This is a genomic window from Methyloceanibacter sp. (assembly GCF_050726195.1).
Taxonomy (GTDB): Bacteria; Pseudomonadota; Alphaproteobacteria; order Rhizobiales; family Methyloligellaceae; genus Methyloceanibacter.
Genome location: NZ_JBOHJC010000017.1, coordinates 1 through 57,133, shown reverse-complemented (window position 1 = coordinate 57,133; position 57,133 = coordinate 1). Strand labels below are relative to the sequence as shown.

The 57,133-nt window shown below is 63.5% G+C and carries 51 protein-coding genes and 2 pseudogenes (1 of these 53 cut by a window edge); 29 read left to right on the top strand and 24 right to left on the bottom strand.

What is annotated here, in order from left to right:
- From ACRECX_RS12420 to ACRECX_RS12410, 3 genes are all read right to left on the bottom strand, one after another.
- Positions 1-1,460, bottom strand: the 5' portion of a protein-coding gene (locus ACRECX_RS12420; protein WP_431559151.1) for a beta strand repeat-containing protein. It extends 490 nt beyond the left edge of the window; only the first 1,460 of its 1,950 coding nucleotides appear in the window; its start codon is at positions 1,458-1,460; its stop codon lies beyond the left edge, outside the window.
- A gap of 270 nt (positions 1,461-1,730) precedes the next feature.
- Complete coding sequence (locus ACRECX_RS12415; protein ID WP_431559150.1) at positions 1,731-1,871, bottom strand: hypothetical protein; 141 nt, start codon at positions 1,869-1,871, stop codon at positions 1,731-1,733.
- Positions 1,872-2,203: 332 nt separating this feature from the next.
- Positions 2,204-3,283 carry an AI-2E family transporter gene (locus ACRECX_RS12410; protein WP_431559149.1) on the bottom strand — a complete coding sequence of 360 codons (1,080 nt, stop codon included), beginning with the start codon at positions 3,281-3,283 and terminating at the stop codon, positions 2,204-2,206.
- Between the two features lie 190 nt (positions 3,284-3,473).
- On the opposite strand from ACRECX_RS12410, the gene ACRECX_RS12405 reads away from it, so the two are divergent.
- The 4 genes from ACRECX_RS12405 to ACRECX_RS12390 all read left to right on the top strand — a co-directional run bounded on the left by ACRECX_RS12405 (position 3,474) and on the right by ACRECX_RS12390 (position 8,819).
- Positions 3,474-3,704 carry a hypothetical protein gene (locus ACRECX_RS12405; protein ID WP_431559148.1) on the top strand — a complete coding sequence of 77 codons (231 nt, stop codon included), beginning with the start codon at positions 3,474-3,476 and terminating at the stop codon, positions 3,702-3,704.
- 598 nt (positions 3,705-4,302) lie between these two features.
- A complete protein-coding gene (locus ACRECX_RS12400) occupies positions 4,303-5,265 on the top strand; it encodes an IS1595 family transposase (RefSeq protein WP_431559147.1) in 963 nt (320 codons plus the stop codon).
- Between the two features lie 192 nt (positions 5,266-5,457).
- Positions 5,458-8,346: an N-6 DNA methylase gene (locus ACRECX_RS12395; RefSeq protein WP_431559146.1), complete on the top strand. Its 2,889-nt coding sequence runs from the start codon at positions 5,458-5,460 to the stop codon at positions 8,344-8,346.
- Positions 8,346-8,819, top strand: coding sequence for a DUF7689 domain-containing protein (locus tag ACRECX_RS12390; protein ID WP_431559145.1), 474 nt, complete (start codon positions 8,346-8,348; stop codon positions 8,817-8,819). Before ACRECX_RS12395 ends, ACRECX_RS12390 begins: the two co-directional genes overlap by 1 nt.
- Positions 8,820-9,126: 307 nt before the next feature.
- Here the strand turns inward: ACRECX_RS12390 and ACRECX_RS12385 are convergent, their stop codons facing one another.
- Positions 9,127-10,086 (bottom strand): hypothetical protein, encoded by a 960-nt coding sequence (locus ACRECX_RS12385; protein WP_431559144.1) that lies wholly within the window; start codon positions 10,084-10,086, stop codon positions 9,127-9,129.
- Between the two features lie 510 nt (positions 10,087-10,596).
- Between ACRECX_RS12385 and ACRECX_RS12380 the strand changes: the two are divergent.
- Positions 10,597-11,477: pseudogene (locus tag ACRECX_RS12380) on the top strand (transposase).
- 29 nt (positions 11,478-11,506) lie between these two features.
- Here ACRECX_RS12380 and ACRECX_RS12375 read toward each other — a convergent pair.
- On the bottom strand, positions 11,507-12,052 hold the full coding sequence (locus ACRECX_RS12375; RefSeq protein ID WP_431559143.1) for a DUF4760 domain-containing protein: 546 nt from the start codon (positions 12,050-12,052) through the stop codon (positions 11,507-11,509).
- A 241-nt stretch (positions 12,053-12,293) separates the two neighbouring features.
- Between ACRECX_RS12375 and recA the strand changes: the two are divergent.
- The 3 genes and pseudogenes from recA to ACRECX_RS12360 all read left to right on the top strand — a co-directional run.
- Positions 12,294-13,379 (top strand): annotated as a pseudogene (recA, locus tag ACRECX_RS12370) (recombinase RecA); the annotation flags it as partial.
- A gap of 358 nt (positions 13,380-13,737) precedes the next feature.
- Entirely contained in the window at positions 13,738-16,536 is a 2,799-nt protein-coding gene (gene alaS / locus ACRECX_RS12365) for an alanine--tRNA ligase (RefSeq protein WP_431559142.1), read from the top strand.
- Between the two features lie 4 nt (positions 16,537-16,540).
- Positions 16,541-17,773, top strand: coding sequence for a cyclic nucleotide-gated ion channel (locus ACRECX_RS12360; protein WP_431559141.1), 1,233 nt, complete (start codon positions 16,541-16,543; stop codon positions 17,771-17,773).
- 12 nt (positions 17,774-17,785) lie between these two features.
- Here ACRECX_RS12360 and ACRECX_RS12355 read toward each other — a convergent pair whose 3' ends face one another.
- On the bottom strand, positions 17,786-19,012 hold the full coding sequence (locus ACRECX_RS12355) for an NADP-dependent isocitrate dehydrogenase (protein WP_431559140.1): 1,227 nt from the start codon (positions 19,010-19,012) through the stop codon (positions 17,786-17,788).
- Between the two features lie 105 nt (positions 19,013-19,117).
- Between ACRECX_RS12355 and ACRECX_RS12350 the strand changes: the two genes are divergently transcribed.
- The 3 genes from ACRECX_RS12350 to rpsD all read left to right on the top strand — a co-directional run bounded on the left by ACRECX_RS12350 (position 19,118) and on the right by rpsD (position 21,586).
- The gene (locus tag ACRECX_RS12350; RefSeq protein WP_431559139.1) at positions 19,118-19,975 is read left to right on the top strand and encodes an RNA methyltransferase; all 858 of its coding nucleotides are present in this window, start codon (positions 19,118-19,120) and stop codon (positions 19,973-19,975) included.
- 83 nt (positions 19,976-20,058) lie between these two features.
- Positions 20,059-20,763: a hypothetical protein gene (locus ACRECX_RS12345; protein ID WP_431559138.1), complete on the top strand. Its 705-nt coding sequence runs from the start codon at positions 20,059-20,061 to the stop codon at positions 20,761-20,763.
- Positions 20,764-20,968: 205 nt separating this feature from the next.
- Positions 20,969-21,586, top strand: a complete 618-nt coding sequence (gene rpsD, locus ACRECX_RS12340) for a 30S ribosomal protein S4 (RefSeq protein WP_431559137.1) — start codon at positions 20,969-20,971, stop codon at positions 21,584-21,586.
- 12 nt (positions 21,587-21,598) lie between these two features.
- Here rpsD and ACRECX_RS12335 read toward each other — a convergent pair whose 3' ends face one another.
- Positions 21,599-22,390 (bottom strand): DUF2182 domain-containing protein, encoded by a 792-nt coding sequence (locus tag ACRECX_RS12335; protein ID WP_431559136.1) that lies wholly within the window; start codon positions 22,388-22,390, stop codon positions 21,599-21,601.
- A gap of 20 nt (positions 22,391-22,410) precedes the next feature.
- Positions 22,411-23,043, bottom strand: coding sequence for a DUF1326 domain-containing protein (locus ACRECX_RS12330; protein ID WP_431559135.1), 633 nt, complete (start codon positions 23,041-23,043; stop codon positions 22,411-22,413).
- A 250-nt stretch (positions 23,044-23,293) separates the two neighbouring features.
- On the opposite strand from ACRECX_RS12330, the gene ACRECX_RS12325 reads away from it, so the two are divergent.
- Positions 23,294-24,814, top strand: a complete 1,521-nt coding sequence (locus ACRECX_RS12325) for a trypsin-like peptidase domain-containing protein (RefSeq protein WP_431559134.1) — start codon at positions 23,294-23,296, stop codon at positions 24,812-24,814.
- Between the two features lie 70 nt (positions 24,815-24,884).
- Here the strand turns inward: ACRECX_RS12325 and ACRECX_RS12320 are convergent, their stop codons facing one another.
- The 7 genes from ACRECX_RS12320 to purC form a co-directional block, all read right to left on the bottom strand.
- On the bottom strand, positions 24,885-25,556 hold the full coding sequence (locus tag ACRECX_RS12320) for a DUF1326 domain-containing protein (RefSeq protein ID WP_431559133.1): 672 nt from the start codon (positions 25,554-25,556) through the stop codon (positions 24,885-24,887).
- Between the two features lie 69 nt (positions 25,557-25,625).
- Positions 25,626-25,976 (bottom strand): Grx4 family monothiol glutaredoxin, encoded by a 351-nt coding sequence (gene grxD / locus ACRECX_RS12315; RefSeq protein ID WP_431559132.1) that lies wholly within the window; start codon positions 25,974-25,976, stop codon positions 25,626-25,628.
- Positions 25,977-25,999: 23 nt separating this feature from the next.
- Positions 26,000-26,230 (bottom strand): BolA family protein, encoded by a 231-nt coding sequence (locus tag ACRECX_RS12310; RefSeq protein WP_431559131.1) that lies wholly within the window; start codon positions 26,228-26,230, stop codon positions 26,000-26,002.
- 22 nt (positions 26,231-26,252) lie between these two features.
- Entirely contained in the window at positions 26,253-28,478 is a 2,226-nt protein-coding gene (purL, locus tag ACRECX_RS12305; RefSeq protein ID WP_431559130.1) for a phosphoribosylformylglycinamidine synthase subunit PurL, read from the bottom strand.
- The gene (purQ, locus tag ACRECX_RS12300; protein WP_431559129.1) at positions 28,475-29,164 is read right to left on the bottom strand and encodes a phosphoribosylformylglycinamidine synthase subunit PurQ; all 690 of its coding nucleotides are present in this window, start codon (positions 29,162-29,164) and stop codon (positions 28,475-28,477) included. The genes purL and purQ overlap by 4 nt, the downstream gene beginning before the upstream one ends.
- A gap of 177 nt (positions 29,165-29,341) precedes the next feature.
- Entirely contained in the window at positions 29,342-29,587 is a 246-nt protein-coding gene (gene purS, locus ACRECX_RS12295) for a phosphoribosylformylglycinamidine synthase subunit PurS (protein WP_431559128.1), read from the bottom strand.
- Positions 29,588-29,605: 18 nt separating this feature from the next.
- Complete coding sequence (purC, locus tag ACRECX_RS12290; RefSeq protein ID WP_431559127.1) at positions 29,606-30,376, bottom strand: phosphoribosylaminoimidazolesuccinocarboxamide synthase; 771 nt, start codon at positions 30,374-30,376, stop codon at positions 29,606-29,608.
- Positions 30,377-30,679: 303 nt separating this feature from the next.
- Here purC and ACRECX_RS12285 point away from each other — a divergent pair, with 303 nt between their 5' ends.
- The 5 genes from ACRECX_RS12285 to ACRECX_RS12265 all read left to right on the top strand — a co-directional run bounded on the left by ACRECX_RS12285 (position 30,680) and on the right by ACRECX_RS12265 (position 33,400).
- Positions 30,680-31,009, top strand: coding sequence for a DUF1476 domain-containing protein (locus ACRECX_RS12285; RefSeq protein WP_431559126.1), 330 nt, complete (start codon positions 30,680-30,682; stop codon positions 31,007-31,009).
- A 7-nt stretch (positions 31,010-31,016) separates the two neighbouring features.
- Positions 31,017-31,778, top strand: a complete 762-nt coding sequence (locus tag ACRECX_RS12280) for an HpcH/HpaI aldolase family protein (protein ID WP_431559125.1) — start codon at positions 31,017-31,019, stop codon at positions 31,776-31,778.
- A 152-nt stretch (positions 31,779-31,930) separates the two neighbouring features.
- Positions 31,931-32,239: a hypothetical protein gene (locus tag ACRECX_RS12275; protein ID WP_431559124.1), complete on the top strand. Its 309-nt coding sequence runs from the start codon at positions 31,931-31,933 to the stop codon at positions 32,237-32,239.
- A gap of 2 nt (positions 32,240-32,241) precedes the next feature.
- A complete protein-coding gene (locus ACRECX_RS12270; protein WP_431559123.1) occupies positions 32,242-32,481 on the top strand; it encodes a hypothetical protein in 240 nt (79 codons plus the stop codon).
- Positions 32,482-32,671: 190 nt separating this feature from the next.
- Complete coding sequence (locus tag ACRECX_RS12265) at positions 32,672-33,400, top strand: outer membrane protein (protein WP_431559122.1); 729 nt, start codon at positions 32,672-32,674, stop codon at positions 33,398-33,400.
- Here the strand turns inward: ACRECX_RS12265 and purB are convergent, their stop codons facing one another.
- On the bottom strand, positions 33,401-34,693 hold the full coding sequence (gene purB, locus ACRECX_RS12260) for an adenylosuccinate lyase (protein WP_431559121.1): 1,293 nt from the start codon (positions 34,691-34,693) through the stop codon (positions 33,401-33,403).
- 87 nt (positions 34,694-34,780) lie between these two features.
- Positions 34,781-35,269, bottom strand: coding sequence for a hypothetical protein (locus ACRECX_RS12255; protein ID WP_431559120.1), 489 nt, complete (start codon positions 35,267-35,269; stop codon positions 34,781-34,783).
- Positions 35,270-35,413: 144 nt separating this feature from the next.
- Here ACRECX_RS12255 and ACRECX_RS12250 point away from each other — a divergent pair, with 144 nt between their 5' ends.
- Positions 35,414-35,623: a hypothetical protein gene (locus tag ACRECX_RS12250; RefSeq protein WP_431559119.1), complete on the top strand. Its 210-nt coding sequence runs from the start codon at positions 35,414-35,416 to the stop codon at positions 35,621-35,623.
- Between the two features lie 11 nt (positions 35,624-35,634).
- On the opposite strand, the gene ACRECX_RS12245 is transcribed toward ACRECX_RS12250, so the two are convergent.
- The 7 genes from ACRECX_RS12245 to ACRECX_RS12215 form a co-directional block, all read right to left on the bottom strand.
- On the bottom strand, positions 35,635-36,774 hold the full coding sequence (locus ACRECX_RS12245) for a branched-chain amino acid ABC transporter substrate-binding protein (RefSeq protein ID WP_431559118.1): 1,140 nt from the start codon (positions 36,772-36,774) through the stop codon (positions 35,635-35,637).
- A 43-nt stretch (positions 36,775-36,817) separates the two neighbouring features.
- Positions 36,818-37,162, bottom strand: a complete 345-nt coding sequence (locus ACRECX_RS12240) for a DUF6867 family protein (protein ID WP_431559117.1) — start codon at positions 37,160-37,162, stop codon at positions 36,818-36,820.
- A complete protein-coding gene (locus ACRECX_RS12235) occupies positions 37,159-37,908 on the bottom strand; it encodes an ABC transporter ATP-binding protein (protein WP_431559116.1) in 750 nt (249 codons plus the stop codon). Before ACRECX_RS12235 ends, ACRECX_RS12240 begins: the two co-directional genes overlap by 4 nt.
- Positions 37,905-38,753 (bottom strand): ABC transporter ATP-binding protein, encoded by an 849-nt coding sequence (locus ACRECX_RS12230; protein WP_431559115.1) that lies wholly within the window; start codon positions 38,751-38,753, stop codon positions 37,905-37,907. Before ACRECX_RS12230 ends, ACRECX_RS12235 begins: the two co-directional genes overlap by 4 nt.
- Positions 38,750-40,300, bottom strand: a complete 1,551-nt coding sequence (livM, locus tag ACRECX_RS12225) for a high-affinity branched-chain amino acid ABC transporter permease LivM (protein ID WP_431559114.1) — start codon at positions 40,298-40,300, stop codon at positions 38,750-38,752. Before livM ends, ACRECX_RS12230 begins: the two co-directional genes overlap by 4 nt.
- 5 nt (positions 40,301-40,305) lie before the next feature.
- Positions 40,306-41,220, bottom strand: a complete 915-nt coding sequence (locus ACRECX_RS12220; protein WP_431559113.1) for an ABC transporter permease subunit — start codon at positions 41,218-41,220, stop codon at positions 40,306-40,308.
- A gap of 112 nt (positions 41,221-41,332) precedes the next feature.
- Positions 41,333-41,572, bottom strand: coding sequence for a CDGSH iron-sulfur domain-containing protein (locus tag ACRECX_RS12215; RefSeq protein ID WP_431559112.1), 240 nt, complete (start codon positions 41,570-41,572; stop codon positions 41,333-41,335).
- Positions 41,573-41,883: 311 nt separating this feature from the next.
- On the opposite strand from ACRECX_RS12215, the gene ACRECX_RS12210 reads away from it, so the two are divergent.
- The 11 genes from ACRECX_RS12210 to ACRECX_RS12160 all read left to right on the top strand — a co-directional run.
- The gene (locus ACRECX_RS12210; protein WP_431559111.1) at positions 41,884-44,391 is read left to right on the top strand and encodes an acyl-CoA dehydrogenase; all 2,508 of its coding nucleotides are present in this window, start codon (positions 41,884-41,886) and stop codon (positions 44,389-44,391) included.
- Positions 44,392-44,395: 4 nt separating this feature from the next.
- Entirely contained in the window at positions 44,396-46,393 is a 1,998-nt protein-coding gene (locus ACRECX_RS12205) for a 3-hydroxyacyl-CoA dehydrogenase NAD-binding domain-containing protein (protein ID WP_431559110.1), read from the top strand.
- Between the two features lie 24 nt (positions 46,394-46,417).
- Entirely contained in the window at positions 46,418-47,746 is a 1,329-nt protein-coding gene (locus ACRECX_RS12200) for an acetyl-CoA C-acetyltransferase (protein WP_431559109.1), read from the top strand.
- Positions 47,747-47,863: 117 nt separating this feature from the next.
- Positions 47,864-48,979 carry a DUF2147 domain-containing protein gene (locus ACRECX_RS12195; protein ID WP_431559108.1) on the top strand — a complete coding sequence of 372 codons (1,116 nt, stop codon included), beginning with the start codon at positions 47,864-47,866 and terminating at the stop codon, positions 48,977-48,979.
- 206 nt (positions 48,980-49,185) lie between these two features.
- Positions 49,186-50,328, top strand: coding sequence for a helix-turn-helix transcriptional regulator (locus tag ACRECX_RS12190; protein WP_431559107.1), 1,143 nt, complete (start codon positions 49,186-49,188; stop codon positions 50,326-50,328).
- Positions 50,325-51,464, top strand: a complete 1,140-nt coding sequence (locus ACRECX_RS12185; RefSeq protein WP_431559106.1) for a helix-turn-helix transcriptional regulator — start codon at positions 50,325-50,327, stop codon at positions 51,462-51,464. The genes ACRECX_RS12190 and ACRECX_RS12185 overlap by 4 nt, the downstream gene beginning before the upstream one ends.
- A complete protein-coding gene (locus ACRECX_RS12180; RefSeq protein WP_431559105.1) occupies positions 51,461-52,597 on the top strand; it encodes a helix-turn-helix transcriptional regulator in 1,137 nt (378 codons plus the stop codon). Before ACRECX_RS12185 ends, ACRECX_RS12180 begins: the two co-directional genes overlap by 4 nt.
- A 133-nt stretch (positions 52,598-52,730) precedes the next feature.
- A complete protein-coding gene (locus ACRECX_RS12175; protein ID WP_431559104.1) occupies positions 52,731-54,002 on the top strand; it encodes a calcium-binding protein in 1,272 nt (423 codons plus the stop codon).
- A gap of 135 nt (positions 54,003-54,137) precedes the next feature.
- Positions 54,138-55,301, top strand: a complete 1,164-nt coding sequence (locus ACRECX_RS12170; RefSeq protein ID WP_431559103.1) for a calcium-binding protein — start codon at positions 54,138-54,140, stop codon at positions 55,299-55,301.
- Positions 55,302-55,513: 212 nt separating this feature from the next.
- Entirely contained in the window at positions 55,514-55,990 is a 477-nt protein-coding gene (locus ACRECX_RS12165) for a toxin-activating lysine-acyltransferase (RefSeq protein ID WP_431559102.1), read from the top strand.
- Positions 55,991-56,000: 10 nt separating this feature from the next.
- On the top strand, positions 56,001-57,133 hold a 1,133-nt coding region (locus ACRECX_RS12160), incomplete at its 3' end, for a calcium-binding protein (RefSeq protein ID WP_431559101.1).

Sequence of the window (57,133 nt, the reverse complement as noted above, 5' to 3'; positions counted from 1 at the left end):
TGGCCGGCAACGGTCGTGCTTGCATTGATGACATTGCTTGCGCTCGTGCCATTGATGACGGCGCCGCCAATGGTAAGCACCAGGTCGTTGCCGTCGCCGCCGTCATAATCGATCGTGTATTTGCGGCCGCCGGTGAGGAACGTCGAGCCGTCAGGACGTCCGGTAAAAATGCCCGAGATGGCGTCGTTATCGTCATTGTCGAGGATACGGAACGTCGTTCCCGCCGCGGGATCGAAGCCTCCGATGCGCGAAACGGACAAAACGGCGTTGGCGAGCGTGGCGTTTCCGGCCACGTTAACCTGATCGTATCCCGTGCCCGCCGTGGAACCGCCGAGTTCAATCCTCAGCTGCGGGGTGCCCGCGAAGGTCAGGTCGTCTGTCTGCAGCATGCCTGCGCTTGCGCCGGGCGCGAGTATGCCGCCGGCGTTCACGTCGACCACGCCGACCATGCCGCTGCCGCCAAGCGTGGCGCCATTGTTAACGGTCACATCGCTGATGGGATCGAGCGAGCCGTTGACGATGAGCTGGCCGGCGGCGACGTTGGTTGGGCCGGTATAGGTATTGATGCCGGAAAGCGTCAACGAGCCGGTCCCAACCTTCACCAGGGAGCCGCCGGTACCGGAAATCACGCCGCTGGCTTCGCTGGAAAGATTGTTGCTGCCGACCGTGAGTTCGTTGGCGCCAAGAATGTAGTTGCCGGCGCCTGCAATCGATCCGGCGCTGACCTGATTTGTGCCGGTCAGGCCCGTGCTGCCGGAGAAATCGACGGTGCCGCCAAGCTCGGTGATGAAGCGCGCATTGCCGCCGGTGCTGTTGTCGTCAAAGTCCGTTACAGCACCGCCCGTGGTGGTGATTGTGGCGTTGCCGGCCGTGCTGTCTTCGAAGAAAAAGATGAGGTTATTGTTCTCGATGGTCGCGTTCGCAAGGGTGACTTGCTGGGGTTGAGCAAGGTTTGCCTGTCCGACAAACATGAAATTGTTGTTTGTAATGGTCGCATTGCCGGCGCTGGCACTATCCATAAAATAGAGCTGCCCGGTGTTGGTGTTGATGATGGTAGCATTCTCCGCGGTACTCGATCCCACGAATTGCGTCACGCCGCTCGTGGTGATCTGCGCATTTCCGCCGCTTGCATCGTCGAAGAACTGAAGGTTGCCCGTGTTATCGATGGTCGAATCGCTTGCGCTGGTGTTATTGGAAAACCAGATCTGACCGCTGTTCGTAATGTTTGCCTGGCCGGCAGTGGCGTTTTGAACGAACTGCCAAAGACCTACACCTAAACCTGAGTGCGTGATCGTCGCCGTGCCGGCGGTGCTGTCGCCGGCAAAGAGCAAAAATTTGCTGCTGTTGATCGTCGAGTTGCCGGCGGTCGCGGTGTCGCCAAATGTAGACCCAAATTGCATGCTGCCGGTCACGGTGAAGGTCGTCGTGTCGCCGGCGGCGCTATCGCCAAAAAACGCCATCGCGCCGCTGACATTGACCTGAACGGCGAGGCCGCCTGATTCAATTCCGGTGCCGTCGAAGCTGACCTGATTGCCGGCGGGGCCTACCGTGAAAGTGTAGCCTGCTACGGTGATTGTCCCAGGTGCCGACGGACATCAAACCTGTAATCGTCAGCGACTGATTGCTCGATGCATTGAAGGTGGCTGTGTCGCCGGCGCCCGGAACGCCAGCGCTCCAGTTGGTTGCGTTGGTGTAGTCGCCGTCGACGGTGCCCAACCAGGTTGAGTCTGTCATGGGTGGATCTTCCGCGATCCGAGGCGGTCACGCAGATCGGCGAACGGTGCGTTTTGGCTGCCTGCGGCGGTCGAATTGACGACGCCGTTTGCTGTTACGTTGAAGAATGGGGTGGTGCCGACGCCTTGAATGGGCATGGTGAGGCCTCCTCAACCGATCGGGACGGCAATCATTTCACGTTGTGGGATTGCTGGCCTCCTCCGATCGGAGGAGGCCTGGTCAGTTTTGCTGGGCGATCGGCGCAAAGGCGCCTTGCCGTGGGCAGGGGTTAGCCGGGGGCCGCTCTCAAGCGCGGCGGCCGTCAGCACGTGCGGAGATGGAATGAATGCGTAGGACGACGTCTCTTGCGCGAGACAGATCATGGCCCTGACCTCCTCGCGGCCAGACCCGTCCCCAGCCTATCATGGCTGGGGGCCAGGGACCTAATAAGTCTTTGATTGTGCTTATTTTCCGCGCAATTCTTGGGGTCTCAGCGTCCCTCGCCGGAGCCCTTGCGGCGCGGCGCTGCGCCGCCGGAAATGTCCCACACGGCGATGAACATGGCGGCGATCAACGGGCCGATGACGAAGCCGTTGAGGCCGAAGATCGCGAGCCCGCCCAAGGTCGAGATCAACACCACATAGTCCGGCATGCGCGTGTCCTTGCCGACGAGATAGGGGCGCAGCAGATTGTCGACGAGGCCGATGACGCCGGCGCCGAACGCCATCAGCACGAGGCCCTGCCACACCGCGCCGGTGGCGAGCAGATAGAGCGCCACCGGCAACCAGACGATGGCCGCGCCGAGCGCCGGCACGAGCGACAGGAAGGCCATGAGGACGCCCCACAGCACCGGGGCGTGAATGCCAAGCGCCCAGAAGATGAGGCCGCCGAGCGCGCCTTGGACGATGGCGACGAGGATCGTGCCCTTGACCATGGCGTTGATGACCACGGCAAACTTCTCGAACAAAGCGCGCTTCTGCTCCGGCCTGAGCGGGATCGCGTCCTTGATGCGCTGGGCCAAGGCAGCGCCGTCGCGCAGGAAGAAGAACAACAGATAGAGCATGAGGAACAGGCTGATGATGAAGTTCGCCGTGCCCTGGCCGACCAGCACGGCCTGAGTGGCGAAGAACTGGCTGCCCTCTTTCAGGAGCCTCGTGACCATTCTCTGCACGTCGCCGACGTCCGTCACGCCGAGCCGGCCGAGAATGCGCGACGCCCACCCGGGCAGCGCATCGAGGAAGCGTTGCAGCCCGAGATCGAGCTCGCCGGACTGGATGCGGTCGTAGAGCGCGGTGGCCTCGCTGACGAGCGAGGCGGCGGTGATCGCCAAGGGCAGGAGCACGATGGTGACGATGATCAGCACCATCAGAAGCGCGGCGAGGTTGCGGTGCCCAGGCATGGAATTGGCGAGCCGCCGATGTGCCGGGGCGAACACGATGGCGAGGATGGTGGCCCACAGGATGGCGCCGTAGAACGGCCAGAGGACAAAGGCGAAGGCGAGCGTGACGAGGACGAGCAAAGCGAGAAGGGCCCTGTCCTGCGGCGTGCTCTCGCGCGGCTGTTGGCTCATGCTTTTGTGCGGCCCCTCGTCCGAAGGTGCGGATCATAGCGGGCGCCGGCCGGCACGCGAAGCGCCGCTTCGCGCCGGGAACGAGGGGGCGTGCGAGCGCGCGCGTTTTGCGCTATGGTTAACGGGCGCATCCTCCGCGAGCGATCCCATTAAGGGGGATGCGAACGGGTCTTACGACCAAGGAGGGAACATGCGGAAGCTTCTGATTCTGTTTGCGGCGGCCTTTGCCCTGCTGCTTGCCGGCGCGCTCGGCTTCCAGGCCGAGGCGACGGTCGGCGGAGGCACCCAAGGCCTGCCCGCCGCGGCCAAGAACTATTCGCCGGTGGACCAGGTGTCCTGCCGGACCGCGGGGCCGCTCTGTCCGCTGGGCTACACCCGGGTCTGCCGCTTCTGGAAATGCTGGTGCGCGCGCTGCAAATAGGCAGCCCGAGCGCATAATAAGGCGCGAAGTTCGCTGGGCCGCCCCGTTCGGGCGGCCTTTTGTTTTGGGGCAATCGCCGTGCGGCCGGGCCGCTATCCTTGGCGGGGTGAGGACGCGAGGGGCCGCCGACCGAGGCGGCGGCCCCCTCGTTGGATCAGGTCAACTGACCGGTTTGAAATTCTGCCCGGCGATGGCCCTCGCGGGTCCGCGCCAGCAATTTCCCGCTGCATCAGAGATGACGCAGGTCTCGCCGCCGCCTGACAGAGAGCACGCGACAGAGAAAGGTCCCCTTCCTTTGAGCGTTGTCGCGTTGGCTTTATTTCCCTGCGTGCCGTCCACCCAATACACGTTGCCTCCATCGTCGACGACGACGTAGACGCCTTGAACTCCCGCCACTCCAGCCATTTGTGTTCTCCATCGATTGCGCACATCTGTAATACAACTAGTAGTAGCAGAACTAGCATAAGTCGAACAGCCGAAACGAGGACACTCAAGCTCCAATCGGGACGGCGCCTGTCGACCACCCCCGTGGGGGTACTGTCCTAATTAGGGCACTAATATACTTGACACAGTAAGCCCCAACCCCTAGATTGGGGGTATGGCACACGAACCCAAGACCCTCATTGAAGCGATCAGATATTTTTCTGATCCGGATGTGGCCCTCAACACGCTGGTTGAGTTGCGCTGGCCAAGCGGCGTTCATTGCCCGACTTGTGGTCGTACCGATGTTCGCTTCATTGCCACGCGGCGCATTTGGGAGTGCAAAGAGAAGCATCCTAAGCGGCAGTTTTCGGCAAAGGTCGGAAGCATTTTCGAGGACAGCCCGATTGGCCTCGACAAGTGGTTCGCCGCGATCTGGATGGTTGCCAACTGCAAGAACGGGATCAGCTCGTACGAACTTCACCGCTCGCTTGGCGTTACCCAAAAAACTGGCTGGTTCATGTTGCATCGTATTCGGTTGGCGATGCAGGCCGGTTCATTTTTCAAGATGGATGGTGAGACCGAAGCCGACGAAACATTTGTCGGCGGACTCGCAAAAAACATGCACAAGAAGCGCCGTAAGAGCACCGTCACTGGAACAGGCGGTTCGGGCAAAACCGTCGTCATGGGTATCCTTGAACGCAAGGGCAAACGGAAGGCCAGCCGCGTCCGCGCCCGCGTCATGCCCAACACTCAGAAAGAGACCCTACAGCGTGAAATCCGAGAAGCAGTCGAACTCGGGTCGTGCATCAATACTGATGCGTGGGCAGGCTATCGCGGGCTGTCGCCGGACTACGTTCACGAGGTAGTCGATCATGCCGTCGAATATGCTCGCGGGACGGTCCATACCAACGGACTTGAGAACTTCTGGAGCCTACTGAAGCGGACCATCAAGGGGACCTACGTCAGCGTCGAGCCCTTCCATCTGTTCCGGTATTTGGACGAGCAGGCTTTCCGGTTCAACGAGCGTGAGGACAATGACGGCGGGCGGTTCCGTATTGTGCTATCTTCGGTTACTGGGAAGCGGCTGACCTATAGGCAACTGATTGGTGATGACGCGGAGCCAACGTCCCCGAACTGAAGGCCCCCGCGACGGCGGCGCGGCCGACAAAGAAGCGAGCCCGATGGAGAGATTCAAGTCTCTGGCCCGTCGGCTATTGAACGTCTCGCGCAAGGAACTCGGCCAAGAGCAGAAGCGCTTCGACGCGGCGAACGCCGCTCGCCGTCAGAAAAAAGACAGAGGCGTCTGACTTCGGGGGGAGAAGCGGCGCGCATGGACGATCTAAAGACAGAACGAGACGTGGAGGTAAAACTCCTTCACCCGCTTTTCAGCGACACCTTGGGCTATCCGCCCGATCAGCTTGATTGGGCGCACCGGGTGCCTATGCATCTCGGCCGCCAAGTTTTGAACAAAGAAGCCGATCTCGTCGCCAAGTTTCGCGGCAAGCCGGTGATCACCGTTGAAGCCAAGAGTCCGAATGAGCCTGTCCATTCTGGCCTCGGACAGCTCGACTCATACGCCTTTGCGCTCCAGACGCCTTACAGTGTCATCACGAACGGTAGGCGCTTTCTTCTGCGCGGCTATTACTCTTTCAATAGCCGGATTAATGTTATTGACGACACCGTTGACTCGCTCGTCGAGGGAAAGTGGAAGGCGCTTCGGAAGCTCATATCCTTCGCCAACATTCCGGCCACCATCCAAGAGAAACCAAATCCGGTCGTTGCTCCAGATGAAGAGAGGATCAAAGACTATCGTCGGTTCTTCCGGAAGATTCACAACGCGATCCGTGACCGCGACAAGCTCGACCCGGCCGCAGCCTTCGATGAATTAAGCAAGCTGCTCTTTTTGAAAGCAGCGGAGGATGAGTGGCGGCTGAAGGCACGATCTAGGCCCGTGCTGACTCCCGAAAAGATCGAGGAGTGGGAATCGCTCGGCAAAGGGAAGGCGAAGGCGTTTGTCAATGAATGGTTCCAGGCCGCCACGGAGGAATTGTTTCCGGGCGTCTTTGAGGATCACCCGCAGATCAATCTTTCGTCGGGCACGCTGGCAGCCGTGCTGAGGGATATGAAGCCCTTCCATGTCCGAAACGGGGATGTGGACGTGAAGGGCCGCGCCTTTGAGGAGTTTCTGCCATCGCAACTCCGCGGCGAGGGACTTGGCCAATTTTTCACCCCTCGGCCCATCGTCAATTTCATGGCGGATCTTGCGGAAATTTCTATCCACGATGTCGTGACAGATTTTGCGTGTGGCTCTGGAGGATTCCTAATCAAGGCGTTTGAGCAAATGCAGCGTGGTGTGGACGAGCTTCCATCGGGGACGCTGCGCCGGATGGGCACGACAAGAGCCGAAATTCTTGACGACATAAGAGCGCATCAAATTTTCGGGATTGATGCCGAGCCTCGCGCCGCAAAGACCGCGAAGATGAACATGCTCATGTGGGGCGATGGAAAGAACGTCGCGAGGGGCAACGCGCTTGACACGAAAGACATCACCGGGAAGCCCTACCAGCCCGCCGAATACAGCGAGAAAAACCAAGGATCAGGAGCCACTCTGATCCTGGCGAATCCGCCCTTCGGCAGCAAGGAGAAGGATCCCGATATACTCAACAAGTATGAGCTTGGCAGCAAACTTCAGGACAAGAAATCCGAGAAGACAGAAATCCTGTTTATCGAAAAGGGCCTTAAGCTTCTCCGTCCGGAAGGCAAGATGCTGATCGTTCTGCCACAGGGCATGATGAGCGGACAGTTGAACCAGCGCGTCCGCAGCTTCATTCATAGCCAAGCCGAAATTCGCGCGATAGTGAGCCTGCCAACCCATGCCTTCGTTCAGTCTGGCGTGCCTACGGTCAACACATGCATTCTCTACCTTCAGAAATTCACGAAGCAGAAAAAGGAACTCTACGATTCCAGAACGGCAGACATGGAGCCCGACGCGGTTCGTGAATTTCTCCGGACCGATCCGGATTTCGATTATCCAATTTTCATGGGAACCGCCGAGTTCATTGGCTACGAGCCAAGCGGGCGGATGATTGTCGGCGCAGGCGAAAAGACAGACCTCGACCTCTTGTTGGAGGACTTTGCAAATCAGTCAGAGATCACCCGTCCCGACACCGACCTTTTCGAGTTCGCCAACCGGTTCTACGGAGACAAATCGTTTAGGCGGAAGGACCAGACAATCCGAGGGACAACCAAGGGACTGAAAACAGCCTTCGTAGTGCCCTTCAACGAGACCGAAGGACGACTTGATCCACCATTCTATCTTTGGCGCTACCAAGCCAGTCGGTTGCTCGCAACACTTTTACCGCTGGGTGACTCAATTGAAGAGGCTGGAGAACGCTTCAGCCCCAAGACCGACGATGATCTTGACCGCGAGTATCCCATGATCAGCGTATCGAGCGACGGACGGGTCACACTGAACGAATACGTTCGTGGCGAAAGCTTCGGACCAAACTACCGACCCAAAAAGGTAAGACACAACGACTTTGTCTATAACCCGATGCGCGCCAATATCGGGAGCATCGGACTCGTCCCCAAAGAGCTGGACGGCAGTCTCGCCAGCCCCGACTACAAAGTCTTCAGATCCAAAAAGCTGAAGCCAGAGTTTCTCCTGAATCTTCTACGGGCACCTTTTTATCGGATGTACATTGATGTGGTTTCGACCGGCTCTATTCGAGATCGATTGCATCCCCGCGATCTCCGAAAGATGCGAGTCCCAGAGGTCAGCCGGAGCGAACAGGTCGTTGTTTCGGAGATTGTGCGTCGGACGGAGGACGAATTGCGCCGCCTCCAAGAGGACGCCGTGAACCAAAGAGCCGTCGCGACCGGCCGTCTCCACAAACTTGTTAATGCATCTGCCGCGCTTGCGTCTGACACCGAAAATCTGGAGGCGGCCTTTGCGACTCTCGCCGACCAATGGCGCCGGGAAACGGCGATGTATTCGTCGATCCAAAAGAAGGTCGAGCATCTTGCATATCAAAAGATTATTGCCATGGGTGAGGATGCCGTACCGCTAATTCTTCGGGAGCTAGAAGCTCGACCGGCCTACTGGTTTGCGGCGTTGAAGGCCATCACGAAAGCGTCTCCAACTGGAATTGGCAGTGGTCTAAAGCAGGCCACGACTACATGGCTGCGCTGGGGAAAAAAGCAGGGATATATTGATTGATGGCTGCGAAATTTCTTTCGGTTGATAAAGAAGCGCGCTTTCCCAATCTAGACCGGAGCGACTACCAAGTCACAAGTGACGAGACGGCTGACTACAATTGCATTGCCCACGCAGCGGGCAAAGATGACAATTGGTGGTGGCCTGACGATCCCCCCGCTTATTGGCCGGATGGGCACGACAGGACAGACACAATTGAAGCGTTCGTAAAGGCCTACGCGACTGTTGGCTTTTCCCTTATCGAAGACGACAACTACGAGCTTGAAGTGGGAATAGAGAAGATCGCCATATACGTGGATGGCGACGGCATTCCGACTCACGCCGCGCGACAGTTGGAAGATGGGTCATGGACAAGCAAGCTCGGCGAATGGGAAGACATTCAACATAAAACGCTGAACGCCGTGGAGGACAAGGGTGACCTCGGCCTTGGCTACGGGAAAGTCGCCGTTATCTTGCGAAAGCAGAGAACCCCATAGCTTGGGGCTCACTGAGCCAAGTATATTAGTGCCCTAATTAGAGGCCGAGTGTCCTAATTCGCCACTAGCGACGATTCCAAAACTCAGTATCTGGATGAGGCCGGTTGTGCGAGCATTGCTTAACCAGATTAAGCACGCCCACAACCACTAGGCCGATAGCGGTAAAGCCAATCACGAATTTTGCCCACGACTTTAGGAAGTCGCGCCCTCCTGGGAAGAAGGCGCAAGTGGCAACAATGCTGGCCAGGACCCAGAGAGTAATCCACGCGGCGTTAGTCATCGCGTCGCATTAAGTGCTCTGGACTGCCTAAGACTTTGGTTTCAACAACCCCAAGATTTTTTCGTAGTGGTCGAGAAGCTCCTTGAGCTTCTTGAGACCGGCAGCATCGACGTTAGCCATGATCTCAAGTCGATCACCGATTTGCAGGACGCTGATATCGGCCTTGGATTCCGACCCCTCAACTCGATAGGAGCCAGTCTGAACGCCACCTCTGGCCTGTGGAGCTGGCGCAGCCGCGACAGTGATTTCACTCATGGGAATTCCCGTTTGGCTGCCGTGAACACGCAAATGGCTTCCGTCATTGGAGACCCAAACGACCTTTCGCGGAGGCTTGAACTGGTCGATTCCACCAGAGTTCCACTGAACGTAATCTCCGATTTTAGCGGGGGTTCGAGGCGGTTCACGATCCTCTTTTTCCTTATGCATATCTCCAGCATCTTGGGGTACGGTACCAGATTTGTGCAGCCCGGCAAACGAAATTGTGTCCTTGTAAACGTCAATCAGCGCTGACGCGGCCGCATCGCTGTAGGCTGCCTCACCACCTTCGCTGCGATCCAAGGTCAAGTGATTTTTGAGGACAACATCAGAAATTGCAGGGCTTTGCCCATACAAATCCCAAAGCTCCTTGTGAATTTTCGGGGTCAAAGCGGCGCGCTTAATAGCGTCCAACCGCTTCGGCGAAGTAGGATCAGCATCGCGGACTATGCGCAAAGCAGCGTCGGTCAGTTGGAACTTTCGCTTATCTCCACTCCCCTCATCGGTGAGCAAGCCAAATTGCAATAGCGCTGCCGCCGTGGCCCACAAGCCACTGCTTTTCTGGCCATAGCTCCAAGCCTCAGCCAGAACCTTCACGCCTGCGGGGTGATGGAGAGCGTGGCCGTAAAGCTCCTTAGCGCGTTCAATGGCCTTGCTCAGGGCGATTGCCGGGTAGGGGGGGCTGCGAAACCGCTTCGCGCCCGTGGCGGTCTCTTGGGTCGTGTCGGTCATCTGATCGGCTCCTTTGCCGACCTTACTTACTCCCTTGACTGAAAAACGTCAAGGTATGGCCATACCTCACATACCTCCGTTTTTTCTTGCGCCGGGGTCGGCCAGAACATATATTGGGCTCGCCGTCAATTCTGGCGGAGAGCGGAGAACAGCAATGACCAGGAGGGTTAGAGCCTGCGCAGCGGCCAGCCGACGCGGTGCGGGCGAGGATAAGGGAAGGGCTGCCACCCGGCCCGGCAAAGGTGAGATGGCAGCCCTGCAATCGGCTTCGTTGATCCCGGGTCGTCTAGTGGTAGGACGCCGGCCGTTACAAGTCAGGAGACCTACGTTCGAATCGTAGTCCGGGAGCAAATCGAGTGGGGCCGTCACTGCGCTAACAGCGGCGACCCCGGATCACAACCTCGGGATTGGGCCCCGAAGCAATGACCGCTACCACGGAATATAGTGGATTCCCTAGCATTTTGCTAGCGGCGCGCTTCGGGCCTGTCCCCATGACGGATTGGGCCCGCCATGAATATCCTTCCACGTGACAAGCAGATTGAGATTATCACCGCCCTCACCGAGGGCATGTCGATCCGCAGCACTGAGCGCCTGACCGGCGTTCACCGCGATACGATTATGCGTCTTGGAGCTCGTATCGGGCGAGGGTGCGCTCGCCTTCACGACTATCGGATGATCGGCCTCCGCGTTGGCCGCATCGAGCTTGACGAACTGTGGTCATATGTCGGCAAGAAGCAGCGCGCACCACCCGCAAGGACGTGGAGGTCAAGGGCGACCAGTACGTGTTCACGGCCCTAGCTTCGACCTCTAAGGCCATCGTGAGCTATCGCGTCGGCAAGCGCACTGGAGCCAATACCGAAGCCTTTGTCGCCGATCTCCGCGAGCGCGTCATCGGGGCACCGGAGATTTCGACCGATGGTCTCCACTACTACGAAACTGCCATCCGCTTCGCCTTCGGCAATCGCGTGGCCTATGGGCAGATCGTCAAGACCTACGTAGGCGAGCCGCACAAGGACGCCGCTCGGCGCTACAGCCCTGGAACGGTAGTAGCCGTAAACCGGCAAGTGATCTCAGGCGTGCCCGCTCAGATTTCGACCAGTCATGTCGAGAGGTCCAATCTGACGGTGCGGATGGCAAGCCGCCGCTTCACGCGATTGACGAACGGCTTCAGCAAAAAATTGGAGAATCACGAAGCTGCATTCGGCCTATTCGTCAGCCACTACAACTGGTGCAGGGTGCATGAAACCACCAAGACTACGCCAGCTATGGCACTTGGCCTGACCGACCATCCTTGGTCCATTGGTGAGCTTCTGGACGTGGCCCTGGGCTATGAGCCCACGAAGCCCCGCATAAAGCGGCACTTCCGCGTAATCCCCGGCGGTAAAGCGTAGGGGCCTAATAAACGTCTGGAGAATAAACGTCAGGATGCATCATCATGGGGCGGTGGGTCATGGAACATTGGCCGGGAGATCGCACTCCAACGTACTTCTAACGCCAGAAGATACCGAAAGTTCTGGGCGTTGAGCCCGATCTTTGCTGGCTGTCCGTCCTTGAGATAGTCGCGTACATACGCTTCTACCAGAGCCTGCAAATGGTCGCGAGCCAAATTTTCCACGTACAGGCCCTGATGCACGCCGATAGCAACGCTATCGAGATAATTTAGGATGGCCACTACATCAGGCCGAAAGCGGCTCGGATCATCCCGAAACTGGCCGTTTTCCTTGGCTTTGCGTAATCGCCGCAGAGCCTTGAGAAACATCGGGTTTGACATAAAATCCTTGCAGGCCGTGAGCGTATGCCAGCGCCGATTTTGCTCCTTGAGAGCCGTTACCTGATCCTTGAGAGCGTCAACCTGCCTGCGGCCTAGTATCACCAATCGAAGGGTTATCGCTGCTTGGATGAAGGCGGCGATAGCCGCGATCAAAGCCGCTAGCGCTGCCCATTCAGTTGGTCCCCAACCCGCCACTCTGCATCCCCACGCGAACACGCGAAAAAGTCTAACCGGAAGTGGAAAGAAGCGCGAGTGTCCTAATTAGGACAGTACCCCCGTGGGGAAGAGAACATTTGCGAACGGAGAACAAAACGTGTACATTGGTCGCCTAGAGCCCGGCCCGGCCTTGCGCCTCGCACGGCGAGGGTGGACGGGAGAGGGCCAAAGCCACCGATTGCCAGCCCCGCTGGCCCATGTGAAATAAGGGAGATGATTCATGTCGAACGCCGCGCTGCGCCTCGTCGAAGGGATGGAAATGGATAAAGAGAAGGCGCTCGAAGCGGCGATCTCCCAGATCGAGCGGAATTGCGGCAAGGGCTCGATCATGCGCCTCGGCCAGAACGAGAAGGCGGTCGAGGTCGAGGCGATTCCGACCGGCTCGCTCGGCCTCGATATCGCGCTCGGCATCGGCGGCTTGCCGCGCGGCCGGGTGGTCGAGATCTACGGGCCTGAATCCTCCGGCAAGACCACGCTCGCGCTTCATGTCGTCGCCGAGGCGCAGAAGCGGGGCGGCATCTGCGCCTTCGTCGACGCCGAGCATGCCCTCGACACCGTCTATGCGCGCAAACTCGGCGTCGATCTCCAGAACGTGCTGATCTCCCAGCCCGACACCGGCGAGCAGGCGCTCGAGATCGCCGACACCTTGGTGCGCTCCGGCGCCATCGACGTGCTGGTGGTCGATTCGGTGGCGGCACTGACGCCGAAGGCCGAGCTCGAAGGCGAGATGGGCGACCAGCAAATGGGTGCGCAGGCCAGGTTGATGAGCCAGGCGCTCCGGAAGCTCACCGGCTCGATCTCGAAGTCGCGCTGCATGGTCATCTTCATCAACCAGATCCGCATGAAGATCGGCGTGATGTTCGGAAGCCCTGAGACCACGAGCGGTGGCAACGCGCTCAAATTCTACGCCTCGGTCCGCCTCGACATCCGCCGCATCGGCGCCATCAAGGAGCGCGACGAGGTGGTCGGCAACCAGACCAGGGTCAAGGTGGTGAAGAACAAGGTGGCCCCGCCCTTCAAGCAGGTCGAGTTCGACATCATGTATGGCGAGGGCGTCTCCAAGACGGGCGAGCTGGTCGATCTTGGCGTCAAGGCGGGCATCGTCGAGAAGTCCGGCGCCTGGTTCTCCTTCGACAGTGAGCGCATCGGCCAGGGCCGCGAGAACGCCAAGGCCTATCTCAAGGAGCACCCCGAGACCGCGGCAAAGATCGAGCGCGCCATCCGCCAGAATGCCGGGCTGATCGCCGGGCAGATCCTCGAAGGCGGCACGGAGCCTCCGGCCGGCGACGAGGCGGCGGCGGGCGAGGCGGTGGACACTGGCGAGGCGGCCGGCTTCGCCGAGGGCGAGGGCACGGTGACCTCCATCTCGGGTGGCGGGCGGCGCGGCAAGCGCGGCTAAAGCGGGGTCGCCGGGCGCGCCACCTGAGGGGCGAGGTCCGGGCACGTCTTCCGGGTGCACTTCTGGAGGGCGGCCTGGCGGTAACGCCCGGCTTTCTGCCGCTTTTCTCTTATCTGGACAGGCTTGGCGCGAGCCCTTATGTGTCTCGCCGAGCCGCCTTCGCCCCGTCCGAAGCGGCAACCCCAAGCATCCGCGCCCGCCGAATCGGCTAGGGTGACGGACGGCGTGACGTGCCGCCCGCGCGAGAGGTCCAGCCTAAGTCCCCATGAGCGCCGCGAAATCCGAAAGCGCGAAACCGAAGCCCGCGTCCTCCCGTGGCGGCGCGCACGGCGTGCCGACGCGCACCAACGACATCCGCGCCGCCTTCCTCGACTTCTTCGCACGGAACGACCACGCCGTGATGCCGTCGGCGCCGCTCGTGCCGCGCCACGACCCGACCTTGATGTTCACCAATGCCGGCATGGTGCCGTTCAAGAACGTGTTCACCGGCCAGGAGAAGGCGATCGCTCCGCGCGCCGCCTCGTCGCAGAAATGCGTGCGCGCCGGCGGCAAGCACAACGACCTCGACAATGTCGGCTACACCGCGCGCCACCACACCTTCTTCGAGATGCTCGGCAATTTCTCGTTCGGCGACTATTTCAAGGAGCGCGCGATCCTGCTCGCCTGGGAGTTGCTCACCAAGGACTTCGCGCTTGATCAGGATCGCCTCCTCATCACCGTCTATGTCGACGACGACGAGGCGGCGAAGCTGTGGCAAAAGATCTCCGGCTTCCCCGCAAGCAAGATCCTGCGCATCGCAGGCTCCGACAATTTCTGGTCGATGGGCGACACCGGGCCGTGCGGGCCGTGCTCGGAGATCTTCTACGACCACGGCGCGCATCTGAAGGGCGGGCCGCCCGGCAGCGCCGACGCCGACGGCGACCGCTTCGTCGAGATCTGGAACCTCGTGTTCATGCAATACGAGCAGCGCGAGGACGGCACGCGCGTCGACCTGCCCAAGCCCTCGATCGACACCGGCATGGGGCTCGAGCGCATCGCCGCGGTGCTGCAGGGCACGCACGACAATTATGCCATCGACCTGTTCAAAACCCTGATCGCCGCCTCCGTCGATCTCACCGGCGTGCCGGCGGAAGGTGCGAGCGCCCCGTCCCACCGCATTATCGCCGATCATTTGCGCGCCTCGTCCTTCCTCATCGCCGACGGCGTGCTGCCGTCGAACGAGGGCAGGGGCTATGTGCTCCGCCGCATCATGCGCCGCGCCATGCGCCACGCACATCTGCTGGGCGCCAAGGAGCCGCTGCTCTATCGCCTGGTGCCGGCGCTGGTCGGCGAAATGGGCCGCGCTTTCCACGAGCTCGAGCGCGGCGAGCCACTCATCGCCGAGACCTTGAAGCTCGAGGAGACGCGCTTCCGCGAAACTCTCGAGCGCGGCTTGCGCCTGCTCGACGAGGCGGTGCAGGGCTTGAAGCGTGGCGACACGCTGCCCGGCGAGGTCGCCTTCAAGCTCTACGACACTTACGGTTTCCCCTACGACCTCACCGAGGACGCGCTCAAAGCCAAAGGCATAGCGGTCGACGCGCAGGGCTTCGCCGCGGCGATGGAGCGCCAGCGCGCCGAGGCGCGGAAATCGTGGGCCGGCTCCGGCGAGGCGGCGACCGAAGGCCTGTGGTTCGAGCTGAAAGAGGCGCTCGGCGCCACCGAGTTCCTTGGCTACGAGACCGAGACCGCCTCCGGCGAGATCACGGCCCTCGTCAAGGACGGCAAGCGCGTCGATGCGCTGAAAGCCGGCGAGCGCGGCATCGTCATCGTTAATCAGACGCCGTTCTACGCCGAGTCGGGCGGCCAGGTCGGCGACCGCGGCGCCTTGAGCCTCGGCGACGCGGTCTTCTCGGTCGAGGACACGCAGAAGAAGCTGCACGGCCTGTTTTTGCATCATGGCGTGGTCGAGAAGGGCGCGCTTAAGGTCGGCGAGACCGTCAGTCTCGACGTCGATCATGCGCGCCGCACCACGACCCGCGCCCATCATTCGGCGACGCATCTTCTGCACGAGGCGTTGCGCGAGGTGCTCGGCACCCACGTGGCGCAGAAGGGCTCCTTGGTCGAGCCGGGGCGCTTGCGCTTCGACTTTTCCCACCCGAAGCCCATGACTCACGAGGAGATTCGCGCCGTCGAGGACCTGACCAACACGATGATCCTCCAAAATGCGCCGGTGGAGACCCACCTCATGACGCCGGAGGCGGCGATCGAGCAAGGCGCGCTCGCGCTGTTCGGCGAGAAATACGGCGACGAGGTCCGTGTCGTGTCGATGGGCGTGGCCGAGGGAAGCACCAAGGCGAACCGCGCCTATTCCATCGAGCTGTGTGGCGGCACCCATGTCAGGCGCACCGGCGATATCGGGCTCCTTAAGATCGTGGGCGAGAGCGCCGTCGCCGCCGGCGTGCGCCGTATCGAGGCGCTGACCGCAGAAGCGGCCCGCCAATATCTCGCCGCCCAGGACGCGCGCGTGCGCGAGGCGGCGGAACTGCTCAAAGTCTCCCCGGACGAGGTCATTCCCCGTCTCGCCGCCATCATCGACGAGCGCCGCAAGCTCGAGCGCGAGTTGGCCGATAGCCGGAAGAAGCTTGCGCTCGGCGGTGGCGGTGCTGCGGCGCAGGGAGAGGAGCAGAACATCGTCGAGGTCGGCGGCACGAAGTTCTTCCGCCTGCGCGTGACCGGCTTGCCGAACAACGACCTCAAGGCGCTCGCCGATGAGGGCAAGGCCAAGGTGAAGTCCGGCATTGTCGCGATCGCCAACACGGCGCCAGACGGCAAGGGCGGCCTCGTCGTCGGAGTGACCGGCGATCTCATCGGCCGCTTCAACGCCGTCGAGCTGGTGCGGGTCGGCGCCGAGGCGCTTGGCGGCAAAGGCGGCGGCGGCCGCCCCGACCTCGCCCAGGCCGGCGGCCCTGACGGCGCGCGCGCCGAGGAGGCGCTGGAGGCGATCGCCGCCAAGATTGCCGGCGATGCGACCGAGCCCGCCGGCGCGGACGGCGCCGAAGCCAAACGCCGTGCCGGAAGCGCCTAACGCCATGACGGCGCGAAGCGTCTGGCTCGACTGGCGCAGGAAGGTCCACGACATCCTCGAAGTGGGGGGCGCCGCCTATCCGGCCGCCTACGCGTTCAACGCGTTCATCGTTACCCTGATTATCCTCAACGCGATCGCGTTCGCCGCCGAGACGGTCGACCACGTGGCCGAGCGCTACGAGGCGGAGTTCGCCGCCTTCAACCTCTTCACGGTGTTCGTCTTCACCGTCGAGTATGTGCTTCGCGTGTGGAGCGCGGTCGAAATCCCGATGCTGAGCCGGCTGCCGCCGTGGAAGGCGCGGCTCAAATTCGCGCTCAGGCCGATGATGCTGATCGACCTGCTCGCGTTTGCGCCCTGGTACCTGCAATGGATCTTCCCTATCGACCTCAGGGTGTTGCGCGTGCTGCGCCTGTTCCGCCTGCTGAGACTCGTGCGCTATTCGCCGGCCTTGCAGACCATGGGCCGCGTGCTCGCCGACGAATATCGCGCGCTGCTCGGCGCGCTCCTGGTGATGCTGGTCCTGCTGCTGTTCGCCTCGACCGGCATCTATTTCCTCGAGCGCGAGGCGCAGCCCGACAAGTTCGATTCGATCCCGGCCGCCGCCTGGTGGGCGCTCGCCACCCTGACCACGGTCGGCTATGGCGACGTCGTGCCGGTCACGCCGTTCGGCAAAATGCTCGGCGGCGTCGTCATGCTGCTCGGCGTCGGCATGTTCGCCCTGCCGATCGCCATCGTCGCCGCCGGCTTCAGTCAGGAATCGAGCCGCCATCAGTTCGTGGTCACCTGGGGCATGGTGTCCCGCGTGCCGCTATTCGCCACCATGAACGAGGCGGAGATCGCCGAGATCACCAAGCTGATCTATGCGCGCACCTACCTGCCCGGCGTCCCCATCGTCCGCGCCGGCGATAGGGGCGAGGCGATGTTTCTGATCGAAAGCGGCGAGGCCGAGGTTCGGTTGGGCGGCGGCAAGAGCGCGACGTTGAAATCGGGAGATTTCTTCGGCGAGCGAGCGCTGCTCGAACGTCGCCGCAACCAGCATGACGTCGTCGCCATGACGCGATGCCGGGTCTATGTGCTGGACAGCCAAGCGTTGGCGCGGCTCAACCACCGCCATCCGGAGATCCTGGATCGCATCCGGGAAGTCGCGGCGGCGCGCCGCGAAGCCGATGCGGCCCTCAACAAGGATGCGCCGAAGCGCCGCGCCCGCAGGGCAACCAAGCAAAGCGAGAAAATCTGAGATCGAGCGCGCTCAGGCCGCTTGGCGCTCGGCCATCGCTTTGCGCAAATTGTCGTCGATCTTGTCGATGAAGCCGCCGGTCGAGAGCCACGCCTGATCGGCGCCGACGAGGAGCGCGAGGTCCTTGGTCATGAACCCCGCCTCGATGGTCGCCACCACGACCTCCTCGAGGGTCTCGGCGAAGCGCTTGAGCTCGTCGTTGCCGTCGAGCGTGGCCCGATGCTTTAGCGCGCCGCTCCAGGCGAAGATCGACGCCGTGGAATTGGTCGATGTGGCGCGACCCTGCTGGTGCTGGCGGTAATGGCGGGTGACGGTGCCATGCGCGGCCTCGGCCAGCACGGTCTTGCCGTCGGGGGTCATCAGCACGCTCGTCATCAGGCCGAGCGAGCCGAAGCCTTGCGCCACCGTGTCGGACTGCACGTCGCCGTCGTAGTTCTTGCACGCCCACACATAGCCGCCCGACCACTTCAGGCACGCGGCTACCATGTCGTCGATCAGGCGGTGTTCGTAAGTGAGTCCGCGCTTCTCGAATTCGGCTTTGAACTCGGCCTCGTAGATTTCGGCGAACAGATCCTTGAAGCGGCCGTCATAGGCCTTGAGGATGGTGTTCTTGGTTGAGAGATAGACCGGCATGTTGCGGGCGAGCCCATAGTTGAGCGCCGCCCGCGCGAAATCGCGGATCGAATTGTCGAGATTGAACATGCCGAGCGCCACGCCCGAGCCCTTGAACTCGTGGATCTCGTGCTCGATCAGCGTGCCGTCCTCGCCCTCGAAGCGAATCGTGAGCTTGCCCTTGCCGGGCACGCGGAAATCGACGGCGCGATAGACGTCGCCATAAGCGTGGCGGCCGATGATGACGGGCTTGGTCCAGCCGGGCACGAGCCGCGGCACATTGTTGCAGATGATCGGCTCGCGGAAGATCACCCCGCCCAAGATGTTGCGGATCGTGCCGTTCGGCGACTTCCACATCTTCTTGAGGCTGAACTCCGTAACCCGCGCCTCGTCCGGCGTGATGGTCGCGCATTTGACGCCGACGCCGCATTTCTGGATGGCGTGCGCCGCATCGATAGTCACCCGGTCGTCGGTTAGGTCGCGGTTCTCGATGCTGAGATCGAACGTGAGCAGGGGCAGATCGAGATAGGGCGCGATCAGCTTCTCCTTGATCATGTCCCAGATGACGAGGGTCATCTCGTCGCCGCTGAGGTCGGCCACCGGGTTCTGAACTTTGATCTTGTCCACGCGATAAGGCTCCGGTGACGGGAAACGCTCGGGCGGGAAGGGACCGCCGCAGGCGGCTGCACGGCCCCCATTGCGGGCGGCGTCCCCCTATAGCATCGTGCCGCCATGATGAAAGTAAATGCCGGCCGCGGCAAGCGCGCGGGCGATAATGACGCGGGCGAGGTGAAGCGCGCACGCCAAGCGCCGGAGCGCCCCCTGGTGACGCCGGCCGTCGTTCTCGTGCACCCGCAGCTCGGCGAGAATATCGGCTTTGCCGCCCGTGCCATGGCCAATTTCGGGCTCAGCGATCTGCGGCTCGTCGCCCCGCGCGACGGCTGGCCGAACGACAAGGCAATTGCGGCCGCGGCAGGGGCCGTGGCCGTCGTCGACCGCGCGACCGTCTACGACACCATCGAGGCGGCCATCGGCGACCTCAACTACGTGCTGGCCACGACGGCGCGGCCGCGCGAGATGGTGAAGCTTGTGTTGAGCCCGGAGACGGCCGCGGCGGCGCTGCGCGAACGGGCATCCGCCGCAGAACGTACTGGGGTAATGTTCGGCGCGGAGCGGAGCGGGCTCGACAACGACGCGATCGCGCTTGCCGACGCCATTCTCACCGCGCCTGTCAGCCCCGGCTTCGCTTCCTTGAGCCTGCCGCAAGCCGTGCTGCTGTTCTCCTATGAGTGGCTCAAATGCCAGAGCCCCAAGGCGCTCGGGCGCATCACCACATTCGACGGCCCGGCCTTGGAAGGTACGCCAACGCCGGATACGTGGCCCGCCACGCGCGCCGAGCTGTTCGGCCTGTTCGAACATCTGGAGGGAGAGCTCGACCGGTCCGGCTTCCTGCGTCCGCCGGAAAAGCGCCCATCGATGGTGCGCTCCATCCGCAATATGTTCCACCGCATGGGCGTCACCGAGCAAGATGTGCGCACCTGGCGCGGGATCATTACGGCGCTGACAAGACGCCCGCCGTCAAGGGGATAAGGTGTCATAGTTCCGCCCCGTTTCTCCTATTGCGATGGGGCCTAACGATGCTAGCTTCCGCCCACGGGAGGAGAGGGCAGTCGATGAAAGTTGCGTGGATTGTGCTGGGTGGGGCCGTGAGCGCCGCGGTCTTGGCGCTGCTGATCAGCGCCTCCGTGGAAGCCGCCGACGCCACGACGGGCGTCACGACAGTTGCTGCCGACGAACTCGACAAGCGCAGCAAGCAGGCCGAAGAATCGCAAGGCGGCGAATCCAAAGGCATGAGCGATAGCGCGGTGCGCGTGCTCATGACCTACGCCTTCTCGATCATTCCGGAGGAGACGCCGGGCCCCGACGGCAAGCCGGTCAAGGTCGATAAGTCAGACCCCAACAAATATCTCATTCCCACCGACGACGCGCGGCGCGTGATCCGCGCCGCGACGCGGACCGCCTATGCCGAAGTGTGCGGCGTCCCCGATCTCGGGCGGGCGAATTTCGAAGCCCTGATGAAGGGCGAGGAGGCCCGCAAGTGGACTGCGGACCAGCTCCAACTCATCAACGCGCTGCACATGTTCTCCGTCTCCTACTTCACCGGCAACATCAAGATCACGGCGCAGGAGCAGCCGGACGAGGGCGGTGCCGATGCAGGGGCTGCGAACGTGGCCAAGGGGGCACCGCCCCCGCCGGCAGACGACGCGGCGGCGACCCGGGTCATCACCTCCGAGGCGCCGAAATGCCCGCCGGAGCAGAAGCAGAAGGTGGTGAATTCCATCAATGCCTATGTCCAGGCGGAGCAGGCCGGGGAATAGGGGCGGCAAGGCTGTCAAGCCGGCAATTGACAGTTTCCGGCCATTATGTGTAACAGAGCGGGCAAAGCCTGAGCTTTTCGGGCTTTGGGGATTGCCGGGGCTGGCTCTGGCGGTCCGCGATCAACCACCACCCATGGGTTTTTGCGGCAGGCGCGGGTTTAAGACCGCCCGCGGAACACTTGATTTGATTTTGGAGTCCTGAGGAATGACGAAACGCGTTCACGCCAAGCACAAGATCGACCGGCGGCTCGGCGAGAATATCTGGGGCCGGCCCAAGAGCCCCTACAACAAGCGCGAGTACGGTCCGGGCGAGCACGGCCAGCGCCGCCGCGGCAAGCTGTCCGACTATGGCCAGCAGCTCAGGGCCAAGCAGAAGCTCAAGGGCTATTACGGCAACATCACCGAGAAGCAGTTCAAGGCCATCTACCGCGAGGCCGCGCGGCTCCGCGGCGACACCTCCGAGAAGTTGATCGGCTTGCTTGAGCGGCGCCTCGACGCCATCGTCTATCGCGCCAAGTTCGTGCCCACGGTGTTCGCCGCGCGGCAGTTCGTGTCCCACGGCCATGTGAAGGTGAACGGCCGTCGCGTCACCATTCCGAGCTATCGCTGCCGCGAGGGCGACGTGATCGAGGTGCGCGACAAGGCCAAGGACCAGGGCATTGTGCTGGAAGCGGCGCAGAGCGGAGAGCGCGACGTCCCCGATTACATCGAGGTCGACCACGGCAAGATGACAGCGAAGCTCACCCGCATCCCGACCCTGACGGACGTGCCTTACCCGGTGATGATGGAACCGAACCTCGTCATCGAGTTCTACTCGCGCTAATTCCGTCGAAGCTCACGTCATCGCAATCAATGCCACGCCGGCGGCGATCAACAGCGCGGCGACCGCCTTGGCTACGCCCTCGCCGAACGGCGCGTATTTCTCCAGCGCCACGAACACGGTGAGGCCGGCGATCCACACGAGGTTCATCACTCCGCCGACGAACAGCAGCAGCATGAGTATGGCGCAGCAGCCGACGCAGTAGGCGCCGTGACGGAGGCCCATGCGCCAGGCGCCGGCGACACCGGGGCGCCAATGCGCCGCGAGGAACGCCGCAGGCGCGCGGCAATGCTCGAGGCAGACCGTCTTGAGCGGGGAGAGCTGATAGAGGCCCGCGGCGATCAGGAGCGCGCCCGACAGCGCCACGCTGCGCGAGCTCATCATCACCGACATCAGACCGATGCGCTCGAGCCCGAACTGAAGTGCCACCGCCAAGGCGCTGAAAAGAATCCATAAGGCGAGATAGCCGGCGGCAAATGCGGCGATGGAAGCGCCAGCCCTCAGGTCGCGTCCCTGGCGCTCCGCGTGGCGCACCACGCGGGCATATAACAGCACCATCGGCGAGGCGGAGGGCAGCATCATCGCCACCATCATCACCGCCCACATGAGGAACGCGATGCCCCAGTAATAGGGTACCCACGGCCAACTCTCTCCTGCCGGCAGGTCGAGCGAAATCCACCAACCGCTCATGGCGGCGGGGTCCATGCCGGTACCGGCTCCGCCGAGCAGGGCGAGCCAGGCAAGGAGTATGAGGATGATCAGCGCGGCGGCGACAACCGCGCTCTCGTGCCTGAGCAGCGTCTCCATTGCTGTTCCGGCCGCCGCCGTCAGCGGCGAACCATGCCGCTCTGGCAAAGATGGATGTGGGCGAACTGGCCGTAGCTGTCGGCAAGCTCGTAGGCGATTGGTCCCGTGGTCTTGGACCAGCCGCGACCGATCTCCGCCTCCGCGAACTCGAACCCGTTCGGTTGCACGATGCGCACCCGGTGCTCGGCGCCGGTGACCGGGTTCAAGATCGGCTCGCCCCGCATGTCAAGGACACCCTCGATATGGGCGCGTGCGCGTCTGCCGTCGATGTCGAGCTCGAAGTCGATATCGGCGACGATCGGCTCGTGCACCGTGTCGCAGGTCGAGGAGAAGACCTGGAAGACGGTGGCGAAGGGATCGGTATCTTCGCCGCTTACGATGCGAAGCAGGGCCTCGCGCTGCTCGGGCGTCGCGCGCTTGTCGATGACGTGGACGCCTTCGCCCTTGCCCTCGTGGATCGGTCCCGGCCAGCGAAAGACCCCGGCGGCGCGAAGGCCGTCGAGCCGCGTCGAACCGTGATAGCCTTCCTCGATGTCGTAGACCGCGAGCCCGCGGCAATGCCCGTTGGTCGGCAGAGCGTTGAACTGGCACGGGCAGCTATAGTCGCAGTTGCAGTTGCCGAACTCGCGGCCCTTGATCTCCCATGGAGTCATCGCGCGCCTCTCCTTTCGCCGATCCCTGATTTGATCTGCAAGAGCGGCGATTATGCCAGCGCCAACAGTCGAATGGGACACTTTATGCCGCGCTCACCTCCTCACGCGGGATAAATCTCGTGCGCACAACCGGCTCGTTTCGGTGGGAACCGAGCCATGGAACGCCGCGTTACCGAAGCGATGCGCCGGCAAGCGCCCATGGTCTAGGCATGGGGCGCCGAGTCTGCGCGATTTCAGCACGGAGATGCCCATGCCAGAAGGACCGAAATCCGCAAGGCTGCTGCCGATTGCCGCGACGATTCTCGGTCTGGCGGCGCTCATTGTGGCGACGGGGTGGCTGAGCGGCCCGGCCGTCACGATAGACAGTGTCCGCTTGTGGCTGAGCAATGTCGTCGACGGAACCGACGCACCGTCGCGCGGCGGGTTCGAGGACATCGTCGACCGGGTCAAACCGGCCGTGTTTGGCGTCAGCACCAAGGTTCTGGAGGAGGAGGAGGAGAACGCGATCATCCTTCAAGAGTTCCTCCAAGAGTTCGGCGAGCCGGACGCGTCGGAAGATAAACCAGAGGGCTTCGGCAAGCGTGAGGAAGAGCTGCAAGAGCCGAAGCGCCCCCGCTTGATCAAGAACGAGGGCTCCGGTTTCTTCATCTCCCCGGATGGATACGCCGTGACCGCCAACCATGTGATCGAACGCGGGCGGTCGATCGAGATCACGACCAGCGAGGGCAAGAGATATCCCGTGCGGATCATCGGCGCCGACCCTGAAACCGATATCGCCCTGATCAAGGTGGATGGGAGCAACAGGTTTCCATTTGTCGAGGTCGCCGATCGGCCGCCGCGAATCGGCGAATGGGTTATCGCCGTGGGCAATCCTTTCGGGCTTGGCGGCACGGTGACGGCCGGCATCGTCTCCGCCGGCGCCCGCGATCTCATGCCGAAAGGCTATAGCGACTATATTCAGATCGACGCGCCGGTGAACCAGGGCAATTCCGGCGGACCGACCTTCGACATCGACGGCAAGGTGATCGGCGTGAACAGCGCGATCTTCTCGCCGACCGGAGGCTCGATCGGCATCGGCTTTGCCATTCCCGCCGAAACGGTGAGAGCGGTGGTGCCTCAGCTCAAGCAACGGGGAATGGTGACGCGAGGCTGGATGGGCGTTCACATCCAAGACGTGACCCCTGAGCTCGCCGACAGCCTCGGCCTCAAGCAAGCGCGGGGTGCTCTTGTTGCCGAGGCGAACGCCGGCAGCCCTGCGGCGAAGGCGGGGATCCTGTCCGGCGACGTCATAACCGCGCTCAACGGCAGTCCGGTGCGGGGAGACAGGGAACTCGTGAAGGCGGTCAGCGAGACCCCACCTGGGACCGTGGTCGAGCTCGGGCTGATCCGCAAAGAAAACGGCATGACCGTGAGCCTGAAGGTCGAGCAGCACCCAGGCTCTGGAGACGGAACCCCGGCGGAGGAACAGTGGCATGAACAGCCCGACCCGGGTCCCGCGATGTCGCAGCTAGGGCTCACGCTCGCGCCGGGCAAGGACATCGGCCCGAACACCTCGGGGGTCGTGGTGACGGACGTGGAGCCGGGCGGAGTCGCCGCCGAACGGGGGCTAGAGCCCGGGGACATTATCCTCGAAGTGGGGGGTCAAGCGGTGAACGTGCCGTCCGACGTGGACAGAGCTTTGAGCAATGCCCGCGCCGGCAGCCGGCACAACGTTCTCGCCCGCGTCAAATCAGGCGACTCGACCCATTTCGTGGCGATGCCAGTCGGCTGAGCGCAGACCTGCAGCATTTTTTGGCGGATAGGCGTGAAGCGGAACGTGCGCCGCTCGCCCGGCAAGGGGTCTAGGCTTCGTAGCGAGTCTTGGGCGGAAGCGCGCTTTCCGCCGCGATGACGCCATAGGGCCCGTAGGCAACGTAGGTGAGCGCGCCATAGGTGTTTGCATTGCTGAAGGCGATGTCTCCGCCGCCGCTGAACGTGCCGCTTGCGACCTCTGCAATTCGAAACTCGAAGCCTTCAGGCAGCTCGATGCGCGCCTGATGCGGAGCGCCGGTGACGGGATTGCGGATTGGCTCAAGTTGAAGCTCCATGACGCCCGGAACCGTGAACCCGCCGGTCCGAGATGCGAAGTCGCATTGGAACGCGATGGGAGCAAGGATCGGGTCATACTCCTTTTCAATTGTGGCGCCGTAGATGTTGAACACAGTGCTGGGCTCCTGCTCCTTTCCGCCCAAGATGGCGAACAGGGCCTCGCGCTGCTCATCGGTGGCACGCTGATCTATGACGCCCTGGGCGACTCCGCCGCCCTCATGCACCGGTCCCGGCCAGCGGTAGCGCGCACAGACCACAAGGCCGTCGAGCCTGACACCGCCGAACCAACCTTCTTCGATGAAGTGGGCCTCTAGTCCTTCGCAAATGCTATTGGTCGGCCGCGCATTGAACTCGCAGGGACAGCCATAGGCGCAGTTGCAGGAAGCGATCTTCGGCCCTTTGATCTGCCAATCGACATACGCCATGGAGTCCCCGCGGATTTGAAGCTCGAACGAGAGCAGGGAGTGGGCGCCCCGCCCCGCCGTTTGACCGGCTCAGGCGGTCTGCGTCTGCGCGTTGTGGGCGATGCCCTTTTGCGACAGAATCTCCTGCAACTCGCCCGCTTGGTACATCTCACGCACGATATCGCAGCCGCCGACGAACTCACCCTTGATGTAGAGCTGCGGAATGGTCGGCCAGTTGGAATAGGCCTTGATGCCATCGCGCACGCCCATGTCCTCGAGCACGTTGATGTCTTTGAAGTCGACGCCGAGATGGCCGAGGATCTGCGCCACCTGCATGGAGAAGCCGCATTGCGGCATGGCCTTGGTGCCCTTCATGAACAGCACCACGTCGCTGCCCGCGATCTGCTTGCCGATCCAGTCCTGAACGTCTTGCTCACTCATTGTTCGATCCTTTCTCGCGCGGCTTACGGCGCCGCGGTCTTGAGGGCGAGCGCGTGCAACGCACCGCCCATGTTCCCTTGCAGCGCATCGTAAACCATCTGGTGCTGTTGCACCCGCGATTTGCCGCGAAACGCTTCGGACACGATGGTGGCGGCATAATGATCGCCATCGCCGGCGAGGTCCTCGATGCGGACCTCGGCGTCGGGGAACCGCTCCTTGATGAGGCGCGCGATGTCCTCTGCCGCCATGGCCATCTTGCTGCTCCTTGCCGCGATCTTAGCCGTGCGCCATGAAGCGCGGCAACCAGTCCTCATGCGCCGCCTTCAGCGCGGAGAGGGCTAGCGGCACCTCGCCGGCGAGCGCGATCGCATCGCCGCCGACGGTGCCGAGCACCCTGACGGGCACGTGGGCCATTGCGGCGGCCTTGTGAATGGCGTCCGCCTTGCCGGGGGAGGCCGCCACGACATAGCGCGCCTGATCCTCGCCGAACCATGTGGCGTGCGCCGGCAACTCCGTCGGCGCCGTCTCAAGCGCGACCCCGCGTCCGCCGGCGAGCGCCATCTCGGCGATCGCCACAAGCAAACCGCCATCAGAGACGTCGTGCACCGCCGACAGCGCGCCAGCCCTGATCAACCCCCGCACCAGATCGCCGGTGCGTTTCTCGGCGTCGAGGTCGACTTGCGGCGGGGCGCCCTCCAAACGGTCCTGCATCACCTGCATATAGAGCGATTGGCCGAGATGACCAGCCTCCTCGCCCAACAAAAGCAGCATTTCGCCGTCGCGTTTGAGCGCGATGCTCGCCATATCGACGATGTCGGCGATGAGGCCGACCCCGCCGATCGCAGGCGTCGGCGGGATGGCGATGCCGTTCGTCTCGTTGTAGAGCGAGACGTTCCCCGACACGACCGGGAAGGAAAGCGCCGCGCAGGCTTCCGCCATGCCTTCCACCGCGCCGACGAACTCGCCCATGATCTCGGGGCGCTCGGGATTGCCGAAATTCATGCAGTCGGTAATGGCGAGCGGCTCGGCCCCCACCGCCGTCAGGTTGCGCCAGCACTCGGCCACCGCCTGCTTCGCCCCTTCGTGCGGATCGGCTGTGCAATAGCGGGGCGTCACGTCGCAGGAAATGGCGAGACCCTTTTGCGTGCCGTGGACGCGCACCACGGCCGCGTCGCCGCCAGGCCGCTGCACCGTGTCGGCCATGACCATGTGGTCGTATTGCTCCCAGATCCAGCGGCGCGAGGCGAGGTGCGGGGAGCCCATCAGGCATTCCAGCGCGCCGAGCATGTTGTTCGGCGCCGGCACGTCCTCCGGCGCGATCATGGCTTGCGGCGGCCGTTTGATCCACGGCCGCTCGTAGACTGGCGCGGCATGGGCGAGCGCTGCCAGCGGGATATTGGCCTCCACGGCGTCACCATGGCGCACGACGAGGCGGCCGGTGTCTGTGGTGTAGCCGATCACGGCAAAGTCGAGCCCCCATTTCCTGAATACGCGCTCGGCTTGCAGCTCTGCCCCGGGCTTCAGCACCATGAGCATGCGCTCTTGGCTCTCTGACAGCAGCATCTCGTAGGCGGTCATGCCTTCCTCGCGGGTCGGCACACGATCGAGGCTGAGTTCGATGCCAACGCCGCCTTTGTCGGCCATCTCCACGGAGGAGGAGGTGAGCCCTGCGGCGCCCATGTCCTGAATGGCGACGATGGCGTCCTCGGCCATCAATTCGAGGCAGGCTTCGAGCAGGAGCTTCTCGGTGAAGGGATCGCCCACCTGCACGGTGGGGCGCTTTTCCTCGGATCCCTCGTCGAATTCGGCCGACGCCATGGTGGCGCCGTGAATGCCGTCGCGTCCAGTCTTGGAGCCAACATAGACCACGGGGAGCCCGACACCCTTGGCCGCCGACTTGAAGATGCGCTTGGCGTCGACCAGCCCCACGGTCATGGCGTTGACCAGGATGTTGTCGTTGTAGCGTGGATCGAAATTGGTCTCGCCGCCCACCGTCGGCACGCCCATGCAATTGCCGTAGTCGCCGATGCCGGACACGACACCGGCCACGAGATGGCGCGTCTTGGAATGCTCGGGCGCGCCGAAGCGCAGCGCGTTCATGTTGGCTACGGGCCGCGCGCCCATGGTGAACACGTCGCGCATGATGCCGCCGACACCCGTCGCCGCGCCCTGGTACGGCTCGATATAGGAGGGGTGATTGTGGCTCTCCATCTTGAACACCGCCGCTTGGCCGTCGCCGAGATCGACCACGCCGGCGTTCTCGCCGGGCCCTTGGATCACCTGCGGGCCGGTGGTGGGGAGCTTCTTGAGCCACACGCGCGACGACTTGTAGGAGCAGTGCTCCGACCACATCACCGAAAACACGCCGAGCTCGGTCAAGGTCGGCTCGCGGCCGAGCGCGTCGAGTAGTCTTGCGTACTCGTCAGGCGAAAGCCCGTGCTCGGCGATCAGTTCATCGGAGAGGCTTGTCGCCTGGCGCGCGGCCCGCGCGGCGCCGCTCAATGGAGGGTCTCCACCAGGGAAGCGAGCATCTTGGCGCCGTCGGTGCCGCTGAGCGCCGGATCTGCGAGCCGCTCCGGATGCGGCATGAGCCCGAGCACGGTGCCCGTCTCGTTGTAGATGCCGGCGATGTTGCGCCGCGAGCCGTTGGGATTCGCCTCCGTGGTGACCGCGCCCGAGGCTTCGCAATAGCGGAAGGCGATGCGGTTCTCATCTTCGAGCCGGTCGAGCACAGATTCGTCGGCGAAATAGGCGCCGTCCTTGTGGGCGATGGCGAAGCGCACGACCTCGCCTTGCGCATAGTGGCGGGTGAAGGCCGTGTCGTTGCGCGCGACCTTGAGATGCACGTCCTTGCAGATGAATTTCAGGGTGGCGTTGCGCATCAGCACGCCAGGCAGCAGCCCGGCCTCGGTCAGCACCTGGAAGCCGTTGCAGATGCCGAGCACTGGCGTTCCGCCCTTCGCGCGCCTCACCACCTCGCGCATCACCGGCGAGTGCGCCGCCATGGCGCCGGAGCGCAAATAATCGCCGTAGGAGAAGCCGCCCGGCAGGAGGATCAGATCGCTCTTGGGCAGATCCTGATCGCCGTGCCACACCATGGCGGGCGGACGGCCCATGGCCGCTTCGAGCGCCACCGCCGCGTCGCGGTCGCAATTCGATCCGGGAAACACGATGACCGAGGCTTTCATGCTTCACCAATTAGAGGCGTCAAGGCTGAAACCTCACCCAACCTGCTTGTCATCGCCCGGCTTGACCGGGCGATCCAGTAACCACCGGTGACGGCTATTTCGCCGATGCCTTGGTTACTGGATGCCCGCTTTCGCGGGCATGACAACGAAGGTGTGACGAATATAGGTAACCGCAGGCTAAGCCGCCTCGAGCTCATAGGCGTAGTTCTCGATGATGGTGTTGGCGAGAAGCTGCTCGCACATGCGCTCGACCTCGGCGCGGGCTTTCGCCGGATCGCTCTCGCCCACTTCGACCTCGATATATTTGCCCTGGCGCACACCATCAACCGAACCGAAACCGAGCGCGTGCAGCGCACCCTGGATTGCCTTGCCTTGCGGGTCGAGCACGCCGGGCTTCAAGGTGATGGTGATGCGTGCCTTCATGGCTCTCGTCAGCTTCGTCTATTTGGACCGCACCAGCACGGGGCCGGTCCGTGCCCGCGCCGGCGGATCGACGTGCAGACCGAGCCGCCGCGCCACTTCCTGGTAGGCCTCGACGAGGCCGCCCATGTCGCGGCGGAAGCGATCCTTGTCGAGCTTGTTCTGAGTCTCGACGTCCCACAACCGGCAGCAGTCGGGTGAGATCTCGTCGGCGAGCACGATGCGCATCTGCTCGCCCTCCCACAACCGGCCGAACTCGCATTTGAAGTCCACGAGCCTGATGCCGACGCCGAGGAATAGCCCCGACAGGAAGTCGTTGATGCGCAGCGCCAGCGACATGACATCGTCGAGCTCTTGCGGCGCGGCCCAACCGAACGCGGTGATGTGCTCCTCGGTGACCATCGGATCGCCGAGCTGGTCGGACTTGTAATAGAACTCGACGATCGAGCGCGGCAGGGTGGTCCCTTCGTCGAGGCCGAGCCGGGTCGACAGAGATCCGGCGGCGACATTGCGCACCACCACTTCGAGCGGGATGATCTCGACCTCGCGGATCAGCTGCTCGCGCATATTGAGGCGCTTGACGAAGTGCGTGGGCACGCCGATCTCGCCGAGCCTCTGGAACAGATACTCGGAGATACGGTTGTTGAGCACGCCCTTGCCCTCGATCTTGTCGTGCTTCTTGTTGTTGAAGGCGGTTGCGTCGTCCTTGAAATGCTGGACGAGCGTGCCGGGCTCTGGCCCTTCGTAGAGGATCTTGGCCTTGCCTTCGTAGATGCGCCGGCGGCGGTTCATGTTTGGTTCCTCACTGACTTGGCTCTAACGACTGACCAACGCCAAACGCGCGGGGAGCGGGTTACCCCAGACCGCGCGCACCGAAAAATCGTCATCGCAGGAATCGGATTCGAGAAATCTGGGGCGACCTTAGCCCAAGGGCAAGGGGCGTACAACGGCTCCAAAGGACGCGGGGATGACCTCCTGGGATTTGTTGATTTTCCGGCATTTGGGCGCTATCACCCGCGTTCGAGGGAACGGGATTATCCCCACAATTTCTACGTGCTGAACCCTGCGCGCTCGCGGGGGCGTTTTGGAGGCCCGATGACGAATTTTGAGGATCGCGAGAAGAGCTTCGAGAAGAAATTCGCCCTCGACGAGGAGTTGAAGTTCAAATCCACCTCGCGCCGGAACAAGCTGCTTGGGCTGTGGGCGGCGGAGAAGATGGGCCTCTCAGGCGACGCCGCGCAAGGCTATGCCCGCGAAGTGGTCAAGGCCGACCTGGAGGAGCCTGGCGAGGAGGACGTGTTCCGCAAGATCAGGCGCGACTTCGACGCGAAGGGCGTCGACCAGTCCGACCATCAGATCCGGCGCGCCATGGCCGACCTCCTGGCCGAGGCGGTGCGCCAGATCGAAGCCGAGGCGAAGGCGTAAAGCCCCGATGCCCGAGGACCGGTTCCGCGCCGCCGCCAGAGAAGGCCGGACCCTGTTCAACGCCTGGCTCATGCTGAACGACCCCCTCCTCATCGAGCTGATCGGGGAGGCGGGCTGGGACTGCCTCACCATCGACCAGCAGCACGGCCGGGGCGGCAACGAAGCGCTGCTCGCGTGCCTGACTGCGGCGCGTGCCTGCGGACTTCCGGCGATCGTGCGGGTGGCCAACAACGATCCGGGGCTCGTCGGCCGCGCGCTCGACGCCGGCGCCCAAGGCATCATGTGCCCGCTCATCAACAATTTGGAGGAGGCGGAGGCCTTCGTGCAGGCGGTGAAATATCCGCCGCGCGGCGTGCGGAGCTGGGGACCGTACCGCGCCAGGCTCGGTCATGAAGGCGATTATTTCACCACCGCCAACGCCTTCACCATCGCCTGCCCGCAGATCGAGACCAGAGGCGCGCTCGATCAGCTCGACGAGATCCTATCGCTCGACGGCGTTGACATGGTGTGCTTCGGACCCAACGACCTCTCCGTCGCGCTCACCGGACGCCTCGACATCTGGGCCAAGGAGGTCCAGGAGGCGATGACTCTCGTGCTGAGGAAGGCGCGCGAGATGTCTGTCATGACTCTGATTTTCGCCAACGACGTCGCCTTCGCGCGGCCGCGCCTGACGGAGGGCTGGAACGTGGTGGCGGTCGGCACCGACGCCGGCTGGTTCTCTGGAGCCGCCGCCGCGACCCTGAAGGCTGCGGTCGAATCGCCCTCGTAAGGCCGGCGCCTAGCCCCCTTCAAACGATTCTGCCGACCCGTTGCCCGTTTGCATCAGCGGGCCGGCAGAGCGCTCCGGCGCCCGACTCTGAGGCTGACGGTCCGCGGCGCGTATGCGACAATGGCAAACCGGGACTGACTGGGGGCGCGGGTATGGGACTGCCGATCCGACTTCTGATGGCTTCACTCTTGCTCGCCGTCGGCACGGGCGCCGCATCGGCGCAAGAGCCGGGACCTGAGCCAGGTTCTCAGCTCTGGCCCATCTACCCGCCTTATCCCTATCGGGCCGGCCACTACCCCAAGGCGGACTGGTACTACAAGATGCCGCCTTACGTGGCGCTCAAACCGTCCTTCTACCGCAAGCGCTATTTCATGATGGCCCAGGAGCGCAATCGCTACCGCTACATGCCGCATATCTTCACCGGCTATACCGACGAATACGGCGACAGCTATATGAAATGATAGTGCCCGCGTTCGGAACGCTCGCATTGGCACTCACCCTGGCGGTCGCGGCTTTGCCTGCGGCGGCCAAGCCCAAGCAGGCGGAGCGCAAGGCCGAGATGGCGCAAGCTACGGCGGTCTCTGAAGCGCAGGCGGCGAAGACCGGCCGCAAGCATTGTGGGCAGCGCGCCTACTCGGTGAGCGTCGGCAACCCGGCCTTCAAGGACCGGCTCGCGCTCTGGCCTGCCCCGTGCGGCTGGTAGGCTAGAGACTCTCGCTGGCTTCCCAATAGCCGGGCGAAGATGCTGGCGTCGAACTGGGTATGACATCCGGATCGCATCACTAATAGTTGTGCATCATGTGGGTTTCCTCGGTGCCGCTGGTCGGAGCAACGCTAGACTTGAAAGAGGTTCACCAAGTTCAGCCTGGTTCAGTTTGGCAGGGAAGAGAACAATGCGTGCTTGGAGCATCTGGCTGACGCTGGTAGTCGCAAGCGTTGAACTTGCCGCGCCCGCCAATGCCGCGGAGCCTGCCCCCGCGAGGCAATGGGGCGGCTTCTATATCGGCGGCCAGCTCGGTGGCGCCTGGAGCGACGCCGACTGGCAATACCAGAATCACAACTGGTTCAACACGCTCGGGCCGGTCCTGGTCGGTACGGATTTCGATCTTGAGGCCAGCGGGTTCCTCGGCGGCGGCCAACTCGGCTTCAACTATCAGTCGGGTGCCTGGGTATTTGGCGTCGAGGGGTCCGTGGCAGGGGGAGACCCCGACGCCAAACCTGACAATCCCATGTTCCCCAGCGATCACTACACCAGCAACATCGAATGGCTGACGACCGTGACGGGCCGGGTGGGCTACGCGCATGGCCGTTGGCTCGCTTACGCCAAAGCCGGCTGGGCGGGCGCCGAAATCGACCTCAACATCCTCAATCGCTTCAGCGGCGTCCGCGCCCACGACACCCACTGGGCCGATGGCTGGACCATGGGGGGAGGGGGCGAATTCGCCCTGTGTGAGAGCTTCTCGCTCGCCGTCGAGTATGACTATGCCGATCTCGACACCGACCGTTGGCGGGTAAGCTGCCCGACCTGCCCATCGGGGATCGGCGGCGGGGTGCCCGTTGTCGATGGCGACATCACTGTCCAATCCGTGACAGCGCGGCTAAACTACCGCTTCGGCAACTAGCTACCCGAACACGCGCTTGAAAATCTCGTCCACGTGTTTGGTGTGATAGCCGAGATCGAACTGGGCGCGGATCGTTTCGGGCGATAGCGCCTTGGTCACGTCCTTGTCGGCAAGCAGCGCCGCGAGGAAATCGCCGCCCGTCTGCCACACCGCCATGGCGTTCCGCTGCACCAGCCGGTAGGCCTCTTCGCGCGGCACGCCGGCCGCAGTCAGCGCGAGCAGCACGCGCTGCGAATGAATGAGCCCGCCGAGGCGGTCGAGATTTGCTCGCATGCGGTCCGGGTAGACCATGAGGCCCTTGACGATCTCGGCCAGGCGATGGAGCGCGAAATCGAGCGCGGTCGTCGCATCGGGCCCGATCACCCGCTCGACTGAGGAGTGGGAAATATCCCTTTCGTGCCATAGTGCTACGTCCTCGAGCGCGGGCAGCGCGTAGCCCCTGACCACGCGGGCAAGTCCGGTGATGTTCTCCGACAGGACCGGGTTGCGCTTGTGCGGCATGGCAGAAGAGCCCTTCTGCCCCTCGCTGAAGAGTTCCTCCGCTTCCAGCACTTCGGTGCGCTGCAGATGGCGGATCTCGGTGGCGAGCCGCTCCACAGAGCTCGCCACCACGGCCAGAGCCGCGAAATACGCGGCGTGACGGTCGCGCGGCACGACCTGGGTCGAGATCGGCTCCGGCTTGAGGCCGAGTTTCTTGGCCACATGCGCCTCGACCCTCGGGTCGACATGGGCGAACGTGCCGACGGCGCCGGAGATGGCGCAGGTCGCCACCTCCTCGCGGGCGCGCACGAGGCGCTCCCGCGCCCGGGCGAACTCGGCAAAGGCGACCGCGAGCTTCAGCCCGAACGTCGTCGGCTCGGCGTGCACGCCGTGGCTCCGGCCAACCGTGATCGTGTCCTTGTGCTCGTAGGCGCGAGTCTTGAGCGCCGCGAGCAGGGCGTCGACATCGGCGATGAGAATGTCCGCCGCCTGGGTGAGCTGCACGTTGAAGCAGGTGTCGAGCACGTCGGAGGAGGTGAGGCCTGAGTGCAGAAAGCGCGCCTCTGGGCCGACATGCTCGGCGACCGAGGTGAGAAAGGCGATGACGTCATGCTTCACCTCGCGCTCGATCTGATCGATGCGGGCGATGTCGAAGCCGCCGCGTTTCTTGGCCGCCTCGGCGGCCTCCTTGGGGATCAGGCCGAGCTCGGCCATGGCCTCGGCGGCATAGACTTCGATCTTGAGCCAGACGCGGAACTTGGTTTCCGGCTCCCAGATGCGGGCCATCTCGGCGCGGCTGTAGCGGGGAATCATGCGTGCAGTTCAAGCCTTTCCCCGGAGGAATCCCGGCGAGAGGGAAGGTCTAGCAGAGCGCATGGCGGCGCTCAAATCCGGCCGGCGTCAAATCTCGACGGTCTTGGGCTCGCGCGGCCCGAAGATCGCGACATAGATCGCCGCCGCGATCGCGAGCGCCGCGTACTCCGCTCGTGGCGGCAGCAGCATGTCGAGCAGGAAGGTGTAGAAGTCGTTGAGGGAGGCGAGATACATGCCCGACAGCGACCAGTCCTGCTGGCTCGGATAGGTGGCGTGGATGTAGATGAAGCGGAGCAGGCCGCCGAAGCTGCAAAACGCCACGACGAAGATGAACAGCGCAAACAGCGTGCGGACGAGGAAGCCGCGCTTGGCGGCGAAGCGCTGGCACCACCAGGTGACGAGGGCGGCCAGCATGCCCGCGAAGCCGACGATGCGCACGGTGTGCTGCGTCTGCTGATTCATGACCGTGTTCATGTAGTCGCCGATCAACAGCGCCCACATGGAAATTCCAATCACGATGGCGAAGGCGGCGGCGAGCACGAAGCCGACCACCTTGGTAAAGGTCAACTTTTCCATTGCCGCTTTCCCTCCAGAACCCCCTCGGCAGGAGCGACTATGCAAGGGAAACGGGCCGGCTGCAATGCGCGTCGAGCCCGAGGCCTTGCCGCCCCAGGCAGTTTATGGTCCGATCCGCCGCCGGTCACAAGGAGGCGGACACCCATGGCATTCGAGGATCTCAAGGCCGAACTGGCGCTTCTCATCAACCAGATGGAGAACCAGCCCGAGGACCGGCACGAGCTCTATCTCCAGATTCGCGAGAAGCTCAACGAAATGCGCGCCTTCGGCATGCCGCTGCCCGAAGATCTGGTGGAGTTCGAGAAGGACCTCGAGGCGCAGTTCAAGGCCGAGGAGCGCGCCGCCAAGAAGTGAGGCGGCGCCGGTCAACCGGCCGGCGGGGGCGCCTTGTCACCGATCTCGCCATAGGCCCCGTCGGACCAGCGATAGACCGCGTAGGGCGGCAGGTTCGGGTCGCCCTTCTCGTTGAACTTGAACTTGCCGATCACCGTGTCGAACTCGTTCTCGTTGAGCGCCTTGATGATGGCGGCGGCGTCGGTAGTGCCGGCCTTCTCCGCGGCCTCTTTCCAGGCTTGGATCGCGGCGTAGGTGTAGAGCACGTAGCCCTCCGGCTCGATGCCCTTCTCCTTGAAGCGCGCGACCACCTCGGCGGCGGCGGGGTTCTTGCGCGGGTCGGGCGAGAACGTCATGAGCGTGCCTTCGCCGGCGGGACCGGTGATCGACCAATATTCCTGGGTGACGAGCGCATCGCCGCCCATGAGGATCGTGTCCATGCCCTGGTCGCGCATCTGCCGCACGATCAGCCCGGCCTCGGTGTGATAGCCGCCTAAATACAAAATATCGATACTGGCCCGCTTCAGCTTTGAGACCAGCGCCGAATAGTCCTTCTCGCCCGCGGTGATCGCCTCATACATCGCCTCTTGCTTACCCGCTGCGTTGAGCGCCTTCTTGGTCTCGTCGGCCAGGCCTTTGCCGTAGGCCGTCTTGTCGTGGATGACAGCGATGTTCTTGTCCGCGAAATTGTCCGCGAGATATTTGCCGGCGACGCCGCCTTGCTGATCGTCGCGGCCGCACACGCGATAGATATTGGGGCCCGCGCGGTCGTCGGTCAGCGCCGGATTGGTCGATGCGGGCGAGATCTGCACGAGATTGCTGTCGGCATAGACCTTCGATGCCGGGATGGACGAGCCGGAGCAATAATGGCCGGCGATCAACGCGACGTCGCCGCCCACCATTTGATTGGCGACCGCCACGGCCTGCTTGGGGTCGCAGGCGTCGTCGCCGATTTCGAGATCGAGCGGCTTGCCGAGCACGCCGCCCGCCTCATTGATGTCGGCGACGGCCATCTCTCCGCCGCTCTTCATCTGCGCGCCCATGGAGGCATATTGGCCGGTTACCGGGCCGACGACAGCGATCGGCGTCGTGTTCGACTCGCCGCCGCCGTCGCAGGCGGCAAGGACGATTTGCGCCACGCATGCAGCGAGCAGCCCGGCAAAGCCCTTCATCGTCATCTCCCTCGCCGATTGTGAGTCACAGTCTACATCAATCTCACGCCTGGCGCTCGCGCCAGGTCAGCGGGCTCGTCCGCTCGTAAAGCCAGCGATATTGCGTCACCATCTGCGACGTCCGCATGAGTCGATAGCCGAGGCTCGCGGCAGCAAGTAGCACGGCGTAAGTGACAAGATAATAATAGGGCGACAGGAGCCTGCCGTCGAACAGGGCATAGTGGAAGAAGCGCACCGCGCCGGCCAGCAGCGCCATGTAGAAGAACACCCGCCAATACGGCTTCCAGCCCCCCGCCAGCCCGCGCCCGGCAAGGAAGGCTGCCCCGCCGCCGATGACCACGGTGAGCGCCAGGAACACGCGCAGGCCGTCGTCGGAGAGCCAACTCATGGGCTGCCTCCTTGCACGACGCCCGCGCCGCCTTCGAGATAGGCAGCCCGCACGTCTTGCCGTTCGAGCAGCTCCCGGCCGGTGCCTGACATGGTGATCCTGCCGTTGACCATCACATAGCCGCGGTCCGCAAGCTTCAGGGTGTGATAGGCGTTCTGCTCGACGAGGAACACGGTCAGGCCATGCTTGCTGTTCAACTCTTTGATGGCCTCAAAGATCTGCTTGACCACGAGGGGGGCGAGCCCAAGCGATGGCTCGTCCAGTAACAGCAGCTTCGGCCGTCCCATCAGCGCCCGCGCGATGGCGAGCATTTGCTGCTCACCGCCAGACAGCGTGCCGCCGCGCTGATCGCGCCGCTTCTTCAGCACGGGGAACAGCGTGCAGACCTTTTCCAGATCCTCGTTGAAGGCATCGGGCGCGTCGGCGATGATCGCGCCCATCTGCAGGTTCTCCAGCACCGTCATGCGCGGAAAAATGCGGCGACCCTCCGGCGATTGCGCGATGCGCAAGCCGGCGATTTCGTGGGTCGGCATCCGGGTGATGTCGCGGCCGTCGAACAAGATGCGCCCTGCGGCGGCGCGGGGGCGCCCGCAGATCGTCATCATCAAGGTGGTCTTGCCCGCGCCGTTGCTGCCGATCATCGCCACGATTTCCCCGAGCTTGATATCGAGGCTCACGTCGTGGAGCACCGCGAGCCGGCCATAACCGGAAGTCACGTCACGGACCTCGAGCAGCGCTTCGGTCATGGCCGCGCCTCCGGCACCACATCGGGCGGCAGCTCCTCGTCGGGCACACCGAGATAGGCGGCGATCACGCGCGGGTCGTTGCGCACCTCCTCCGGCGTGGCGTCGGCGATCTTCTCGCCGTAGTCGAGGACGATGATGTGGTCGGAAATGCGCATCACCACCCTCATGTCGTGTTCGATCAGGAAGATGGCGATCTTCTCCTGCTCACGGATGGTTTGGAGCAGCTCATTGAGCCCCTCGCTCTCCCGCGCATTGAGGCCGGCTGCAGGCTCGTCGAGACACAACAGCAAAGGCCGCGTGCACATCGCCCGCGCGATCTCGAGCCGCCGCTGATCGCCGTAGGGGAGGCCGCCCGCTGCCTGATCGGCGCGGTCCACCAGGCCGACCCGGTGTAGCCAGTAGCGCGCCAGATCGACCGCCTCGGCCTCGGCGCGTGCGAACTGCGCAAGCCCGAGAATGGCGCCGAACGTGAAGCCGGAGGCGCGGCGGAGCACGTTGTGCTGCGCCACCATCAGGTTCTCCAGGACCGTCATGCCGGGAAACAGGCGGATGTTCTGGAAGGTGCGGGCGACCCTGGCGCTCCCATTGATGTCGTGGTCGGCGAGCCGTTCGAGATGGAAGTGCGCGCCGTCCGGGTGGGCAAGCGTCATCATCCCCTCGGTCGGCTTGTAGAAGCCGGTGATGCAGTTGAACACCGTGGTCTTGCCGGCGCCGTTTGGGCCGATCAGCGCCGTGATGTCCTCGCGGCCGACGTCGAAGGAGACGCCGTCGACGGCGAGCAGTCCGCCGAAGCGCATGGTGAGGTGCTCGACCCTGAGGACGGGATCTTTCTGCCACGGCCTCATGCCCGGCCCTCCTCGACGAGGTCGGCAGGGATCGGCCGTGCTTCATGCAGCACGATCGACGGCGAGCGCGAGGCGATGATGCCGCGCGGTCGCCACACCATGATGCCCACCATGGCGATGCCGAACAGCAGCATGCGGTACAGCGCCGGATCGAAGCCCGCACCGAAGAAGCTCTGCAAGCCCTCGGTGTGACGCAGCGCCTCGAAACCGCCGATCATGACCACCGCGGCGATGGCGACGCCGAGCTGGCTTCCCATGCCGCCGAGCACGACGATGGCGAGAATGATCGCCGACTCGATGAAGGTGAAGCTTTCCGGGCTGACGAAGCTTTGTCGTGTGGCGAAGAAGCTGCCGGCGAGGCCGCCGAACAGGGCGCCGGTGGCGAACGCGGTGAGCTTGGTCACGGTGGTGTTGATGCCGAGCGAGCGGCAGGCGATCTCGTCCTCGCGCATCGCCTCCCAGGCGCGGCCGATCGGCAGCCGCCGGAGCCGCAGGGTCACGAGATTGGTGAGCAACGCGAGCGCCAGGATCACATAGTAGAGAAAGATGATCCCATGGAGCGCATCGTATTTGAGACCGAAGAACGAGCTGAAAGTTGGGCTATCGGCGAAAGGCGCGAAGGGGAGGCCGAAGAATGTGGGTTTCGGGATACTGGAAATGCCGTTCGGCCCGTTGGTGACCTCGGTCCAGTTGAGCAGGACGATGCGGATGATCTCGCCGAAGGCAAGCGTGACGATGGCAAGATAATCGCCGCGGAGCCTGAGCACCGGAAAGCCGAGAATGACGCCCCACAGCGCCGCGGCGGCGCCGGCGATTGGCAGGCACATCCAGAACGACCAACCGAAATGCGTGGCGAGCAGGGCGAAGGTGTAGGCGCCGACCGCGTAGAAGGCGACATAGCCGAGATCGAGCAGTCCGGCGAGGCCGACCACGATGTTGAGCCCCCAGCCGAGCATCACATAGGTGAGCACGAGGATGGAGAGATCGAACCAGTAGCGGAGCGGCAGGCCGAGATGGAACGCCTTCTCCAGGCCGTAGCTCGTCAGCGGAAAGAATACGGCGAACAGGATGCCGACGGTGACGAAGATCTGCGCGTAAGGAAGGTTGGGGAAATAGCGGACCAGCGCGCGCCGCAATGCGCCGATGCCGATAAAAACGAGCAAGCCCGCGGCGATCAGTGCATAGGCCGGCACCCGTAAAACTGCGGCCACGACGAGGCCCAAGGCCGCCAGGAACACGGCGCCGCCGAGTACCATGAGATCGCGCCGGTCGAACGGCTCGCTCGTGAACAGCCTGGCGAAGGGCGCCGTAACCGGGTGCCCGACCTGCCAGACGAACAGGTTGAGCAGGAGCCGGCCGAAGAACACGATGCCCACGGCGACAACGAGGAGCCATGGCCGCGGCTCGAGCGTCAGCCCCGTGACGCTGTCCTGGGTACGCAAGCCGAGCAGCAGCGAGAACAGGGCGAACGCGATGATGCCGGCGAGAAGGGAATCGTAGAGAGCCGACTTGAGCCGCTGGCTGAACGATATGCCGCGCTCAGCCAAGGGCCCTACACCTTCTCCACTTCGGGACGGCCGAGGAGACCCGTGGGGAAGAAGATGAGCACGATGGCGAGCATCGAGAATGCGGCCACGTCCTTGTACTCGATGGTGAAGTAGGCCGACCAGAAGGTCTCGATCAGCCCGATCACGAGCCCGCCCAGCATGGCGCCGGGCAGCGAGCCGATGCCGCCGAACACGGCGGCGGTGAACGCCTTAATGCCGGCGATGAAGCCGATGTAGAAATCTATCACGCCGTAATAGAGGAGGTAGAGCAGGCCGGCGACCGCGGCCAGCGCCGCTCCGAGCACGAAGGTGAGCGAGATGGTGCGGTCGACATTGACGCCCGACAGCGACGCCATCAGCCGATCCTGCTCGCAGGCGCGCTGCGCCCGGCCTAGCGCGGTGCGCGTGATGATGAGCCAGAAAGCGGTCATGAGGACGAGCGTGGTCGCGACGATCAGGATCTGGATGTTGGAGAGGATGACGACGAAATTGTCCTGCTCGAAGACTTTGTAGCCACCTGTGATCACCGGCTGGAGCGGCTTCACGCGCGCGCCCTGCGCCACCTGGATGAAGTTCTGCAGCACGATCGACATGCCGATGGCGGTAATCAGCGGCGCGAGCCGGAACGATTCGCGCAACGGCCGGTAGGCGACCCGCTCCACCGTCCAGCCCCACACTGCGGTCAGCGCCATGGCGAGGATCAGCACGATGAGGAGGGCGAGGGGGACGGCGGTGACGCCGATGGCGATGAGCGCGAGGAAGGCGATCAGTGCGATGAAGGCCCCCACCATGAAAATGTCGCCGTGGGCGAAATTGATCATGCCGATAATGCCATAGACCATGGTGTAGCCGATGGCGATCAGCCCGTAGATCGAGCCCAGCGCGATCCCGTTGATCAGCTGTTGAAGGAAGTACGCCATAAGCATGCCTGCCTCGCCTTCCCCCAATCGGGCATCGCAGACTCAAAGAAGAGGGCGTCCACCCCCCTCGACCACTTCTAGCAAGAAGCCCTTCCCGTGTGCATGCCCAAATTCAGAGCAGCATATGCGAGCCGTCGCAATAAGGAGGGTCGCCGGTGTCCTTGCAGCCGCAGAGCAGCGCAAGCTCGGTGCGCTCTGCCGTGAACATCAGGGGCTCGATGCCGGTCCCGGCGTGCGATCCGTCGCAGAACGGCTGCTTCTGGCTCCGCCCGCAGCGGCACCAGGCGTAGCGTTTACCGGCCTCGAGCTCGACCTGATAGGGGCTGAGCTGCGGGCGTTCTGGCTCCGACATGAGGTTCCCCAGCGTTATTTGGCCAGATTTTGCCACCCCTGGTTAGCTAATCCGGCCTTCGGAAACAAGGAAACGGGCCTCTTCTGTTAATCGGCTCGGTAACACTTCTGCCTAAAATGGGACAGTTCGGACGATTCGGGCGCGCATTCGGCCGCCGCGGAGCCCAGGGAAAAGAGGCTTGAGTCGATGGCCCATCGGGACCATAGAGGGCAAAAACCCGCGCCGGCGCCCCGCGCCGGTCAGAAATCGCGCCGCGCGTTGGTGCCTAGGGTGGGGACGCATCGGACCAAGGCGAGTTTTGGAGGCCACCCGTGTCTGAGCTGATCTTTGCGCTGTTCTCCTTTGCGGCGTTCCTCGCGCTTGCGATGCACCGCGCGCCGCTTTGGACCTGGGCACTTGCCGTCGCGCTGTTCACCTTGAGTTTGCAGATGGGCGTCGGCCAGGGCGAGATCCACGCGCCGGGCTTCCCGCTCTGGGCGCTGCTTGGCTGGATCGTCGCCGGGCTTCTGTTCGCCGCGACCTTCCCCGAGATCAAGCGGAAGTACATCACCTTGCCGGCCTATCGCGCGCTAAAGCGCGCCATGCCCGCCATCTCCGAGACCGAGCGCGAGGCGCTCGAAGCCGGCACCGCCGGCTGGGACGCCGAGTTGTTCTCCGGCACGCCCGACTTCGCCAAGCTTCGCCGCGTGGCGCCAATCACGCTCACCGAGGAGGAGCGCGCGTTTCTCGACGGGCCGACCAACGAGCTGTGCCGGCGGCTCAGCGATTGGCGCATTCGTCACGAACTGCACGACATTCCCGACGACATCTGGCGCTTCGTCTGCGACAACGGTTTTCTCGGCATGCTCATCTCCAAGGAGCATGGCGGCCTGGGCTTCTCGGCGCAAGCGCAGTCGCTCGTGCTCGGCAAAATTTCTTCGCGCAGCCCCGATGCGGTCACCATCGTCATGGTGCCGAACTCGCTCGGCCCCGGCGAGCTGATCGAGAAGTACGGCACCGAGGAGCAGAAGGCGCGCTTCCTGCCGCGGCTCGCGCGCGGGGAGGAGATTCCCTGCTTCGCGCTGACCGGGCCGTTCTCTGGCTCCGACGCCGCCTCGATGCGCGACGTCGGCGTGGTCACGCGCGGCATGCATGAGGGCAAGGAGACACTTGGGCTGAAGCTCACTTGGGACAAGCGCTACATCACGCTTGCCCCGAAAGCGACCTTGCTCGGCCTCGCCTTCCGTCTGTTCGACCCCGACAACCATCTCGGCCGTGGCGAGGACATCGGCATCACCTTGGCGCTGATCCCGACCGGCCACCCAGGCGTCGAGATCGGCCGCCGGCATCTGCCGGGCGGCTCCGCCTTCCCCAACGGTCCCACACGCGGCCGCGACGTGTTCGTGCCCATCGACTGGATCATCGGCGGGCCGGAGCGCGCCGGCCAGGGCTGGCGCATGCTGATGAGCTGCCTCGCGGCCGGGCGCTCCATCTCGCTGCCGGCGACCAGCGCGGCGGCGGCCAAGGCCATGGCGCGGCGGAGCACGGCCTATGCGCGCATCCGCAAGCAGTTCGGCCTGCCCGTCGGCTTCATGGAAGGCGTGGAGGAGCCGCTCGGGCGCATCGTCGAGAACGCCTATGGGCTCGAGGCCGCGCGCGCCGTCACCGCCTCGATGGTGTCGGCCGGCGAGAAGCCCGCCGTCATCTCCGCGCTGCTCAAATATGTCTCGACCGAGCGCATGCGGCAGAGCGTCAACGACGCCCTCGACATTCACGGCGGCCGTGGCATCTGCGACGGGCCGTCGAACTACATCCAGGGCGCCTATCAGATGGTGCCGGTCGGCATCACCGTGGAAGGCGCCAATATCCTCACCCGCACGCTCATTGTCTTTGCGCAAGGCGCGCTGCGCAGCCACCCGTATCTCTTCGCCGAGCTCGAGGCGTTGCAAGACCGCGACGAGAAACGCGGCGTCGAAAAGTTCGAGACGCTGTTCGATCGGCACCTCTCCTTCACCGTGTCGAATGCGGGGGGTGCGCTGTTCCACAATGTGACCTTCGGCGCCTTCGCGCCGGCGCCGCCGAACGCCGGCGACGTCTCTCGCTGGTGGCGTCAGCTATCCCGCGCCTCGCGCTCCTTCGCGCTCGTCGCCGATCTCACCGTGGCGCTGCTCGGCGGCGGCCTTAAAGTGAAGCAGAAGATCACCGGCCGCATGGCCGATGCTCTGACTGAGCTTTACCTCCTCTCCACCATCCTCAAGCGCTACGAGGACGACGGCCGCCCCGCCGCCGACCGCAAGGTCGTCGATGTCTGCGCCCGCAATTGCCTCTATCGCTTCGACCAGGCTTTGCGCGGCACGATCGACAATTTCCCGGTGCGAGGGGCGGCATGGCTCATGCGCCCGCTCGTTCTGCCCTTCGGCGTGCGCCGTCCGGCAAGCGACAAAGAGGGCAAGGAGATCGTTCGTCTCGCGCTTCAGCCGGGCGCGTTTCGCGACCGTCTCACCAGAGACATTTTCACCGCCGACAATGCCGGCGATGGACCGGGTCTTCTCGAGGCGACGCTGCTCAAGGTCGTGGCCTGCGAGGAGGCCGAGAAGAAACTCGAACGCGCGATCCGCAAGGGCGACGTGAAGCGTTTCCACGACAACGACTGGATCAAGGAAGCGGAATCGAAGGGCGTGTTGACCGCCGACGAAGCCGGCGATCTCGCCGAGCTTCGCGACATGGTGGCCAAGGTCATCGCCGTCGACGACTTCGCGCCTTCGGAACTCAAGCGCGAGGCCGCGAACCCGCAAGCCGCCAACGACGCGCCCACCCGCCAGCACATCGCCGCCGAGTAGCCTCATGCCGACCACACTTCCCCATCTCAAGGACTGGACCTTCACGGTCGACTTCGAGGGCATTGCCTGGGGGGTCATCGACCGCAAGGGCGAGAACATGAACTCGCTCGGCCGCCGGACCACCGAAGAACTCGGCGAGATCGTCAAGGCGGTCGAGGCGGCGCCGGCCGGCGAGATCAAGGGCCTCGTTCTCATCAGCGCCAAGGAGTCGAGCTTCATCGCCGGCGCCGATATCCGCGAGTTCGGAGGTTTCGACACCGAGGACAAGATCAAGGACGTGGTCAAGCAGACGCTCGAGCTGCTCGACCGCATCGAGCGCCTGCCGGTGCCTGTGGTCGCCGCCATTCACGGCTATTGCCTCGGCGGCGGGCTGGAGCTTGCGCTCGCCTGCGACTGGCGCATCGCCGACCGCGAGGAGGGGACGCGCCTCGGCTTCCCCGAGGTCAAGCTCGGCATCTTCCCCGGCCTCAACGGCACGGTGCGGTCGATTCAGCTCGCCGGCCCGATGGACGCCATGACCGCCATGCTCACCGGCAAGATGCTGCGCCCCACTGCGGCGCGGGCCATGGGCCTCGTCGATCAGCTGGTGCCGACCCGCCATAATCTGCGCTGGGCCGCGCGCAAAGCCGTGCTGCAGAAGCGCCGCTCCAAGGGCGCGCCGTGGTGGAAGAAGCTCATGATGAAGCAGCCGGTGCGCGGGCTTCTGGCCAAGCAGATGCGCGCCAAGACGGCGGAGAAGGTGCGAGAGGAGCACTATCCCGCGCCGTTCCGGCTCATCGATCTCTTCGAGCGCTACGGCGACGACCCGGCGCGCATGCGCAAGGCCGAGACGGAGATGTTCGCGCCGCTGATGGCGAGCGAGACGTCGCGCAATTTGCGCCGTGTGTTCAAGTTGTCCGAGATGCTCAAGGACGCCGCGCCAAAGGACGGCTTCAAGCCGCGCAAGGTGCACGTCATCGGCGCCGGAACCATGGGCGGCGACATCGCCGCCTGGTGCGTCGTCTCCGGCATGCAGGCGAGCCTCCAGGATCTCGATTCCGAGCAGATCAAGAAGGCGCTTGCCCGCGCCAAGGGCCTGTTCAAGAAGCGCCTGCGCAGCAAGACGGCGGTCGATGCGGCCGTGGCGCGCCTCATCCCCGACCCCGAAGGCAAGCACCTCAAGCACGCCGACGTCGTCATCGAGGCCATCGTCGAGAAGCTCGACGTGAAGCAGACCCTGTTCGCCGAGCTGGAGAAGAAGGCGAAGCCGGGCGCCGTGCTGGCTACGAACACCTCGTCGCTCAAGCTCGAGGACATCGCCAAGAAGCTCGCCGACCCGGGCCGTCTCGTCGGCCTCCATTTCTTTAATCCCGTGGCGCAGTTGCCGCTGGTCGAGGTCGTGCGCGGGGAGGGGACGCGCGACGAGGAGGTACGCAAAGCGTGCGCCTTCGTCACCGCCATCGACAAGCTGCCGCTGATCGTCAAGAGCTGCCCCGGCTTCCTCGTCAACCGCGTGCTCGCGCCCTACATGATGCAGGCGGTCCGCCTCTACCAGGAAGGCCAGCCGCGCGAGAAGATCGACCAGGCGGCGCTCAAATTCGGCATGCCCATGGGGCCGATGGAGCTCATGGACATGGTCGGCCTCGACATCTGCAACAAGGTCGGCGAGGAGCTCAGCCTCGGGCCCAAAGGCGCCGGCCAGACCGACAACGTGCTCGCCACGCTGGTGAAGCAGGGCAAACTCGGCAAGAAGACCGGCGAAGGTTTCTATGTTTGGGTCGACGGCAAGCCGAAGCGCGACCAAACGAGCTACGACGACGCCGAGCTTCAGCGTCTTGGCCGCGAGCTGATCAAGCCGCTGCTCGACGAAGCCGAGCGTGCCGCCGCCGACAAGATCGTGGAAGGCGAGGACCATGTCGATGCCGGCGTGATCTTCGGCACGGGCTTTGCGCCGTTCCGTGGCGGGCCGCTGCATCACCGCCGCAGCGAAAACTCTGCCGTGTCCGACAAAGCGGCGGCGTAGAGCACGGGGGCCGGAAGGGACGACATGGCGAAGGCGGGGATGCGGCGCGTTGCGGTGCTTGGCGGGGTACGGATTCCCTTTTGCCGTTCGCATACGGCGTACGCCGAGCTTTCAAATCTCGACATGTTGACTGCGGCGCTTCACGGCCTCGCCGACCGTTTCGCCCTGCATGGCGCGCATATCGACGAGGTGGTGGGCGGCGCCGTGGTGACGCACGCCAAGGATTGGAACCTCGCCCGCGAGGCGGTGATCGGCAGCCCGCTCGCCCCGACTACGCCGGGCATCACCATGATGCAGGCCTGTGGCACGAGCCTGCAAGGCGGACTTGGCCTCGCCGCCAAGATCGCCACCGGGCAGATCGATTCAGGCATCGCCATGGGCTCCGACACGACGAGCGACGCGCCCATCGTGTTCCAGCGCAAATTCGCCCAGCGCCTGGTCCAGGCGTCGCGCGCCAAGAGCCTCGGCCAGCGGCTCGGCGCGTTCAAAGGCCTCATGCCCGGCGAGCTGGCTCCCCTGCCACCCTCGACCTCCGAGCCGCGCACCGGCCTTGGCATGGGCGAGCATTGCGAGCTGATGGCCAAGGAATGGGGCATCACCCGCGAGGATCAGGACCTGCTCGCCTATGAGAGCCACAAAAAGGCGGCTGCAGCCTACGACGAGGGCTTCATGGACGACCTCGTCATCCCGTGCGCCGGGGTGTTCCGGGACAACAATGTCCGCGAGGACATCTCGCTGGAGAAGATGGCCGAGCTGAAGCCGGTCTTCGACAAGATCAACGGCACGATTACTGCCGCCAATTCGACCCCGTTAACCGATGGCGCCGCCACGGTTCTCCTCGCCAGCGAGGAATGGGCGGAAAAGCGCCAAATTCCAATTCAGGCTTATTTAACATTGGGTCGCACTTCTGCCGTAGACTTCGTTCAAGGTGAAGGACTTCTGATGGCGCCGACCGTGGCGGTCAGCGATCTGCTGAAACAGGCCGGTCTTGCGCTTCAGGACTTTGATTATTATGAGATTCACGAAGCCTTTGCTGCGCAGGTGTTGGCCACGCTTAAGGCATGGGAATCAGAGGCTTATTGCTGTGACCGGCTCGGACGGAAGGCGCCCCTGGGGGCCATCGACCGCTCGAGGCTCAATGTCAAAGGGTCTTCGATTGCTTTCGGCCATCCTTTTGCAGCCACAGGCGCACGGATCTTGGCAGTCTTGGCCAAACTCCTGCATAGTGGGAGTGGCCGAAGAGGGTTAATCTCCGTGTGTACGGCCGGCGGCATGGGCGTCGCGGCGATCCTTGAAGGAACGCAGGCGCCTGGCAAGCGGGCCGGAGGCAACAAGGAAATGGGCGCAGCATAAGTGCTCTTACACCGGATCAAAAACAGGGCCCGCAGGGGCCCATCAGGGACAGGGGGCATAAGAGACATTGCCGGGGCGTCGCGTGCGCCTACGGCCCGACCCAAGACGGAGGTGCTTATGAGGCATCATGCGCTGATAGCGGCGATGGGACTTCTGTTTGCCGCGGCCCTTGTCCCTGCGAGTCCCGCTCAGGCGGCGTCAGGCGATCCCACCGGCTTTTGGAAGAAAGCAGATCCCGGCGAGCGGCCAGGCAAGTTCCAGATCTCCAAGTGCGGCTCGGGCAACAGGCTCTTGTGCGCCAAGATCGTCTGGCTTCAACAACCGCTCGACAGCAAAGGGCGCCCGCTCCACGACATCCGCAATGAGAACCCGTCGATGCGCGATCGTCCGATCCTGGGCCTGCCCATTTTCAGCGGTCTGCAGCCCGTCGGCCCGAACGTCTGGAAGGGCAGCATCTATAATCCCGAGGATGGCAACACCTATTCCGTGACGGTGACGCAAGTCTCGCGCAACCAAATCAACGTCAAGGGTTGCAAGGGGTGGATCTTGTGCGGCGAGAGAATCTGGCTGCGCACCACGGGACCGCAGCCTGAGCCTACGCCCGAGCCGGAGGAGCAGATCGAAGCTTCGGCCGAGCCTGAAGCCGCGGCCGCGCAGGCAAGCGCCGCAGGGGCTAAGGCGACGCCACAGGAGAAGGCGCTGTCCGAGGCCGAAATCCTGACGCCCGCCGATGAGGAGGAGACGCAGCCCGGCTTCCAGTACCTCAATGCGTCGGCGAACGCCAACGTCGCAGCCGGTCTTTCCGGCGAGAGCGTGCCGAGCATGTTCACGCTGACGCAGCCCATCGCCTCCGACGCGGCTGGCACGCCGGCCAAAGTTGAGCCCAGCGCCCCACCGCCGAGCGCTTCTGCCGCCACCGAGCCGGCTCCTGCTGCCCAGCCGAGCGCACGCTCTGCTGCGGCGACGCCTGCCGCGCCGCCCGCCAAGCCGCAGAGCATGCAGGCGGCAGTTGCTCCAACGCCGAAGCCGCAAGCCGCAACGGCCCCGTCTACGACGCCGGCAGCGGTTCCGACCGAACCTCAGCCTCTGGCGGAGGATACCGTGGCCCCCGACGGGACGCAGACCGCCGAGACGGCCGTGACCGAGGAGCTTCCGCTCACCCGGCGGCAGCGGCGCGTTATGCGGCGCCAGGGAATACCGCCGGAGGGCGGCCTGTTGCCCTGGCTGCGCTAGCCAGCTGCCCCGGCGCGCAAGAATCAGGGGACACGCCGCGAACGGCGGTATAATTTCCGCGAGCGACCGCGCCTAGCGGTTCGGCCCCGCGCGCCGCTCCTTGGGGAGGGCGCACCGGCCCCCGTCTTCGTCAATGTCCCTGCGGGTATCGACCCGGCCGATCATCCTAGGCAGGATCCGGCATCGTTCGTAGCGCGGTGGTCGGCATGAGCGAGGCAGAGGAACTCTCAAGCCTGATCGGCGGCATCTATGATGCCTCGCTCGACCCGTCACTTTGGCCTCAGGTGTTGAAGAAGACCACTCGCTTTGTTCAGGGCTGGTCTTCTGGACTTCTCTCCAAGAGTCCTGTGAGCCAGTCCGGGATCCTCTATTTCACGGATGGCGTGATCGATCCCCACTACTCCAACCTCTATTTCGAAAAATATGTGAAGCTCGATCCGTCGAACACGGCCCATTTTTTTGCCGAGATCGACGAGCCGATTTGCACGGTGGACTTCACGACTCGCGAAGAATTCGACGCGAGCCGGTTCTACCAGGAGTGGGCCAAGCCTCAGCGCCTCGCCGATTTCATGTCCGTGGTATTGGACAAATCGCCTACGAGCGCGGCGATGTTCGGTACCTTCCGGCACTTCAGCCAGGGGCCCGCCGATATGGAGATGCGCCGGCGCATGCGACTCATCGCGCCGCATGTCCGCCGCGCCGTGGTGATCTCGCGGGTCATCGATCTGAAGACCACGCAGGCCGATACGTTCGCCGAGATGCTCGATGGCATGTCCGCGGGGATGTTCCTCGTCGATGCAAGCGGCCGGATCGTCCACGCCAACGCCGCCGCCCACGCGATGCTGCATGAGGGCAGCTTCATCCGCGCCATCAACGGGCGCCTTGCCGCCAAAGATGCTGATGCCGATCGCACCCTCAAGGACGTGTTCGCCGCGGCTGGCTTCGACGACGCGCATGTCGGCACGAGCGGCATTTCCGTGCCGCTGCTTGCCGCTGGGGGCGAGCAGCTTGTCGCCCACGCGTTGCCGCTGACCTCGGGCATGCGGCGCGACACCGGCAACGCCTATAAGGCCGCCGCCGCCTTGTTCGTCCACAAGGCGCCGCTCGAAGCGCCACCCCCTCCTGAGGTCATCGCCAAGACTTATCGGCTTACGCCGACCGAACTGCGCGTGCTGCTCGGCATCGTCGAGGTCGGCGGGGGTCCGGAAGTCGCCGAAGCGCTCGGCGTCGCCGAGAGCACGATCAAGACACACTTGAAGCGCCTTTACGCCAAGACCGGCACCAATCGCCAGGCCGACCTCGTCAAGCTGGTCGCCAAATTCTCGAGCCCTCTGGTCGGGGGCGCATGATGGAACGCGAGGAGCAACTCTCCGCGCTGATCGGCGACATTTACGACGCGACGCTCGATCCGTCGCTGTGGCTTGGCGTTCTCGCCGGCATCACCGACTTTGTCGGCGGCAAGACGGCCGGTCTGCTCTCCAAAGACTCGGTCAGCAGGATCGGCAATGTCCACTACAACTTTGGCGTCTCCGATCGCTATGTCCAACTCTACCAGGAAACTTACTGGAGATTTGACCCGCTCGCGCCGTTGCTGTTTTACCCGGTCGAGCAGGTCATTGCGATCTCGGACGTAATGCCCTTGGAGGAGCAACGCGAGAGCCGCTTCTATCGCGAATGGGTGCAGCCGCAAGGTTGGATCGATGCGGCGAACGTCATCCTCGAGAAGTCGCCGACGAGCTTTTCGCTGCTGAGCGTCATCCGCAGCGAAGCGCAAGGCGAAGTCGACCCGGACATGCGCCGGCGCATGCTGCTCATTACTCCCCATGTCCGGCGCGCGGTGCTCATCTCCAAGGTGATCGAACTCAAGACTGCCCAGGCCGAGACCTTCGCTAGAATGTTCGACGGACTCTCGGCCGGCATGTTCCTTGTCGATGCGGGCGGCCGCATCGTTCATGCCAATGGGGCAGGGCATGCCATGCTGGCAGACGGCGGCTCTATTCGCGCCGTGAGCGGCCGCTTGGCTCCGGTCGATCCTGATGCCGATCGGACGCTCAAGGATGTTTTCGGAGCGGCCGGGATTGACGACGCGGCGGTCGGGACGAGCGGCATTTCAGTGCCGCTTGGGGCCCACGAAGGCGAGCAGCTTGTCGCCCATGCCTTGCCGCTCACCTCCGGCCTGCGCCGCGAAACGGGCGACGCGCACAAGGCGGTCGCAGCCTTGTTCGTTCATAAGGCGCCGCTCGATAGGCCGCCGCCTCCCGAAGTGATCGCCAAGACCTATAAGCTCACGCCGACGGAGCTGCGCGTGTTGCTTGCCGTCGTGGAGGTCGGCGGCGTACCCATGGTAGCCGAAGCGCTCGGCGTCGCTGAGAACACCGTGAAAACGCACCTGAAGCGCCTTTATGCCAAGACCGGCGCGAGCCGCCAGGCCGGTCTCGTCAAGCTCGTGGCGAAGTTCTCGAGCCCGCTCGTTGGAAGCGCATGATGCCGCGCGAGGAGGAATTATCGGGCCTGATCGGCGGCATTTACGATGCCTCGCTCGATCCGTCGTTGTGGCCAGGCGTGCTCGGTCGCGCCACCAGCTTCGTGCAAGGGTCGGCGGCATCCCTCATTTCGAAGGATGCCGCCAGCAAGACCGGCACGATTTACTATCTGGACGGCGGAATTGATGCACACTACGTGCAGCTCTATTTCGACAAATACGTGAAGCTCGATCCAACCAGCTCCGCCATGCTATTGGCCGAGGTCGGTGAACCCTTGGCCACGGCCGACCTCATTTCCTACGAGGAGTTTATCGAGACGCGTTTCTACACCGAGTGGGTCAAGCCTCAGGGCCTCGTCGATTGCGTCAACGTTATCCTCGACAAATCGGCGACCAGTGTTGCCGTGTTTAACGTATTTCGCCATGAGCAGCATGGCCTCGCTAACGATGAAATGCGCCGGCGCATGCGGCTGGTCGCGCCCCATGTTCGCCGTGCGGTGCTCATCTCCCGTGTGATCGACCTGAAGACCACGCAGGCTGATACGTTCGCCGCGATGCTCGACGGCCTCTCCGCCGGCATGTTCCTCGTCGATGCGGACGGGCGCATCGTCCATGCCAATGCCGCCGGTCATGCTATGCTTGCCGACGGCAGCTTCCTTCGTGCCGTGAACGGACGGCTTGCGCCTGTCGATCCCGACGCCGCGTCCAGCCTGAGGGAAGTCTTTGCGGCCGCAGGCCTCGATGACAGCGCCGTGGGCACGGGCGGCATCTCCGTGCCGCTCACCGCGCGCCAAGGGGAACCGCTCGTCGCCCATGCTCTGCCGCTGACCTCCGGCGCGCGGCGCGACACCGGCAATGCCTACAAAGCGGTGGCGGCGCTGTTCGTGCATAGGGCGCCGCTCGACACCCCATCGCCCCCCGAAGTCATCGCCAAGACCTTCAAGCTGACGCCCAGCGAGATCCGCGTTCTGCTTGCCGTGGTGCAGGTCGGCGGTGTGCTTGGTGTGGCCGATGCGCTTGGCATCTCCGAGAACACCGTGAAGACGCATCTGAAGCGCCTCTACGCCAAGACTGGGCAGAGCCGCCAGGCTGATCTCGTCAGGCTCGTCGCCAAGTTCTCGAGCCCGCTCGCTTAGCCGATCCAGCTTCCGCGCTTATCTTGCGCCTCACCCGAAAGGGTGACGACGCGGGGATGGCATCCCCCTATATCGCCCCCGACAACAGCGCTCGCACCCCAAACCCTGCGCGAGCAAATAGGAGGATGCCTCGATGCCAATAGTGCTGACCACCCAAAACGAATCATCGACGAACAATGCCCACTTTGTTGAACCGAACATCGTCGTCTTCGCCAATAGCAGCAACAACGCCCTAACCAACAACGGCGTACTTTGGACAACGGCCGCCGGCGAGCGCGCGGTCTATTTCAACAGCGCAACGTCGAATGCGACGATAACGAACAATAGCACCGGCTATATCAGGGGTGGCACGTCGGGCGTCACCTTTGAAGGCAATGGCGCAACGATCAACAATGCTGGCGAGATCATCGGCGACCAGGTTGGACTGGAGGTTGTCACCTCGCCCTCGTCGGTCGTCAACGTGACGAACCTCTTTGGCGGCACGATCAAGAGCGGCCAGGTTGGCATCGAGTTCTTTGCCGCCGGCACGTCGCAGATCAACAATGACGGCATCGTCTTTGGCAGCAATACCGGCATTGACTTGCGGGCGGGCACGCTGACAAACAGCGGCGAGGTCGGAGGAGGCATCTTCGGCATCGTGTGTGACGGCGGCGACGCGACGATCGTCAACACCAATTTCGGAGGCATTTTTTCGTCCGGCACCGCCATCGCAGTTTCAGGCGCAAAGGCAACGATCACCAATAACGCCGACTGTCTGATTACCGGCGCACAGGCGGCGATCAAGACGGACGTCGCGGCCCCCGATAGCCGCATTTCCCTAACCAATCACGGCAAGATCGACGGCGATATCAACTGCGCCGCCGCTACCGGCAACGTCAACGACGCGATCCTCAACAAAGGCATAATTAACGGCGATGTCTTTCTCGGCTTCGGCAATGACCTCTTCAACGGCGCCGGCGGAACGTCCGGCAAGGTGTTTGGCTTTGATGGCAACGACACCTTGATCGGCGGTTCAGGCAACGACGTGCTCGATGGCGGCGCCGGCATGGATACGATCAGGGGTGGTCTCGGCAAGGATCAGCTCTATGGCGGCGCCGATCGCGACTTCTTCGACTTCGATTCGATCAAGGACAGCGTGAAGGGCGGGAAGCGCGACGTCATCCACGACTTCGAGCGCGGCACCGACGATATCGACCTCCGCACCATCGACGCCAAGACCGGCGGCGGCAACCAGGCCTTCAAGTTCATCGGCAAGCAGGACTTCCACGACAGGAAGGGCGAGCTCCGCTACGAGGACAAAGGCAACAAAGTCATCGTCCAGGGCGACGTTAACGGCGACGGCAAGGCCGATTTCGAGATCCTGGTGAAGGTCGGGGCGCTCAGCGCCGGCGATTTCCTGCTCTAGGCAAAATCTGCTCCGCGTCACCCAAAAGGGTGACGCGGGCGGCATCGCCTCGACCCCATATCGCCCCTCGACACGAAGCGCCCGCGCAAACCCCTCCCAACCCCGCGCGCGCTTCCGGTCTGAAAGGAGCACACGATGCCAGTGGCCGACACCGACATTTTCAACACGAGCACGCCTGGGATCACCTATGCCCAGGACAACGAAACCTGGACGGTCAACCCCGGCGTTTTCATAAGCGCGAGCGGCGCCGAAGGCGTCTTCAGCAACAAGGCAGGAAGCACGCTTATCAACAACGGCACGATTTTTTCCGGCGAGTACGTCACCGCGGGTGCCAAATTTACCGGCGCCGACAGCAGCATAACGAACAACGACGGCGGCGTAATCGCCGGTCTGACCGGGCTCCACGTGCAGAAGGCGACGACCATCGCCAATCACGGCGAAATCCGCGGTTACTACTTCAGCGGCATCAATTTCGACAAGTCCGCGCAATTTGCGGTGACGAATGACGGCGAAATTCGGGGCAAAACCATTGGCATCTTTTCATTCTCGGACAACGGCGGCACCATCGAGAACGCCGGCCTGATCGAAGGCGGTACTTACGGGATACTTGCTCAGCCCACGGCCGTATCAGCCATCGAAGTCGACAACGCCGCCGACGGCACCATCAAGGGCGACGAAGCGGCGATCTATGCGGGTTTGGGCGTCCGCATCATCCTCGACAATGAAGGCACCATGGCCGGCGACATTGTATGCGACGGAAATAATACCAGCGACGTCGTGCTCAACAAAGGCAAGATCGCCGGTGATGTCCTGCTCGGCTTCGGCAGCGATTTATTCAACGGCACAGGCGGAACATCAGGCAAGGTTTTCGGCGGGTTCGGCAACGACACCTTGATCGGCGGTTCGGGCAACGACATCCTTGATGGTGGCCCCGGCAGCGACTCCATCAGGGGCGGCCGCGGCAAGGACTCGTTGTTCGGTGGGAGTGAGGCCGACCTCTTCGATTTCGATTCGATCAAGGAGAGCGTCAAGGGTTCCAACCGCGACGTCATCCACGACTTTGAGCGCGGCATCGACGACATCGACCTCCGCGGCATCGATGCCAAGAAAGGCGTTTCCAGCAACAACGCCTTCAAGTTCATCGGCAAGCAGGACTTCCACGACAAGAAGGGCGAGCTCCGCTACGAGGACAAGGGCTCGAAGGTGATCGTCCAGGGCGACGTCAACGGCGACGGCAAGGCCGACTTCGAGATCCTGGTGAAGGTGGGCGCGCTTAGCGCCGGCGATTTCCTGCTCTAGCAAAAAATCCGCCGCCATCCCCCGATCGGGGGACGCGGCGCTCATTGGCCAAACCCTACATCGCACGCGATCGAACAACCCCGCGGATCCGGCCGAAAGGCCGGTTTGGGAGGAAATTCAACATGTTAGCTGAAAACTTGCACCACAGAGGGGCGCGCCAAGCGTCCCCAGGGCCAGCGCCGGCGCCCGCCGCAGCGGGAGGGCTGGTCGTCGTGCGGCCCCAGAACGCAGCCTATGCCCTCGGCTTGGCGGTCAACTACCTGATGGCGAGCCCGGCCTTCGCGCGGCAGCCCTTCGGCCACTGGTCGGGCGTGCTCGCAGGCCAGATCAACCGCGGCCACTACCTATTCGCCGTCGAGGACCGCAAGGTCGTCGGGTTCCTCGGCTGGTCATTCGCCGGCAAGAATGCCGCCGAGGCCTGGCTCGCCGGGCGCGCCGTGCCGGCCTCCGACGACAGCCGAAGCGGCGAGATCATGCTGATCAACGCCTGGCAGGCCGACTCGGACGATGCGCGGCGCTTCCTGCTGCATCAGGCGCGCATGATCGGACGGCATTGCTCGGCCGTTTACGCCAAGCGCCACCGGCCCGATGGCTCGTTCCGTCCCATGCGGCTCGCCGTGAACGGCTTCTTGCCGGACCACATCGCGACCGACGCGCTCACCTTTTCCTTCGACACCCTGAAATCATAGGAGCCGACCCATGGCGATCATCAACGGCACGGACAATCCCGAGACCATCAACGCGGACGACGGCGTTACCGAGCAGGTCGATCTCATCCGCGGCCTCGGTGGAAGCGACACCATCTACGGACTTGGAGGAAACGACCGAATCGAAGGCGGCGATGATAACGACACTCTCTACGGTGGGGCCGATAACGACGTCCTTCTTGGCGAAAATGGCGACGACGAGCTGATTGGCGGAGTCGGCGGCGATCAGTTGTTCGGCGGAGAAGGCGACGACACCGCCTCGTACGAGAACTCGGCGGCTGGCGTCACCGTCAATCTTGCGACTGGCGTTGGCTCTGGCGGCGACGCGGAAGGCGACACGCTTTCCGACATCGAGAACCTGAAGGGCTCCGGCCATGCCGACACGCTTATCGGCAACGACCTCGATAACATCTTGGAGGGCGGCGGCGGAGCCGACTTTTTGCAGGGCGGCCTCGGCGACGACACGTACGGCGTGTTTGGCGGTGGGAGCACGATCGTCGAGAATCCCGGCGAGGGCGACGATGTGGTCTTTGCGTTTTTCGAAACTTCAGGCTCGATCAAAGTCCCCAATAACGTCGAAACTCTTGCTGTCATCGGCGGCGGCGACGGCTTGAAAGTCAAAGCCGTTGGCACAAGCGCTGACGACTCAATTCAAGGCGGCTCAATCCAAGGCACAGTTGAGTTCCGACTGAGCGGCCTCGGCGGAGACGACACGCTGATGGGCGGCGAGAAGAGCGATTGGCTGGGCGGCGGTATTGGTAACGACACGCTCGACGGCAGCGATGGCACCGACAAATTGATCGGGTCGCGCGGCAAGGACTCGCTATTCGGCGGTGCCGACCGAGACTTCTTCGATTTCAACTCGATCAAGGACAGCGTGAAGGGTTCCAACCGCGACGTCATCGGTGACTTCGAGCGCGGCATCGACGACATCGACCTCCGCGATATCGACGCTAAGAAGGGCGTCTCCGGCAACAACAAGTTCAAGTTCATCGGCAAGCAGGACTTCCACGACAAGAAGGGCGAGCTGCGTTACGAGGACAAAGGCTCCAAGGTTGTCGTCCAGGGCGACGTCAACGGCGATGGCAAGGCCGATTTCGAGATCCTGGTGAAGGTCGGGGCGCT

Bases quoted from the DNA above. Each gene is read 5' to 3' on its own strand.
- ACRECX_RS12415 (WP_431559150.1), bottom strand. From the start codon at position 1,871: ATGCCCATTCAAGGCGTCGGCACCACCCCATTCTTCAACGTAACAGCA.
- ACRECX_RS12410 (WP_431559149.1), bottom strand. From the start codon at position 3,283: ATGAGCCAACAGCCGCGCGAGAGCACGCCGCAGGACAGGGCCCTTCTC.
- ACRECX_RS12405 (WP_431559148.1), top strand. From the start codon at position 3,474: ATGCGGAAGCTTCTGATTCTGTTTGCGGCGGCCTTTGCCCTGCTGCTT.
- ACRECX_RS12400 (WP_431559147.1), top strand. From the start codon at position 4,303: ATGGCACACGAACCCAAGACCCTCATTGAAGCGATCAGATATTTTTCT.
- ACRECX_RS12395 (WP_431559146.1), top strand. From the start codon at position 5,458: ATGGACGATCTAAAGACAGAACGAGACGTGGAGGTAAAACTCCTTCAC.
- ACRECX_RS12390 (WP_431559145.1), top strand. From the start codon at position 8,346: ATGGCTGCGAAATTTCTTTCGGTTGATAAAGAAGCGCGCTTTCCCAAT.
- ACRECX_RS12385 (WP_431559144.1), bottom strand. From the start codon at position 10,086: ATGACCGACACGACCCAAGAGACCGCCACGGGCGCGAAGCGGTTTCGC.
- alaS (WP_431559142.1), top strand. From the start codon at position 13,738: ATGAGCGCCGCGAAATCCGAAAGCGCGAAACCGAAGCCCGCGTCCTCC.
- ACRECX_RS12360 (WP_431559141.1), top strand. From the start codon at position 16,541: ATGACGGCGCGAAGCGTCTGGCTCGACTGGCGCAGGAAGGTCCACGAC.
- ACRECX_RS12350 (WP_431559139.1), top strand. From the start codon at position 19,118: ATGATGAAAGTAAATGCCGGCCGCGGCAAGCGCGCGGGCGATAATGAC.
- ACRECX_RS12345 (WP_431559138.1), top strand. From the start codon at position 20,059: ATGAAAGTTGCGTGGATTGTGCTGGGTGGGGCCGTGAGCGCCGCGGTC.
- rpsD (WP_431559137.1), top strand. From the start codon at position 20,969: ATGACGAAACGCGTTCACGCCAAGCACAAGATCGACCGGCGGCTCGGC.
- ACRECX_RS12335 (WP_431559136.1), bottom strand. From the start codon at position 22,390: ATGGAGACGCTGCTCAGGCACGAGAGCGCGGTTGTCGCCGCCGCGCTG.
- ACRECX_RS12330 (WP_431559135.1), bottom strand. From the start codon at position 23,043: ATGACTCCATGGGAGATCAAGGGCCGCGAGTTCGGCAACTGCAACTGC.
- ACRECX_RS12325 (WP_431559134.1), top strand. From the start codon at position 23,294: ATGCCAGAAGGACCGAAATCCGCAAGGCTGCTGCCGATTGCCGCGACG.
- ACRECX_RS12320 (WP_431559133.1), bottom strand. From the start codon at position 25,556: ATGGCGTATGTCGATTGGCAGATCAAAGGGCCGAAGATCGCTTCCTGC.
- grxD (WP_431559132.1), bottom strand. From the start codon at position 25,976: ATGAGTGAGCAAGACGTTCAGGACTGGATCGGCAAGCAGATCGCGGGC.
- ACRECX_RS12310 (WP_431559131.1), bottom strand. From the start codon at position 26,230: ATGGCCATGGCGGCAGAGGACATCGCGCGCCTCATCAAGGAGCGGTTC.
- purQ (WP_431559129.1), bottom strand. From the start codon at position 29,164: ATGAAAGCCTCGGTCATCGTGTTTCCCGGATCGAATTGCGACCGCGAC.
- purS (WP_431559128.1), bottom strand. From the start codon at position 29,587: ATGAAGGCACGCATCACCATCACCTTGAAGCCCGGCGTGCTCGACCCG.
- purC (WP_431559127.1), bottom strand. From the start codon at position 30,376: ATGAACCGCCGCCGGCGCATCTACGAAGGCAAGGCCAAGATCCTCTAC.
- ACRECX_RS12285 (WP_431559126.1), top strand. From the start codon at position 30,680: ATGACGAATTTTGAGGATCGCGAGAAGAGCTTCGAGAAGAAATTCGCC.
- ACRECX_RS12280 (WP_431559125.1), top strand. From the start codon at position 31,017: ATGCCCGAGGACCGGTTCCGCGCCGCCGCCAGAGAAGGCCGGACCCTG.
- ACRECX_RS12275 (WP_431559124.1), top strand. From the start codon at position 31,931: ATGGGACTGCCGATCCGACTTCTGATGGCTTCACTCTTGCTCGCCGTC.
- ACRECX_RS12265 (WP_431559122.1), top strand. From the start codon at position 32,672: ATGCGTGCTTGGAGCATCTGGCTGACGCTGGTAGTCGCAAGCGTTGAA.
- purB (WP_431559121.1), bottom strand. From the start codon at position 34,693: ATGATTCCCCGCTACAGCCGCGCCGAGATGGCCCGCATCTGGGAGCCG.
- ACRECX_RS12255 (WP_431559120.1), bottom strand. From the start codon at position 35,269: ATGGAAAAGTTGACCTTTACCAAGGTGGTCGGCTTCGTGCTCGCCGCC.
- ACRECX_RS12250 (WP_431559119.1), top strand. From the start codon at position 35,414: ATGGCATTCGAGGATCTCAAGGCCGAACTGGCGCTTCTCATCAACCAG.
- ACRECX_RS12245 (WP_431559118.1), bottom strand. From the start codon at position 36,774: ATGAAGGGCTTTGCCGGGCTGCTCGCTGCATGCGTGGCGCAAATCGTC.
- ACRECX_RS12240 (WP_431559117.1), bottom strand. From the start codon at position 37,162: ATGAGTTGGCTCTCCGACGACGGCCTGCGCGTGTTCCTGGCGCTCACC.
- ACRECX_RS12235 (WP_431559116.1), bottom strand. From the start codon at position 37,908: ATGACCGAAGCGCTGCTCGAGGTCCGTGACGTGACTTCCGGTTATGGC.
- ACRECX_RS12230 (WP_431559115.1), bottom strand. From the start codon at position 38,753: ATGAGGCCGTGGCAGAAAGATCCCGTCCTCAGGGTCGAGCACCTCACC.
- ACRECX_RS12220 (WP_431559113.1), bottom strand. From the start codon at position 41,220: ATGGCGTACTTCCTTCAACAGCTGATCAACGGGATCGCGCTGGGCTCG.
- ACRECX_RS12215 (WP_431559112.1), bottom strand. From the start codon at position 41,572: ATGTCGGAGCCAGAACGCCCGCAGCTCAGCCCCTATCAGGTCGAGCTC.
- ACRECX_RS12205 (WP_431559110.1), top strand. From the start codon at position 44,396: ATGCCGACCACACTTCCCCATCTCAAGGACTGGACCTTCACGGTCGAC.
- ACRECX_RS12200 (WP_431559109.1), top strand. From the start codon at position 46,418: ATGGCGAAGGCGGGGATGCGGCGCGTTGCGGTGCTTGGCGGGGTACGG.
- ACRECX_RS12195 (WP_431559108.1), top strand. From the start codon at position 47,864: ATGAGGCATCATGCGCTGATAGCGGCGATGGGACTTCTGTTTGCCGCG.
- ACRECX_RS12190 (WP_431559107.1), top strand. From the start codon at position 49,186: ATGAGCGAGGCAGAGGAACTCTCAAGCCTGATCGGCGGCATCTATGAT.
- ACRECX_RS12185 (WP_431559106.1), top strand. From the start codon at position 50,325: ATGATGGAACGCGAGGAGCAACTCTCCGCGCTGATCGGCGACATTTAC.
- ACRECX_RS12180 (WP_431559105.1), top strand. From the start codon at position 51,461: ATGATGCCGCGCGAGGAGGAATTATCGGGCCTGATCGGCGGCATTTAC.
- ACRECX_RS12175 (WP_431559104.1), top strand. From the start codon at position 52,731: ATGCCAATAGTGCTGACCACCCAAAACGAATCATCGACGAACAATGCC.
- ACRECX_RS12170 (WP_431559103.1), top strand. From the start codon at position 54,138: ATGCCAGTGGCCGACACCGACATTTTCAACACGAGCACGCCTGGGATC.